Annotated in this window: 46 protein-coding genes and 1 tRNA gene (1 of these 47 cut by a window edge); 25 read left to right on the top strand and 22 right to left on the bottom strand. The window is 59.4% G+C overall.

The window, feature by feature from the left end; genetic code table 11:
- Positions 1-263: 263 nt before the first annotated feature.
- From ABI171_RS12660 to ABI171_RS12650, 3 genes are all read left to right on the top strand, one after another.
- Positions 264-512: a hypothetical protein gene (locus tag ABI171_RS12660; protein ID WP_348092906.1), complete on the top strand. Its 249-nt coding sequence runs from the start codon at positions 264-266 to the stop codon at positions 510-512.
- A 321-nt stretch (positions 513-833) separates the two neighbouring features.
- Positions 834-2,234, top strand: a complete 1,401-nt coding sequence (zwf, locus tag ABI171_RS12655; RefSeq protein ID WP_348092905.1) for a glucose-6-phosphate dehydrogenase — start codon at positions 834-836, stop codon at positions 2,232-2,234.
- A complete protein-coding gene (locus ABI171_RS12650) occupies positions 2,218-2,889 on the top strand; it encodes an HAD family hydrolase (protein WP_348092904.1) in 672 nt (223 codons plus the stop codon). The genes zwf and ABI171_RS12650 overlap by 17 nt, the downstream gene beginning before the upstream one ends.
- Before the next feature lie 47 nt (positions 2,890-2,936).
- Here the strand turns inward: ABI171_RS12650 and ABI171_RS12645 are convergent, their stop codons facing one another.
- Positions 2,937-3,413 (bottom strand): hypothetical protein, encoded by a 477-nt coding sequence (locus ABI171_RS12645; protein WP_348092903.1) that lies wholly within the window; start codon positions 3,411-3,413, stop codon positions 2,937-2,939.
- Between the two features lie 143 nt (positions 3,414-3,556).
- Between ABI171_RS12645 and ABI171_RS12640 the strand changes: the two genes are divergently transcribed.
- Positions 3,557-3,868 (top strand): SDR family NAD(P)-dependent oxidoreductase, encoded by a 312-nt coding sequence (locus tag ABI171_RS12640; RefSeq protein ID WP_348092974.1) that lies wholly within the window; start codon positions 3,557-3,559, stop codon positions 3,866-3,868.
- A gap of 84 nt (positions 3,869-3,952) precedes the next feature.
- Here the strand turns inward: ABI171_RS12640 and ABI171_RS12635 are convergent, their stop codons facing one another.
- The 4 genes from ABI171_RS12635 to ABI171_RS12620 form a co-directional block, all read right to left on the bottom strand.
- Positions 3,953-4,441 (bottom strand): DUF4019 domain-containing protein, encoded by a 489-nt coding sequence (locus ABI171_RS12635; RefSeq protein ID WP_348092902.1) that lies wholly within the window; start codon positions 4,439-4,441, stop codon positions 3,953-3,955.
- 133 nt (positions 4,442-4,574) lie between these two features.
- Positions 4,575-5,585: an OmpA family protein gene (locus ABI171_RS12630; RefSeq protein ID WP_348092901.1), complete on the bottom strand. Its 1,011-nt coding sequence runs from the start codon at positions 5,583-5,585 to the stop codon at positions 4,575-4,577.
- A gap of 56 nt (positions 5,586-5,641) precedes the next feature.
- A complete protein-coding gene (locus tag ABI171_RS12625; protein WP_348092900.1) occupies positions 5,642-9,112 on the bottom strand; it encodes a hypothetical protein in 3,471 nt (1,156 codons plus the stop codon).
- Positions 9,102-14,609 (bottom strand): hypothetical protein, encoded by a 5,508-nt coding sequence (locus tag ABI171_RS12620; RefSeq protein ID WP_348092899.1) that lies wholly within the window; start codon positions 14,607-14,609, stop codon positions 9,102-9,104. The genes ABI171_RS12625 and ABI171_RS12620 overlap by 11 nt, the downstream gene beginning before the upstream one ends.
- A 214-nt stretch (positions 14,610-14,823) precedes the next feature.
- On the opposite strand from ABI171_RS12620, the gene ABI171_RS12615 reads away from it, so the two are divergent.
- From ABI171_RS12615 to ABI171_RS12605, 3 genes are read left to right on the top strand one after another with little or no spacing between them, the layout of a single operon-like run.
- Complete coding sequence (locus ABI171_RS12615; RefSeq protein ID WP_348092898.1) at positions 14,824-15,627, top strand: ABC transporter permease; 804 nt, start codon at positions 14,824-14,826, stop codon at positions 15,625-15,627.
- 10 nt (positions 15,628-15,637) lie between these two features.
- Complete coding sequence (locus tag ABI171_RS12610; RefSeq protein WP_348092897.1) at positions 15,638-16,609, top strand: MlaD family protein; 972 nt, start codon at positions 15,638-15,640, stop codon at positions 16,607-16,609.
- Positions 16,606-17,265, top strand: a complete 660-nt coding sequence (locus tag ABI171_RS12605) for a hypothetical protein (RefSeq protein ID WP_348092896.1) — start codon at positions 16,606-16,608, stop codon at positions 17,263-17,265. Before ABI171_RS12610 ends, ABI171_RS12605 begins: the two co-directional genes overlap by 4 nt.
- A 5-nt stretch (positions 17,266-17,270) precedes the next feature.
- Here the strand turns inward: ABI171_RS12605 and ABI171_RS12600 are convergent, their stop codons facing one another.
- Positions 17,271-18,551, bottom strand: coding sequence for a lipase family protein (locus tag ABI171_RS12600; RefSeq protein ID WP_348092895.1), 1,281 nt, complete (start codon positions 18,549-18,551; stop codon positions 17,271-17,273).
- 195 nt (positions 18,552-18,746) lie between these two features.
- On the opposite strand from ABI171_RS12600, the gene ABI171_RS12595 reads away from it, so the two are divergent.
- The gene (locus tag ABI171_RS12595) at positions 18,747-19,817 is read left to right on the top strand and encodes a PHB depolymerase family esterase (RefSeq protein WP_348092894.1); all 1,071 of its coding nucleotides are present in this window, start codon (positions 18,747-18,749) and stop codon (positions 19,815-19,817) included.
- Positions 19,818-19,860: 43 nt separating this feature from the next.
- Here ABI171_RS12595 and ABI171_RS12590 read toward each other — a convergent pair whose 3' ends face one another.
- Positions 19,861-20,751 carry a transcriptional regulator GcvA gene (locus ABI171_RS12590; protein WP_348092893.1) on the bottom strand — a complete coding sequence of 297 codons (891 nt, stop codon included), beginning with the start codon at positions 20,749-20,751 and terminating at the stop codon, positions 19,861-19,863.
- Positions 20,752-20,932: 181 nt separating this feature from the next.
- Here ABI171_RS12590 and ABI171_RS12585 point away from each other — a divergent pair, with 181 nt between their 5' ends.
- From ABI171_RS12585 to ABI171_RS12550, 8 genes are all read left to right on the top strand, one after another.
- Entirely contained in the window at positions 20,933-21,736 is an 804-nt protein-coding gene (locus ABI171_RS12585) for a methyltransferase domain-containing protein (protein ID WP_348092892.1), read from the top strand.
- 129 nt (positions 21,737-21,865) lie between these two features.
- Positions 21,866-22,438 (top strand): chromate transporter, encoded by a 573-nt coding sequence (locus ABI171_RS12580; protein WP_348092891.1) that lies wholly within the window; start codon positions 21,866-21,868, stop codon positions 22,436-22,438.
- Positions 22,435-22,962 (top strand): chromate transporter, encoded by a 528-nt coding sequence (locus ABI171_RS12575; RefSeq protein ID WP_348092890.1) that lies wholly within the window; start codon positions 22,435-22,437, stop codon positions 22,960-22,962. The genes ABI171_RS12580 and ABI171_RS12575 overlap by 4 nt, the downstream gene beginning before the upstream one ends.
- A 73-nt stretch (positions 22,963-23,035) precedes the next feature.
- Entirely contained in the window at positions 23,036-23,422 is a 387-nt protein-coding gene (locus ABI171_RS12570) for a VOC family protein (RefSeq protein ID WP_348092889.1), read from the top strand.
- Positions 23,423-23,504: 82 nt separating this feature from the next.
- Entirely contained in the window at positions 23,505-24,884 is a 1,380-nt protein-coding gene (gene dbpA, locus ABI171_RS12565) for an ATP-dependent RNA helicase DbpA (protein WP_348092888.1), read from the top strand.
- Between the two features lie 363 nt (positions 24,885-25,247).
- On the top strand, positions 25,248-25,934 hold the full coding sequence (locus tag ABI171_RS12560) for an autoinducer binding domain-containing protein (RefSeq protein ID WP_348099299.1): 687 nt from the start codon (positions 25,248-25,250) through the stop codon (positions 25,932-25,934).
- A gap of 186 nt (positions 25,935-26,120) precedes the next feature.
- Positions 26,121-26,795: an acyl-homoserine-lactone synthase gene (locus tag ABI171_RS12555; protein WP_348092886.1), complete on the top strand. Its 675-nt coding sequence runs from the start codon at positions 26,121-26,123 to the stop codon at positions 26,793-26,795.
- A 97-nt stretch (positions 26,796-26,892) separates the two neighbouring features.
- On the top strand, positions 26,893-28,083 hold the full coding sequence (locus ABI171_RS12550) for a low temperature requirement protein A (protein ID WP_348092885.1): 1,191 nt from the start codon (positions 26,893-26,895) through the stop codon (positions 28,081-28,083).
- A 6-nt stretch (positions 28,084-28,089) separates the two neighbouring features.
- Here ABI171_RS12550 and ABI171_RS12545 read toward each other — a convergent pair whose 3' ends face one another.
- Positions 28,090-29,055, bottom strand: a complete 966-nt coding sequence (locus tag ABI171_RS12545) for an AraC family transcriptional regulator (protein WP_348092884.1) — start codon at positions 29,053-29,055, stop codon at positions 28,090-28,092.
- A 185-nt stretch (positions 29,056-29,240) separates the two neighbouring features.
- Here ABI171_RS12545 and ABI171_RS12540 point away from each other — a divergent pair, with 185 nt between their 5' ends.
- Complete coding sequence (locus tag ABI171_RS12540; protein ID WP_348092883.1) at positions 29,241-29,975, top strand: SDR family oxidoreductase; 735 nt, start codon at positions 29,241-29,243, stop codon at positions 29,973-29,975.
- A 15-nt stretch (positions 29,976-29,990) separates the two neighbouring features.
- On the opposite strand, the gene tauC is transcribed toward ABI171_RS12540, so the two are convergent.
- From tauC to tauA, 3 genes are read right to left on the bottom strand one after another with little or no spacing between them, the layout of a single operon-like run.
- Positions 29,991-30,890, bottom strand: coding sequence for a taurine ABC transporter permease TauC (gene tauC / locus ABI171_RS12535; protein ID WP_348092882.1), 900 nt, complete (start codon positions 30,888-30,890; stop codon positions 29,991-29,993).
- 2 nt (positions 30,891-30,892) lie between these two features.
- Positions 30,893-31,684, bottom strand: a complete 792-nt coding sequence (locus ABI171_RS12530; protein WP_348092881.1) for an ATP-binding cassette domain-containing protein — start codon at positions 31,682-31,684, stop codon at positions 30,893-30,895.
- A 9-nt stretch (positions 31,685-31,693) separates the two neighbouring features.
- Positions 31,694-32,698 (bottom strand): taurine ABC transporter substrate-binding protein, encoded by a 1,005-nt coding sequence (gene tauA / locus ABI171_RS12525; RefSeq protein ID WP_348092880.1) that lies wholly within the window; start codon positions 32,696-32,698, stop codon positions 31,694-31,696.
- Between the two features lie 365 nt (positions 32,699-33,063).
- Between tauA and ABI171_RS12520 the strand changes: the two genes are divergently transcribed.
- From ABI171_RS12520 to ABI171_RS12505, 4 genes are read left to right on the top strand one after another with little or no spacing between them, the layout of a single operon-like run.
- A complete protein-coding gene (locus ABI171_RS12520; protein WP_348092879.1) occupies positions 33,064-33,360 on the top strand; it encodes an XRE family transcriptional regulator in 297 nt (98 codons plus the stop codon).
- Positions 33,357-34,730, top strand: a complete 1,374-nt coding sequence (locus tag ABI171_RS12515; RefSeq protein WP_348092878.1) for a type II toxin-antitoxin system HipA family toxin — start codon at positions 33,357-33,359, stop codon at positions 34,728-34,730. The genes ABI171_RS12520 and ABI171_RS12515 overlap by 4 nt, the downstream gene beginning before the upstream one ends.
- A gap of 41 nt (positions 34,731-34,771) precedes the next feature.
- Entirely contained in the window at positions 34,772-35,659 is an 888-nt protein-coding gene (locus ABI171_RS12510) for a Dyp-type peroxidase (protein WP_348092877.1), read from the top strand.
- A 6-nt stretch (positions 35,660-35,665) separates the two neighbouring features.
- Positions 35,666-36,886, top strand: a complete 1,221-nt coding sequence (locus ABI171_RS12505) for a crosslink repair DNA glycosylase YcaQ family protein (protein ID WP_348092876.1) — start codon at positions 35,666-35,668, stop codon at positions 36,884-36,886.
- Positions 36,887-36,902: 16 nt separating this feature from the next.
- On the opposite strand, the gene ABI171_RS12500 is transcribed toward ABI171_RS12505, so the two are convergent.
- On the bottom strand, positions 36,903-39,686 hold the full coding sequence (locus ABI171_RS12500) for an EAL domain-containing protein (RefSeq protein WP_348092875.1): 2,784 nt from the start codon (positions 39,684-39,686) through the stop codon (positions 36,903-36,905).
- A 373-nt stretch (positions 39,687-40,059) separates the two neighbouring features.
- Here ABI171_RS12500 and ABI171_RS12495 point away from each other — a divergent pair, with 373 nt between their 5' ends.
- Both ABI171_RS12495 and ABI171_RS12490 read left to right on the top strand, forming a co-directional pair.
- The gene (locus ABI171_RS12495) at positions 40,060-44,100 is read left to right on the top strand and encodes a Pls/PosA family non-ribosomal peptide synthetase (RefSeq protein WP_348092874.1); all 4,041 of its coding nucleotides are present in this window, start codon (positions 40,060-40,062) and stop codon (positions 44,098-44,100) included.
- Positions 44,101-44,120: 20 nt separating this feature from the next.
- Positions 44,121-44,669: a hypothetical protein gene (locus ABI171_RS12490; protein ID WP_348092873.1), complete on the top strand. Its 549-nt coding sequence runs from the start codon at positions 44,121-44,123 to the stop codon at positions 44,667-44,669.
- Between the two features lie 26 nt (positions 44,670-44,695).
- Here the strand turns inward: ABI171_RS12490 and ABI171_RS12485 are convergent, their stop codons facing one another.
- The 9 genes from ABI171_RS12485 to ABI171_RS12445 all read right to left on the bottom strand — a co-directional run bounded on the left by ABI171_RS12485 (position 44,696) and on the right by ABI171_RS12445 (position 55,446).
- Positions 44,696-46,231, bottom strand: a complete 1,536-nt coding sequence (locus tag ABI171_RS12485; RefSeq protein WP_348092872.1) for a BCCT family transporter — start codon at positions 46,229-46,231, stop codon at positions 44,696-44,698.
- A 163-nt stretch (positions 46,232-46,394) separates the two neighbouring features.
- Positions 46,395-46,479 (bottom strand) — tRNA-Leu (locus tag ABI171_RS12480).
- Between the two features lie 184 nt (positions 46,480-46,663).
- Complete coding sequence (gene iolB, locus ABI171_RS12475; RefSeq protein ID WP_348092871.1) at positions 46,664-47,458, bottom strand: 5-deoxy-glucuronate isomerase; 795 nt, start codon at positions 47,456-47,458, stop codon at positions 46,664-46,666.
- Positions 47,455-48,381 carry a myo-inosose-2 dehydratase gene (gene iolE / locus ABI171_RS12470; RefSeq protein ID WP_348092973.1) on the bottom strand — a complete coding sequence of 309 codons (927 nt, stop codon included), beginning with the start codon at positions 48,379-48,381 and terminating at the stop codon, positions 47,455-47,457. Before iolE ends, iolB begins: the two co-directional genes overlap by 4 nt.
- Before the next feature lie 31 nt (positions 48,382-48,412).
- Positions 48,413-50,284: a 3D-(3,5/4)-trihydroxycyclohexane-1,2-dione acylhydrolase (decyclizing) gene (gene iolD / locus ABI171_RS12465; RefSeq protein WP_348092870.1), complete on the bottom strand. Its 1,872-nt coding sequence runs from the start codon at positions 50,282-50,284 to the stop codon at positions 48,413-48,415.
- Positions 50,281-52,236: a 5-dehydro-2-deoxygluconokinase gene (gene iolC, locus ABI171_RS12460; protein ID WP_348092869.1), complete on the bottom strand. Its 1,956-nt coding sequence runs from the start codon at positions 52,234-52,236 to the stop codon at positions 50,281-50,283. Before iolC ends, iolD begins: the two co-directional genes overlap by 4 nt.
- Before the next feature lie 11 nt (positions 52,237-52,247).
- The gene (locus ABI171_RS12455; protein ID WP_038489478.1) at positions 52,248-53,030 is read right to left on the bottom strand and encodes an ATP-binding cassette domain-containing protein; all 783 of its coding nucleotides are present in this window, start codon (positions 53,028-53,030) and stop codon (positions 52,248-52,250) included.
- A 2-nt stretch (positions 53,031-53,032) separates the two neighbouring features.
- Positions 53,033-54,193 carry an ABC transporter permease gene (locus ABI171_RS12450; RefSeq protein ID WP_348092868.1) on the bottom strand — a complete coding sequence of 387 codons (1,161 nt, stop codon included), beginning with the start codon at positions 54,191-54,193 and terminating at the stop codon, positions 53,033-53,035.
- Positions 54,194-54,423: 230 nt separating this feature from the next.
- On the bottom strand, positions 54,424-55,446 hold the full coding sequence (locus ABI171_RS12445; protein WP_348092867.1) for a sugar ABC transporter substrate-binding protein: 1,023 nt from the start codon (positions 55,444-55,446) through the stop codon (positions 54,424-54,426).
- Between the two features lie 265 nt (positions 55,447-55,711).
- Here ABI171_RS12445 and ABI171_RS12440 point away from each other — a divergent pair, with 265 nt between their 5' ends.
- Together ABI171_RS12440 and ABI171_RS12435 are read left to right on the top strand one after the other, a co-directional pair.
- A complete protein-coding gene (locus ABI171_RS12440) occupies positions 55,712-56,578 on the top strand; it encodes a MurR/RpiR family transcriptional regulator (protein ID WP_348092866.1) in 867 nt (288 codons plus the stop codon).
- Positions 56,579-56,668: 90 nt separating this feature from the next.
- A complete protein-coding gene (locus tag ABI171_RS12435) occupies positions 56,669-57,025 on the top strand; it encodes a hypothetical protein (RefSeq protein WP_348092865.1) in 357 nt (118 codons plus the stop codon).
- A 148-nt stretch (positions 57,026-57,173) separates the two neighbouring features.
- Here ABI171_RS12435 and ABI171_RS12430 read toward each other — a convergent pair whose 3' ends face one another.
- A protein-coding gene (locus ABI171_RS12430) for a Gfo/Idh/MocA family oxidoreductase (protein WP_348092864.1) crosses the window boundary here: on the bottom strand, positions 57,174-57,671 show its final stretch. It continues 552 nt past the right edge of the window; the window shows 498 of its 1,050 coding nt (coding positions 553-1,050); its start codon lies beyond the right edge, outside the window — the gene reads right to left on this strand; it ends in the stop codon at positions 57,174-57,176.

Here is a 57,671-nt window from a genome sequence, read left to right as displayed (position 1 = left end):
AGTGAATCCGGCGAACCGGCTCGCGTAGCAAGGCTTTGATTGCCGCTTATGTGCGGTACATCTCTTGCCTTTTTGCAGACAATTTCCTCACAACTTATTTATTGTTGTTCCTCGTAAATATGCGCGTGGAAATTGCGCAACAATATAGTTAAATGATGTCAAATATTAGCTTTCCATGCACAGAACGATTTAAGATCAAATCGTCTCCATACAAAAGAGGTGCCGACATGGGATGGGTTAACAGATTGGCGACGAAATATATTTTGACGCCTGAAAAGCTGGCTGAAAACGAACTGCGCGATACCCGTCTTGCCTTGTATCAAGCGGAGCGACAGTTGCTCGAAGCGGAAATGCGGGTTGACTACTACCGCAACGTACTGTCTTTCCTCGAAGCCATCGCCGCCGACGGCGTGGAAAAAGTCGCCGACACGCAAAGGCAAAAGCCATCCATCCAGTTGCAGGGGCCTCAGCGGCTTACTCCCGAGCTCAGCTCGTATCGCGGCGCAGCCTGAGGTCGTTTTCCGCACTGGCGCCAGCGGCGGCGATGATTGCATATGCGGGCTATTTGCGCTCGCGAATTTCGCGACCATCGCGCCGCTGGTCCAGTGCCGACTTCAGCCTCGTCCTTCTCCTGATTATCCACGGCAAGCCCCCATCGCTCCAAGATGCGATCCGGGCCAAACCATCCGACATGCGTATCCCCTAAGCCATGGCTACGAGATCGCACCAACCTCGCCGGGATGTGACAAAATAGAGCAGCGCCGCCTGTCCGGCGCGCAGGCAAAATCCGCCTGTCACGCTGGACAGCCACCCTCCCTTGCTGGAAGGTAAAGATGATTCAACCCGCATCTGATGCATTCGTTTTTTTCGGCGCCACTGGCGACCTCGCTTTCAAGCAGATTTTTCCAGCCCTGCAAGCCATGATCCTGCGCGGCCATCTGGACATGCCGATAATCGGCATCGGCAGATCAGACCTGAGCAAGGAGCAGTTCGTCTCGCGCGCGCACGACAGCATCGAACAGCATGGCAAGCTCGATGCCGGCGCCTTCGGCAAGCTATCGGCACAGCTGCAATACCTCAGCGGCGACTACCAGGATGACGCTACCTACCGGAATCTGAAGGCGCTGCTGGGCAACGCCAGCCATCCCCTGCATTACCTCGCCATTCCGCCAGAGATGTTTGAGAATGTGATCAAGGGCCTGTCGCGCTCGGGTTGTACCAAGAACAGCCGGGTGATTGTCGAGAAACCGTTTGGACGCGATCTCGCCTCGGCGCAAGCGCTGAACCAGGCGCTGCTGCAAGCCTTCGCCGTCGCCGACATTTACCGCATTGATCATTACCTGGCCAAGGAGCCGGTGCAAAACCTGCTGTACTTCCGCTTTGCCAACAGCTTTCTCGAACCGATCTGGAATCGCAGCCATATCGCGAGTGTGCAGATCACCATGGCCGAGTCGTTCGGCGTACAAGGCCGCGGCAGCTTCTACGAAAGCGTCGGCGCGATTCGCGACGTGGTCCAGAATCACCTGCTGCAAGTGGTAGCGCTGCTGGCCATGAACTCCCCGCTCGATCATCATCCAGACGCCATACGCGATGCAAAACTGCGCGTGTTCCAGGCCATGCAACCGATCAGCCCGGAGCAGGCTGTGCGCGGCCAGTTTCGCGGTTACCGGGCCGAACCCGGCGTAGCGCCGGACTCTATGGTCGAAACCTTCGCCGCCCTGCGCCTGGATATAGACAATGAGCGCTGGGCCGGAGTGCCCTTCTATATCCGTGCAGGCAAGCAGTTGCCGCTGACCGCAACCGAAGTCATGGTGACGCTGAAAGCGCCGCCACAACCGGTCTTCGATTCAGCAGCGTCGGGTCAGGCAAACTATTTCCGCATCCGTATCGGCCCCGACGCCCTGATTTCAATGGGCGCGCGCGTCAAGCTGCCCGGCGAAGCGATGGCAGGCGAGCCGGTAGAGTTATTGGCGCAGCGCCATCCGGGCGACGAAATGACGCCCTATGAACGCCTGTTTGGCGACGCCATCCTGGGCGACCCTGCACTGTTCGCGCGCTATGACAGCATTGAAGCCGCCTGGCGTATCGTGACGCCGCTGCTGGGCGATACGACGCTGCTGGAAATGTATGAAGCACAGAGCTGGGGACCCGCTGCAGCCAATAGTCTCATCGCAGCGGCCGGCGGCTGGCACAACCCTGAATCGACCAAGGATAGCCATGGCAGCAACGGATGACGTGATTTTTTTTCTGGATGTCGACAATACCCTGCTCGACAACGACCGCCTGATCGCGGACCTGATGCAGCATCTGGCGCAGGAGTTCGGCGCCGACCAGCGCGACAGCTATAAAACGATCCTGGAGCAGTTGCGAACCGAACTCGGTTATGTCGATTATCTCGGCGCCATGCAGCGCTTCCGGCTGGCGAACATGCACGACACGAAGACCTTGCTGATGTCCGCCTTCCTGCTCGACTATCCGTTTGCCGACCTGATCTATCCAGGTGTGCTGGACGCCGTCGCCCATCTCAGGCAATGGGGACGCACCGTGATCTTGTCGGACGGCGACGCCATCTTCCAGCCACGCAAGATCCAGCGTTCCGGTTTATGGCAGGTGGTAGACGGCCGGGTACTGATCTATGTCCACAAGGAACAGATGCTGGACGACGCGGCACGACTGTACCCAGCGCGCCACTACGTCATGGTGGACGACAAACTCAGCATCCTGAGTGCGATGAAAAACATCTGGGGACCGCATCTCACCACTGTATTCCCGCACCAGGGTCACTATGCGCTGGACCCGGAGAATATCGCCGCGTATCCGGCGGCAGACGTCACAGTGGAACATTTCAGCGACATTCTCAGGCAGGATTTTTCCGCATTAGCGAGGTAAAACATGAACGCGACGGCCCAATTGCGGGCGTTTGACCTGATTGAAATTCAGGCAATACCGCGCGCCTTGGCGATGGCGGCGAGCGCCTGCGATGTCGTCGGATGATGCGGCAAGCCCGCCAGGGAAACCAGTTTTATCAAGGCATCCAGAATTTCCGGGGCTGCAGCAATCAGATGCGCATGCGCCAGCATCTCTTGTTTATTGTCGCCGGTCCCCATGAGCTCTTCATAAACTTCGGTCCTCGGATGCGTGGGTATGACGCAGATCTGGATATCGGCATCGGCTCCCACACACACGGAGTCGTCGTTAGTGGCATCGAGTATTTTCCAAGGTCCGCGCACAATACCCTCCGACGCCGGACTCAACAAACGGGATATCCTTGCTTGCTCGGGCAAATGGTCGGCAAGCGCAATGCTGTCAATCGGAGGGGTAGACATGATTGACTCCGGTTTTTGCTGCAATTTCACAGCTTGCCGTATTTTTAGATGCCTAATAAGCATATTCGGTGTAGTGATATTTGCCATATTTGATTACCGTGCAGAATGATGCAATTTATTCGAGCTCTCCGTAAGCGCTTTTGCATGATTGCCGATTTCAAGAAAATGCCAAATAGGACTAGTCCGCAATTAAAATCAAACCACACGGAACAATCTGAAAATGCGCGCTCATCGCAGCGCGCGGCTTTTCCCTGTTCACCGGCAATACCGCCGGCCGCAAGATATATCCTGGCAATCTTTATACGGCGACCAAGTGGGCAGTGACCGGGCTGGCGGAAAGCCTGCGCCGGCAACTGGTCGGCACTGGCGTCAGGGTATCGGTGATCGCACCAGGCCATGTCGATACGCAGCTCTGGGCCGAACGGCCGGACGCCATGATGGAAGCGGACGATGTCGCACGTGCGGTGATGTGGGTGCTGGCGCAACTGGCGCTCATCAACGTCAGCGAGATGATCACCCGTGCGCTGGGCCAGGAGCTCTGATTTTCGAATCAGACAAATACCAAACAATAGAACAGCCGGTCGGGAAGATTCAGCGTATCCCGGGCTGCCGACCGGCTCTTTGGTTTATTTGGGCACCGCAGCCGCTGGAGCCGGTGCAGGAGGCGCAGGAACGAATTTCGTGATCACGTAACCGACTGGTATCCATTTATCCGCCGCTTGCACCAGTGAGACTTTTTCTACCGTCGGCGCGTTGGCGAAACGCGACGCGAAAGCGATATTCAGATATTCGCCGGGTGGCAGATCGTTTGGATTCGTAATGTGGACGATTTGCTCCCAGCGCCGGTCGGTAAGAGATCCCAATTCTTTTTTTACCGTAGCCAGATACTTGAGCCAGTCTTCCTTGCTGATGCTTTTTTGCATGGCAGGCCCGCTTGACGACCACATGCGGTCAGCTTGATTGCTGTCAGCCAGCGCGACCCATTGCGAGGCGGTGGCGATGGCTGCATCAATCGAGGCGGGTGACTGGGCCAATGCGGGATTGGCCATGAACAAGCCCGCCAGGGCAAATCCGGCGGCGCCGGTTAGTTTCTTTAACGATAGCAGTGCGGTCATTTTTCTCTTTCCAGCAAGCAAATGAAAGCCCGGAATGGGTAAGCAACCTTATCATAAACGAAATTATTCTCTATCCAAATAGATCAGCCATCGCCGCGGTCTGGATTGCGACCCGCTAACCTGGTGTCATGAGTTACTCCGCGATGATAACCACTTCCACCCTGCGGTTCGGCTGCAAACAGGTCAACAGAGCCGCACGCGGCTTGACACCGGTGCAGGCAACGATCTGATCCTGAAAGCCACGGCCTTCGACGCTGATCGGCGCCGTCACGCCGTGCTCTTGCAGATAGCGCTTGACGGTATTCGCACGCGCCAGGCTCAGCCGCTGGTTGTAGGCGACGCTGCCGAGGCGGTCCGTATATCCGGTGACGCCGATGGCTTTGACCGTGACTTTACGCGCCGCCAGTTTCTGTGCCAGATCGTCCAGTTCGGCGCGGCCTTTTGGCAACAGATCGGCGGTTCCTGATTTATCGAACTGAAACAAGGCGTCCGCCGACAGCGTGATTCTTTCCGGCGTCGCCGGCAGCGTTACAGGTTTAGCCGGTCCGGCACAGTTCGCCGCAGATTTTTCTGCCCCGCCGGCCAGGTCCTCCGCAATCTGGATATAGGGTTTGGCATGGCGCCATCCGGCGTCATGGATTTCATTGCCGGCGTGGACCAGTTCGACTTCGCTGCATGCGGTCTGCTGGGCTACGCAGGAGAATCCGGCCGACTGTTTCAGTGCATCGTATCTGGCCCACAGATCGGGACGCAATTTCTCGGCATGGTTGACCAGCGGTGTTTCCCAGCCCGGGTCCCGGCCAGCTTCAAGAGCGCCGATGATGCGCTGGCTTTCGCCCAGCGCCGCCTGCGGGAAACCGCCGCGATCATTGCTGCTGTACTCATGAAATGATACGTCGAGCCAGCATTGCGCCTTGGACAGCTGATAATCGGCCACCCTTCTGCCGCCGTCGTTGAGCGCCTTGATGCGCTGCTGGATGGTGCGGTAGATGCCGTAGTCACGCTCGATGACGCCATCGCTGATGCGGTCTTGCTGGGCTGCCAGTTTTCCTGGCGCAGGCGGCGGCTGATGCGCGCACGCCCCCAGCGTCAATGCGATCAAGGCAGCTGCGGCAGAACGATATGGGGTGCGCGACAACTTCATGCTCTTTCCTTTCAATTTCAAGCCCATGCCTGGATTTGCAGGCCGGAAGTCCTGCATTATTTATCCCGCGTCAGCGTCGGATTGACTGCTGCGTTCTTGCTGCCAAACAGGTCTTCGTCGAACTTGAAGCGCACCCGCAGGTAGATACCGCGATTGGTGTAATCCGAGCCGGTCAGGTCGCTGGCGCTGAAGCCGCGCCAGTTGAAGCCGGCCGACAACCACAAATTATCCTGCAACTGGTAACCCGCTTCGAAACCCTGGGCATACTGCTTGCTGCTACCTTGCGGGCTGTACAGCACCGAGCTCAAGGCGCTGATATCCCAACGTTTGGTGATGTCATAGGTAACGCGGCCGCTCAGCAGATAAGCCTGATAGGTGGCATTGGTGCCGTCGAAATAGTCCCGCCGCCATTCCGCGGCAGCGCGGCCATCCAGCCACCACGGACGGCTTGGATGGTAATCTGCGTGCATCGAAATGATGTGCTTATCGAAACCCTGGCTGGCATTCTCGTCGCTGCCGCCGAGGCCGTCGTTGGTGCTCGGCGGCACATACTGGTTCAAGCCGCTCTTGTCACGCTGCAGCCAGTATTCATACCGCGCCAATACGTTCAGCCGATTGGTGTCGGTATCGCGGAAAGCGATACCGGTCTGCAGACGGTTTTCCCACAGGTTGCCGGTGTGGCCGCGATTGTCGGTATAGAGAAAATAGTTGCGGCCGAGGAAAGTCCAGTCGCGGCTGATCTTGCGCGCCGCCGTCAGAGTCGACAAATAGGTATCGTTACCGGCCAGGAACGAGGTGCTCGGCGCCACTTGGGTATTGGCGGTATTGACCATGGTGTAGGTCAGGTCTTGCGTGCGGCGCCATTCAAGCCTGCCGCCGAGCAGCCACAACTCGCTCGGCCGCCATTCGACGCCGCCGGTCAAGGCATAGGCGCTTTGGGTCTGGCCGCGCATGGCGTTCAGGTATTCCGCCGACGTGGTCACCTTGAGCGTATCGCTGACGTTCCAGGCGTTGCGCAAGCCGTTGGCCCATTGCAACTGGTTGCCGTCGATCGCATCGCGCATGCGGTATTCGGAAAACACGCTCTGGTTCTTCATGTATTCGTTGTCGATGCCGAACACGAAAGCGTTACTGTTATACACGCCGTCGGTGGCTTGCGGCGAAGATAGCCCGGTCAGCCATTCGTACTTGGCGTACAGCCGTCCCGATTCGGAAAAATGATAGGCGGTGCCGAGCGCGGCGCGGTGATAGTTGTTGCCGGCGATGCCATTCTCGTATTCACCGGTGAGATCGAACTTGTCCGTCATCTTGTAAGTGCCGCGCAGCCGCAAGCCGGTGCTCTCGTAACTGACTCCGGCCAACCCGAAATTGCCACCGTTGAGACCGTATCCGGTCTGCGGATTGAGTACGCCATAGCCGGAACCGAAAGTCGATTGCGGACTGACCAGCAAACCGCTGCCGAAACCGAGCGTGTTGTTGGCATAACTGCCGGCATCTTCCCGCGTATGCGTCAGGCCGAGGTCAACATCCAGCTTGGGCGTCACGGCATAGCTGACGCCGGCGGCGCCGGCATCGCGCTGGGCGTCGGCCACCCGGTCCTTGCTGTGCGTACCCTCGACGTAAACGCTCCACCGCTCGTCGATTTTCTTGGTGACTTTGAGCGCGCCCTCTTCTCGCCCTTGCGCCAATGAGGCCGAGGGATTATTGAAATAAGGGTCGCTGCGGCCGAAGTAGGCGCGCGCCTGCAGACCGTCAGTCTGGTGCAAGGCTTCGACGCGCCAGGCATTACCGGTGACGTCTTGCAGCAAGCCGCCGGCGGCAACGCCGGGCTTGCCTGCCACCGGTTGCAGGCTGAAAGGGTTGCCCAGCAAGCTGGACCCGACGTCGCTGCCAAGCACGCTTTTGCTGCGCGCATATTCAGCCACGATGGCGGTGTTGTCGTCCAGCTTGACGGTGGTATTGGCGCTCATCAAGGTGTACGGCGTGTAGGGATTCTTGTCCTTGACATAGCTGCCGCCGACTTCCAGCATCTTGCCCAGCTTGAACTGGCCATCCAGGCCGTACACCCAGAAGGTCTCGCCGCCGGCATCGACTTCATAGGTGATGCGCAAGGAGTTCGGATTGCCGTTGGCGTCCACCGAAGGCACCGGCTGGTTCAGCAGAATGCGTCCGGAAAACGGCTCAAACGTGTAGTCGGCGTAGCGCTGCAAAGGCTGCACAGTGAGGATAACGGCCGGCTGATAACGGTCGCGGGTCACGATCTCGACTTTTTCCGACCCGACCACGGCATTTGCCTTGGAGACGGCAAATGGTCCCGAAGTGCCTTGCGCCGCGAATTCCTGCACCAGCTGCACCAGGGTGTCCTTGGTGACGAAGGCGTTGACCAGGATGCCATCTTTATCGTAATGGCCACGGGCGCCGTTGATGCTACGGCTGTAGTTGCCGAGGTCGCGCTTGCGCAGGTTGGCGACGCTGCCACCACCGGTTTGCTGGCTGAAGCCGTCGCCGGTATTGAAATCACCGTATAGCAGGTACGATTTATCCTTGTCGATCCGGACATACAGTTTGGAGATCGACTGCGCATCGAAGCCCTTGATCGACGCATCGCCGTACACCGGGTAATAAGCGTCCGGCCGGATGTCGCTGAACAGCCGGACATTGGTATCCTTGTCGGAATCGTAAGCCATGGTCAGCAACGCATCGCCCTTGATTTTCCCTTTCAGGAAGAAGGCCGTACGCAACGCCCCATAGCGCTTGCCATCACCGCTGCTGCGGGCCCAGCTATCTATCTCTTGCTCGAAACCGTCGCCGCGCTGCGTTCCAGAGAGTTGCAACGGCGACTTGGCGTCGAAGTGAATGATGCCCTCGATCAGGCCGACGCCCAGCATTTCGCGCAGTTCCGGCACAAAGCTGATCACCCCCTGCGCCTGGGCGCGGCCGGCGGTAATCCGCACGGTCACGTCTTGCGGCTGGTACGGCGCCAGCAGCAGGACTTCCGCCTTGCCGTCCACCACCTTGACCTGCGTGCCGGGTGTGATGCGGTCACGGTCGGTACGGCCAGGACCGAACTCGTCGGTGCTAGCGCCAGGCAATTGAATCCGGCCGCCAGAGGCCTCGACGGTGATGGTGGTTTCACCTGTAATCAACTGGCCTTTGTAGTCCAGCGCACTGATGCTCAGGTGCGCCGGCGTCTGGCCATCGGCCGGCAAGCTGTCCTGGTCGACTTCAACCCGGATCAGTCCGACCTTGCGATTGGCGCCATAGTTTGCACCCTCAATCCGATCCGGATAAACCTGCGGGCCGGTGGTCAGGTTGCTGTTGCCGCCGTTTAGCGCCGGCAACACCAGACCTTTTTGATAAATGTTGCCGTCGGTGTTGAACTGGCTGGCCGGCGGCCCGAAATCCTTGCGCGCGCCCTCTGCCTCCTGGCCCCACACTGGCCACGAATTCATCAAGCTCAGGGCCAGCACGCTCAAGCCGGTATGACGTATTTGACGCATTGCGCTGGCATTCTTCTTATTGCGCATGATCGCCTCCCTGTTGCAAGGGCGGCTGTTGCATTTGCAGCTGTTGCAGCGGTGTGTCGCGTTCACTGCGGGTTTCCGGGACGGGTGGCGGATCACCAACGCCGCTGGCGCGCGGCTTGACGATGGCCTGGTTGGCGCTATCGGTGCCTTCCTGCGGATAGTCGGGTGCCTTGCCTTCGAACTTGAGTACGGCGCCGCGTTTTTTCTCGGTCTGCGGCGCATCGATTTCACCTTGGGCGCGGCGTGCCTTGACTTGTTCCATGACAGGATTCGAGCAGGAGCCTTCGATGAAATCGGCACGCTGCAATTCGCCGTTCTTGAGGTCGAGGAACAGGCTGTTGGCGTCACCCACATTGCGGTTGCTGCTAACGACCAGGCGGCTGCCGCGCGGCAAGGTCGTCTGATCCACTTTCAGCACGTGAGTGCGTGGCGACAACCCGCAGTAGCTGTACTTGCCTTCCACATCGCTGATCAGGAAAGTGCCGTCTTCCACATACAGGCGCACGCCGGGTATGCCAAGTTCTTCTTTGTCCTTGATCTGGTTGCCGTTGCAATCGACAAAAATCATGCCGACCACGCAAGCATCGTTGGTGAACACACCGCCTGTGACGCGCACCTTGACCTGGGCCTGGTTGGCGCAATTGACTTTGCTATTGCCGGGACAGGTTGCGGTAGCGCGGCTGACGCCGTCGCCATTCATCGCCCCTACGCCCAGCCGCACACGGGTCGTAGCCGTAACGCTGCTGTGCGGATTGATGACATCCACCACAGTAGTCAGCACCGGCCCAGGGCTGCCATCCTGTTTGACCAGCGTGGCGCCGCTGACGTGCGTGCTGTTACCGACGGCGCGGAAACCGTTCGGCAAATCGATCACGATATTCGGCTTGGCCACCGCGGCATCGCCGGTGTTGGTGACATTCACGGTATAGGTAACCAGGTCACCCAGTTCGGCCTCTTTCTTGGTGGTGGTCTCGACCACCACCAGCACCGTCGCACTGATGATGCTGGTGGCGTCGTTGCTGCAATGGTTGCTATCGTTGCAACTGGTCCCTGGCGTCAGCGGCGTAAACAGATCGCCGCCGCCGGAAACGTTGGCATAATTGGTCAGCGTGCCGTTGGCTGTGGCCGCCACGTTCACGCCGTAGGTCAGGCTGACGCTGGCGCCGACTGCCAGCGGTATGGTCGGCGTGAAGTCAAAGGCTACGTTCTGGCCGCTACTGGTCACATTGCTAATGCTGCCAGCGGTGCTGGTGACCGAGCCGGGCGCCAGGCTCATGCCGACCGGCAGCAAATCTTGTATATGAATCGCGCCACTGCTGGCGCCACCCTTCTGGTTGCTGATGGCGATGGTGTAATTGCCACTGGCGCCTGCGGAAAAACTGCCGAGATGGCTCTTGACCAGTTTCAGCGATGAAGCCGGTGCTGCGATCGCCGCGATATCAGTGCTGCAACGATTGGCGTCGCTGCAGGCCGCTCCTGGCGTCAGCGGCGACGTCGGATCGCCGCCACCGGAGACGCTGGCGTAGTTGGTCAGGCTGCCGCCGGTGCTCAGCGCCACACTGATGCCGTAGTTTACGCTCACAGAACCTTTGGGCGGAATCGGCGCGGCCGGCGTCAGATCAAAGCTGAGACTCTGGCCGCTGATGACAATATTGCCAATGCCGCCTGCGGCACTGGCAATGGAATTGGGTAGCAGGCTGAAGCCGGCTGGCAACAGATCGCTGAGGTGAATCGCGCCGTTGGTAGCAACATCGCCGCTATTGCTGATAGTAAGCGTGTAATTGCCGTTGGCGCCCGCCACAATATTGCCCGTGTGGCTCTTGACCAGCTTGAGCGCCGGCGCGTCGGTGATCGCCGTCGTGTCGCTGCTGCAATGCATGCTGTCGGTACAGCTCGTTCCCGGCGGCTGGCGGCCGGTGAAACTGTCGCCGCCGTTCATGCTGACATAGTTGGTGAGCGAGCCGACCGCCCCGGCCGCGACATTCACCGCATAGGTCAGGTTGACGACGCCGGTAGACGGAATCGGCGCCACCGGCGTGAAATCGAAATTGAGCAACTGGCCGCTGACGACAATGTTACTGACGCTGCCGTTGGCGCTGCTGATCGAGTTGGTTTGCAGGCTGATGCCAGCCGGCAGCAGATCGCTGATATGGATCGCGCCGCTGCTGGGCGCCAGACCGTCGTTGCTGATCGCCAGGTTATAGCTGCCGCTACCGCCGACGGTAAAGTTGCCGCTATGGGTTTTGGTAATCTTCAGGCTGGCGTTGGCAATCGGATTCACCACCGGATTACAGACGGTCGGATCGAGCAGCTCGGCCGGCGTTTCGTGCAGCGGATCTTGCGGCAGCCGGCAGTTGGCGTTGGGCGGGTTGAAATTGCAGGCCACGCTGTTGGACGGGCTGCAGCTGGACGAGGTTGGCGTGGTCGCCACATTCACCAGCGTTTCCGTCACCGGCGTATTGACCTTGACGTTCAGCATCAGGGTGATGAATTCGGAACGCTTGAGGATACGGCCGGACGTCGTCAGATCCCAAACCACCTTGTTGCCGCTCAAGACACCCGCCACGTCGCTGCCTGCGGTCGAGACGAAGGTAGTGCCGGCAGGCAGGACGTCGGCGACTTGCTGGACGTTGGTCGCCAGCACCAGCGGCAGATAGCCGGGGTTGGATAGCTTGATGATATACGTCAGGTTATCGCCCGCAAGAATCGCCTGCCCCTGCAGCGAGGTGCTGCCACCGGTTTTCACAACATCCTTGTTCAGCGCGGAAATCGGGTTGATGCCCAAGACCGTGAGAGTAGCGCTGGCCGGCTGGGCGTTGCTCACCCCTTGCGTAGTCTGGACTGCATTGACCGGAATCGTATTGATCTGATTGCCCTTGGCCGTACCAATCACATCGACCGTCACCACGCAGCTGTTGCCGAACGAGACGGTGGCGTTGGTGATATTGATGGTTTGCGCGCCAGCCGCTGCGGTCACCGCCGGCGCACCGCAATTGAGCTTGGTCACATTCGGTGCAAACGCCACCACCACGCCGGCCGGCAACGCATCACTCAAGCTGAGGCCTGTGAAATTTCCCGCCGCGGTGGAGTTGGGATTAATGATCTGCAAGGTCAAGGTGGAGAGCTCGCCGACGCCTGTGCCCTGGATATTGCTATCTATCTTGCCGTTGCCGTTTTCCTGGAACACCACAATCGGGTTGAATCCCTTCGATACCAGCGGCGCCTGCACATTGGCTTTGAAAGTCAGATTGGCGTCGACCGGCCGCACGTTGGTGGCGCTGGCGTCCGGATTGCCGCCGGCGTCGGTGGCGGTGACGGCATTCGCCAGGATGCTGTTGGTTGCGGTAGCGCCGGCCACTGCCAGCGGACTGGAGGGATCCGCCACCACATCGAAGGTGATCGTACACTGCGGCGCCGTGGTCGAAATGTTAAAGCCGAGCAACTGCGTCACTTTCAGGGTGAGCGTTTTGCCGCTGGTCTGGAAGCTGGGCGTGCCGCCAGCATTGTTGGTGCACGACACCGCGCCATTCAGCGGCGTGCTGAACATAAGGCCGCCCGGCAAAGTATCTACCGCCTGTACATTAAACCGCGTGGTTGCCGCCGGATTCTGGATCGTGATGGTGGCCTTGGTCACGCCATTCAACGGCAACGACGTCGGATTGAATGACTTGGCGGGAAAGAGCGGCGGTACACCGACCACCACCGCATTGGCGGTAGCGGTATGGCTACCTGCCGCGCAGGGACCGGCGCCGGTACAGGCAATCACTGTATTGCTCTGCGGCGTGCCGAGCGGCGGCGGCACAAAATTGCTGTCGGCTTTCAGGCGTACCTTGATGACGCAGTTGCCGGCCCCACCTTGCGCAATCAAGCCGTTGTTGAGCGTCATGGTCTGCGATCCCGCAGTTGCCGTGACCGTACCGCCGCAAGAATTACTCTGCAACGCAAAGACACGCAGATTCGGCGCCGTCGCCGACCAGTCGTCGGCAAAGAACAAGGGTTTCAGATCGGTATCGACGCCACCGACAGGGACGATTTTATTCAGCTGTATGGTCATGTCGATCAGGCCGCCTGTCACTGTGCCCGGCGCATGCCCCACCGGCAACGGTGCAGCTTGCGTCAACGCCGCTTCGGTCACCAGCTGTACATAATTTTTTCCGACGCTGATCAGGGTCGGCACCTGGCCCACGCCCGGGTTTTGCAAAATCACCGTAGCGCTGGCAGCGTTATGCACCAACGGCGCGCCATTCGCGACCATCGAATTGGCCGGGATGGTATTGGTAAACGGCTGGCCGTCGGCAGCGGCAGGAACGATCACCTTGGCCGTTACCGTACAGGTCTGGCCTGCGCCCAGGCTCGCATTCGCCAGCCGCACCGTATTGGCGGCCGGCGAACTTACCGCGCCACCGCTGCAAGTGGTGGAAAATCCCGGCGCGGTAGCGTACACCGTCATATTTCCCGGTAGTGCATCGCTCACACCGAGGCCGGTCCAGGCTGCGCCGGTATCGTTATAGATCGTCCAGGTCATCGAAAATGCCTGACCGACGAAAGCATTCACCAGCGAAAAGGATTTGGTCAGACGATCGGTCGGCTGCGGCGATACCGCCAGGGTGCCGGTGGTAGCGCCGGTATTTGCCAGCGGCGGCGTCACCTGGCCGTTGAGCGAAGTCAGGTCGCCGCCCCTGATCGTGTTTGACATGTTGACCGTGCTGGCAGCCGACGCCGAATCCCCCACCACTTGCATCGTCACGGTACAGGTGCCGCTAGCCGGAATGGTGGCGCCGGCGAGAGAAAACTGGTTCGCGCCCGGCGCCGCATTCAATGTACCGCCGCAAGTTGTGGTCGCACCGGCATTGGCAACCGTCATGCCGGCCGGAAAACTGTCATTCAGATTCGTATTGGTCAGCGGCAGGATATTCGTGTTGTTCAACGTGATCGTCATCTGCGAGGTCTGGCCGGAGACGATATTGTTCGGTACAAAAGTCTTGGCGCTGACTTGCGGCTGCGCCGTGTCATGCCGGATCACCGTGAGCGAGGCGCTGGCGGCTTGCGGAATCACCTCGCCGTCGGCCAACGGGCCGCCGGCCGGAATCGTATTGGTATAAATGCTGGAAGTGGTCGACACCACGTCCACCTGGAAGGTGCAGATATCGCCGAACTGGGCTGAGCCGCCATTCACGGTGACCAGGGTTGCCCCTGGCGTGGCGGCAAGCGTGGCGCCGCAGGCATTGACGATATCGGGATTGGCCGCCACGGTGACGCCGCCGGGCAGGTTGTCGGTCAGGTTGAAATTGGTGAGCGTTTTGCCTGGCGTCTGATTGGCAATGACGATGCTCAGATGACTGATGTTAAACGGTGCGCGATCCTGTATCTGGACCGGATTGAAGGATTTGTTGACGCCGGTGACCTGGGCCGATACCGCTGTACTCCATAAAAAACCGCTGACTGAAATCAGAATTACAAAGAAAAATGAACCACGCCTGAAGTGCGGTGCAATCATTGTTTTCCTCGGTACTTTTAGAATCCAGTCCGTTTTTCAACGGTTCTTATAGATATTTAATTTTCCGTTCGATAATTTTAGTTAACTTATATACCTGTAGCAACATAAATTAACAATCAACGTGGTAAAAATGTAATAACGGCTAACCGGCAACGCCTCGCATATCGATAAATCTCGGGAACCGTTGTCATAGTTGCTGCGTTATCATTGAACCATGCAGCCAACTTCCTCCCGTTACCTGAAACCCGATCAATGGGCCGTGGCTTTCATGCGCGCCGTGAACAGCTGGTGGTCGATGCTGCACCTGGTCGGCATCGCACTGGTGATGGGGTTTTCCCCTTCGACCTATCACCGCGCCAACCTCAGCACCACCTACAAGTACATCTACGCCAGCACCTGGCAGATCCTGCCCTGGTTCACCTTGCTGACGACCTTGCTGAGCATGGTGCTGATCCGGATCGTGATCATCACCGCTCTCAGCTACGGTCTGTCGCGCTATGCGCTGGAAATGGTGGTGCGGGTGCTGGTGCTGGAACTGATCCCGTTGTCCGCCGCGCTGTTCGTGGCGCTGCGTGCGGCGCTGGCGTTCAATACCGCGGGTTCGCCGCTGACCGCTGCGGTCGTCGCACAAAATTCGGCCGGGCTCGACGTCGCGCAGCTGCAACTGGACCTGGTGCCGCGCGTGATCGCCAGCGCTTTCTCGGTAGCGACCCTGGCCACGGTCAGCGGCGTGATTGTGCTGCTACTGGCCTATGTGAATGTATATGGCATGACGCCGTGGGGCTTGCTTGACTACACGCGCACCGTCGGCCGCGTCTTCGAGCCAGTGGTCACCATCGGTTTCGCGTTGAAAACGCTGCTGTTCGGGCTAGCGGTGGCGGTAATTCCAGTGGCGGCGATCCTGGAAGGCGCACGCCGCAATATCAATCTTTCCTCTACGCTGCAGCCGGGCGCAACACGGCTGCTGTTCGTGCTGGTCCTGATCGAAGTCGGGGCGCTGGCAGTGAAATACATTTAAGCAAAAAATCATGACTCCTGTCCCTGAATCCTCCGCTCCCGGCTCTCCTCCCCTGGCTCAGCCACCGGCCCACGTCGAATTCAAGGCCCTGCTGCTGCTGATCCTGATGTCTGCGCTGGTCTGCGGCTTTGTGCTGTATGTGATGTATGCGCGCGGCGTCTTCGAAAGTACCCAGCGGCTGGTGCTGATCTCCGACGATTCCGAGGGCGTGCTGGTCGGCATGGACCTGACTTTCTCCGGCTTTCCCATCGGCCGCGTGCAACGTATCGATCTGGGAGCAGACGGCAAGGCCCGCATCCTGATCGATGTGCCGCGCAAAGACGCCAACTGGCTGCGCACTTCCAGCGTGTTCACGCTGGAACGCGGGCTGGTCGGCGATACCCGGATTCGCGCCTTCAGCGGCGTGCTGGACGATCCGCTGCTGCCGCCGAACTCGGAGCGCACGGTGCTGCGCGGCGACACTGCGGCGGAAATCCCGCGGCTGGTGGCGACCGCCCGTGAATTGCTGGAAAACCTGCAAACCATCACCGCCGCCGACTCCAGCCTGAATACCAGCCTGGCCAACGTACAAGCCGTGACCGGCCGCCTGAACGGCCAATACGGCGTACTCGGCGGCGCACTGGGCGGCGATGAAAACGCCAAGAAAATCATCGCCACGCTAGACCGCGTCAATGCCTTGCTGAGCAAGGCCGACCAGCGCGTGTTCGGCCAGCCCGGCGGCAAGCCGGGCGTGATGGACGATGCGCAAGCCGCAATCGTGCAGCTCAACGGCGTGCTGAGCGATGCCCGCAGCAGCCTGAAGAAAGTCGACGCCGTGCTGGCGGAAGCGCAGGCAGTTGGCAGCAATGCCCGCATCGCCAGCAACGACTTGGGCGCATTGCGCGCCGAGGTCGACGCCAGCTTGCGCAAAGTGACGCAACTGGTGGATGAAATCAACCGCAAATGGCCTTTCGCCCGCAATACGGAGCTCAAACTGCCATGAAAAACTTTTCCATCTCCCTGCTCGGCCTCGGCCTGCTTGCTGCTACAGCAGCGCTCAGCGCCTGCAGCAGCAAGCCGCCGCAACCCGACTGGCAAGGCAACGCCTACAGCTCCTTGCAGAGTTTTTCCTCGGCTTACCTGACAGGCGACACCCGCGTCGCCGATGTGGAGTTTGCCCGCGCCCGCAATGCCGTCGCCAGCACAGGTAGGCCGGACCTGGTCGCGCGCGCCGAGCTGATGCGCTGCGCCACGCGCGTCGCCAGCCTGGAGTTCGACAACTGCGCCGGCTTTCAGCCGCTGGCGCAAGATGCCGACGCCGGCCAGCGCAGCTATGCCGCTTATCTGAACGGCCAATGGCAAGGCCTGGACGCCAGCCTGTTGCCGCCTCAGCACAAAACCGCGGTCAGTACCGGCCGGCTAGGCGATATCCAGGATCCGCTATCGCAATTGGTGGCGGCCGGCGCGCTATTGCAAAGCGGCCGCTTGACGCCGGCCGATATCGCGACCGCAACCGAAACCGCCTCGGCCCAGGGCTGGCGCCGCCCCTTGCTGGCGTGGCTCGGCGTACAGTCGCAACGGGCCAAGGCTGCGGGCGACGCCGCGGCCTTGGCACAACTGCAGCGGCGCATGGACCTGGTGGCCAAGCCAGCACCTTAGAGCGCTTATGGCGGCGGCGTCAGTTCAGCGCAGTTCGACGTAATCGGCTGGCCGGCAAACAGCTTCTGCACGAACGGTTTGGAGTCCGCCAACGACACAAGTACCGTGCTGTCGTGAGTCTGGCCCGCATAATAATGCTGCTCGATAGTGCTGCCGGCAGCACAAGCGTCTTTAGCGAACAGATACTGGACCACCGTCGGAATATCGGTATCCAGAGTGCCGGTGCCGACAAATACCGGCGCCGCAAACTTGACTGTCGGATAGTTGGAATATTGCAGGGTCTGGGTAGCCCAGGCGGTGACGTCGGCGCTGAACAAATCGGAAGTCACCAGCTTGTTCTGGTTGATGTAATCCTCGATCGGCCCCAGGCACTGGCTCGCCACTACCGCATAAAACGCCTTGCCCTTGGCGGTCAGGTGATCCGCCAGCAAGAAATTCGGGATCACTCTTTCTGCCGTGGCGTAACCCAGCCAGGCATAGGCTTCGAGCGTACCCAGTACGGAGGTGAAACCAGTGGTCGGAACCTGTGCCGTCAGCGCGTTCAGGTAGGCCAGCACGCTCTGCAGCTGATAAGGCACGCCGGTGGCGACCGTCCCCAGCAGCTTCAGCTCTGGCGCATAGGCCGGTGCATAAGCGGCAGTGGCAATCGCCCCTTGCGCGCCCTGCGACTGGCCGACAATCACCACCGAACTGGAGAGTTGCGGGAAATTCTTGATGGCAGCGCGGACGCTGTCCAGCACGCTATAGGCTTCGGCGCGCGAGTGCAGGTACGGATGCAGTCCGGGCGTACCCAGTCCCTGGTAATCGGTAGACACCACAGCATAGCCTTGCGCCAGCCAGGCATCCAGATAATCGACATCGCGCGGATCGCGCACGGTCCACGACGGCGCACAAATATCGGCGACGCCGACGGTGCCATGCGACCAAGCAATCACCGGCCAGCCGCCGGCCGGCGGCACGCCTTTCGGCAACTGCACGTCGCCGGAAACATAGTTGGCGGTCTTGCCGTCGTCGCCATCGGTCGAGCTGTACAAAATCCTTATACCTTGCGCAGCGTTGGGCAGCACCAACGGAGCAGGCAGCGGCTCCTGCTGCAGCAATACGCCAGGGGTATTCGGAATCGTCCCGTTCCATCGATAAAACGCCGAAACGCCGCCATCTGCGGTAAACGCCTGCGACTGCGGCGCCAGTTGGCCGTCACTGCCGCCGCCACAAGCGGCAAGCGTCAGGCTAAGTACGGCAGCGGCAAACACTGCTGATTTTCGGACCGGTTGAATAAATTGCATGAATTATCTCCTCATTTATTTTTTATGTATCCGCTCTGAATCCAACACGGATGTTTCCATTATGCATCACTATAGATGGAATGCCATTCCTGCAAGTCGTGCTAATTTTCAAACATTAATTAATAGATAAGCGTACTTCCTCAACACACCCGATCCGGAACGATAGTCAAACAGAAAGGCAGTGCGATGGAAAACATGAGTAATTTCGGGAAACCGCGAAACACCCTGAAGGCCGGTGCTTTTGTTTCAGCTATCGCACTACTGCTGGCCAGCGTCGCCTGCAGCGATAGCGCCCGGGCTGATTCGAAACCGGTCGCCGTGCCCCTGCCGGCGCTAGAGGCAGACCCGCTCCAGACATCGGTGTCCGGCCTGTCCTCGGGAGCGTTCATGGCGGTCCAGTACCAGGTAGCCTATTCGGCTTCGGTGATCGGCGCCGGCGTGGTAGCCGGCGGCCCTTACTACTGCGCCGCCGGCAACTTGCTGAACGCCAGTATCTGCATGGGACAAGTTCCCGGCGTTGCGCCAGACTCGGCGCTCATGCTGGCGGCCGCCAAGGATTTTGCTGCGCTCGGGCAGATCGATGCAGTCGGCAATCTGCGCAAACGCCGCATCTACCTGTTCAGCGGCACCAAGGATACCCTGGTGCTGCAGCCGGCCGTCGCCAGCGCCGTTGCCTTCTTCAAACAGGCCGGCGTGCCTGACGCCAGCCTGTTATATGTGAACCGGCTGCCAGCCGGCCATGCCCTGATTACGCCGTCGTTCGGCAACGACTGCGGCGCCAATGCTGCACCCTATATCAGTCACTGCACGGTCGACGGCCAAAATTATGACCAGCCGGGGGCCTTGTTGCAGCATATTTACGGCCAGTTGCAGCCGCCGGCAAAAAACCTGGGTGGGCAGATCATCGCCTTCAAGCAGAGTGAGTTCGCCGGCGCTGAAACCGGCATGGCGGATGAGGCCTTCGCCTATATCCCGCAAGCTTGCAGACAAGGAACCGCATGCCGGGTCCATGTCGCGTTCCACGGCTGTACGCAGTCGGCAAAGACGGTCGGCAACGATTTTTACCAAAAGACGAGTTATAACAGCTGGGCCGACAGTAACAATATCGTGGTCTTGTATCCTCAGGTAGACGCCTCGGTCGCGCCGTTCAATCCGCAGGGCTGCTGGGACTGGTGGGGTTATACCGGCGCAAACTATGCGCAGAAAGCCGGCTCGCAAATGGCGGCGGTGCGCGCGATGATCACCAGGCTGACATCAAAGCCATGAACCTGACAGCGGCCACAGCACCAGCAGCAGGAACGCAACGCCATCAACGCTGCGCCTCGTGCTGCAGCCAGTCGCAAAAATGCCTGATCAGCGGCTGCCCGGCCTGTTGCCGCGCCACTATCCACCAGTAGCTTCTGGCGCGTATCACCGGCGCCGCCAGTGGCGTCACCAGACGGCCGCTGGCGAGTTCATCGGTGATGAGCGGCAACGGCCCGAGCGCCACCCCCAGGCCGTCGATGGCAGCCTGCAAGGTCAGGTAAAAATGATCGAATGATTGTTTTTTGTTGCACAGGGCCGGCGCCACCTCGGCAGCGGCCAGCCATTTCGGCCAGGCGTCGGGGCGGGTATCTGAATGCAGCAAGGTATGCGCGGCGAGGTCGCCTGCGACCTGGATCGGCGCCCGCGCCAGCAGCGCCGGACTACATACCGGCAGTTCGCTCTCTTCCAGGAATTCTCCGTATTCGCAATTCGGCCAGTGACCGGGACCGCGGCGGATGGCGACGTCGAATTGCTCTCCCGCTCCACCCAACGGCTGTTGCGAAGTCGAGGTAGACAACTTCAGTTCCACTCCCGGATACAATCGCTGGAAACCGCTCAGGCGCGGCAGCAGCCAGCGCATGGCAAAAGTCGACAAAGCATTGATGTGCAGCACCCGCACCGTGCCGGATTCGCGCAGCAGCTTGGTGGCGGCAGCGATATTATCGAAAGCCGCCTGCACAGTAAGCAGGTAGCGGCGGCCGTCATCGGTCAGTTGCACTCTTTTGCCGATACGATGAAAGACTTGCATGCCGAGCCAGGTTTCGAGCGCCGCCACCTGGCGGCTGACCGCCCCGTGGGTCACATGCAGCTCTTCTCCCGCGGCCGAGAAGTTTTCAAAACGGGCTGCAGCTTCGAAAGCACGCAGTGCTTGCAGGGGAGGAAGTTGACGAGGCATGCTTGTGATTATAGATCACAAGCAGCTCGTAAAAAAGTCGATTTGTGCACACTTGGAATTTCTGTAACATGCGTCTATTGGACCGATACTCACTGGTGCTTCAGCCCTGACGGGAAATTTATCCGGAATCGGCTCACACCAGTCCTGGTACGCAACCTTGTGACAATTCCTAGGAAGCAGCATGACAACTTCGATAAAAACAGCAACCAACTCAAGCAAAGATATTTGGGATGCCCAACAATATATGCGCTTCGGCAATGAACGCCTGCGCCCTGCGCTCGATTTGCTGGCGTATGTTCCCGAACAAGAACCACAACTGGTAGTCGACCTCGGTTGCGGCACCGGCAACGTCTCGGCATTGCTGAAAGCCCGCTGGCCTGCCGCCGACGTGCTCGGCGTCGACAGTTCCGCCAACATGCTGGCGGCTGCCTCGGCCGCAGTGCCGGAATGCCGTTTCGCCCATGCCGATCTCAATCAATGGCGACCCGACGGTTTGCTGGATGTGATCTATTCGAATGTGACCTTGCAATGGCTGCCCGACCACCCGACCCTGCTGCCGCGTTTGCTGTCGCTCCTGCAACCAGGCGGCTGGCTGGCGCTGCAAATGCCGGCCATGCAGGATACGCCGCTACGGCAAGTACAAGTGGAACTGGCTAACTCGCCACAGTTTGCGCCGTATCTGGGCAAGGTAAAACAACAGCCGGGAATCCTGAGCGCGGAAGACTATTACGATCTGTTGCGCACCCGCAGTTCCATGCTGGATATCTGGGAAACCACTTATCTGCATACCCTGAGCGGCGAGGATGCGGTCGCCAACTGGGCCGCAGGCACCAGCTTGCGGCCTTACTTGGACGCCATGCCGGACGATCGGCGCGAAGATTTCCGTGCGGCGTATGCCGAGAAGATGCGCGCAGCCTATCCGCAACGCGAAAACGGCATCACGCTGCTGCCGTTCAAACGGCTGTTTATCGTCGCCCATGTTTAAGGGAACTTCGAATAGCCGCAACTGCGTCATTCCCGCGTTCGCGGAGATGACGCAGTTTTTAGAGGTGCCGTTAAGTGGCGCGGCAACCATATTTGCAACCGAACCTGACGCCCGGACTCAATACCTATAATGACTACAGAAACAACCCTCAGCGCCGCAGGCGCGGTCAGCGAAACCCCAACCACGCGCGAATTATTCGTCGGTTTCCTTTCACTCGGCCTGATCGGTTTCGGCGGCGTGCTGCCGCTAGCGCGGCGCATGATTGTCGAACAGCGCCGCTGGCTGGATCCCGAACAATTCACCGAGTTACTCGGGCTCTGCCAGTTTCTTCCTGGCGGCAATATCATCAATCTGGCGGTCGCGATCGGCTTGCAGTTTCGCGGCGTAGCCGGCGCACTGGCTTCATTGCTGGGTCTGATTGCGGCGCCTTCGGCGATCGTGATCTGCCTGGGCGTGATCTACCAGCATTTCCAGCATGACGCTCAGATACAGCATCTGTTTGCCGGCCTGGCGGCGGCGGCCTCCGGCCTGTTGATTTCGATGGGCTTGAAGATGCTGCTGCCACTATTGAGAAAGCCGGTGCCGCTGGTCATCGCCGGCCTGTTTTTCGTCGCCATCGCCCTGCTCCGGCTACCGTTGCTGCCGACCATGCTGGTGCTGGCGCCGCTCAGCGTGTTGTTGACCTGGAAACTGCCATCATGAGCGCCACATTAATTTCTCTTGCGGCGATTTTCAGCCAGTTGTCACTGCTGGCTTTCGGCGGCGGCAACACCATCCTGCCGGAAATGCAACGACAAGTAGTCGATATTCACCACTGGATGTCGGCGCAGAATTTCAGCGCCATGTTCGCCCTGGCGCAAGCCGCACCGGGACCGAACATGATGGTGGTGACGCTGGTCGGCTGGCACGTCGCCGGCTGGCAAGGTGTGCTGGTCACCACGCTGGCGAAATTCGGCCCCTCTTCATTGCTTACCGGCGTTGTGCTGCATCTGTGGCAGCGCTTCAAGGACAAACCCTGGCGCGCAATAGTGCAAGCCGGGCTGGTGCCGATGACGGTCGGACTGGTGGCGGCCAGCGCCGCGCTGATTACCGAAGCTTCGGCGCACACCTGGGGCCTGGCGCTGATCGCCGGCGCCTGTGCGCTGATCACACTCAAAAGCAAAGTGCATCCCTTGTGGGTGCTGGCGGCCGGAGCGTTGCTCGGCCTGAGCGGATTTGGCCAGTAAATTCGCAGGTCACAGGGTATAGTATGGGCGCATCACTCATGTTCACAATCGCCCACTATTTCCCTGACCGCACATGCATATTTCCGGCATCCATCACGTCGCCATCATCGCCTCCGACTACCAGCGCTCCAAACATTTTTATACCGAACTGCTGGGCCTGGCGATCGTCGCCGAGGCCTACCGCGAACAGCGCGATTCCTACAAGCTCGACTTGTGTACGCCGGACGGCGTGCAGATCGAGCTGTTTTCCTTTCCTTCGCCGCCACCGCGCGTGAGCCGGCCGGAAGCCTGCGGCTTGCGTCATCTGGCGTTCCGGGTGCCCGATCTTGACGCCGCGGCGGAAGAATTGCGTGATCACGAGATTGCCGTGGAAGACATCCGCATCGACGAATTCACAGGCAAGCGCTTCACGTTTTTCGCCGATCCCGACGGCTTGCCGCTAGAGCTGTATGAGCAATAGTTTTTTAACAACAACACCCGCCGCGCTGGCCCTATGCCAGCCCACCTGTTAGACTTGCGTCCCTTTTAAGCTGGCGACCCCCATGAAAACCACCTCGTTCTCCAACCTCCCGCTGGCGCCGGCGCTACTCAGCAACCTGGATAGCCTTGGCTACCACGAGATGACCACGATCCAGGCGCAGAGCCTGCCGGTAATCCTGGAGCGGCGCGACCTGATCGCCCAGGCCAAGACCGGCAGCGGCAAGACCGCCGCTTTCGGCATCGGCATCCTGCACAAACTCAATCCCAGCTATTTCGCGATCCAGGCGCTGGTGCTGTGCCCGACGCGCGAGCTGGCGGACCAGGTGGCCAAAGAGCTGCGCCGGCTGGCGCGCTTTGCCGACAACGTCAAGATCCTGACCTTGTGCGGCGGCACGCCGATGGGGCCGCAGATCGGCTCGCTGGAACACGGCGCACATATCATCGTCGGCACCCCTGGCCGTATCCGCGACCATATCGGCCGCGGCAGCATCAACCTGGGCACGGTGCAGACGCTGGTGCTGGATGAAGCCGACCGTATGGTCGACATGGGCTTTTACGAAGAAATCTCCGGCATCGTCAGCGCCTGCCCGGCACGCCGCCAGACCTTGCTGTTTTCTGCGACTTATCCGGACGATATCCGCAAAGCCAGCGCTGAGTTCCTGCGCGATGCGGTGGAAGTCAAAGTCGAAGCGCAGCATGATGAAGCCCGCATCGAACAACGTTTTTACGCCGTTTCCTACGAAGACCGCAATGCCGCCGTGGCGCAGTTGCTGAATCATTACAAGCCGGTCTCGACCATCGCCTTTTGCAATACCAAAATCCATTGCCGCGAACTGGCCGACGAATTGCGTGCGCAGGGCTTTAGCGCGCTGGCGCTGTATGGCGAACTGGAGCAGCGCGAGCGCGACGAAATCCTGGTCCGTTTCGCCAACCAGAGCTGCTCGGTGCTGGTGGCGACCGACGTCGCCGCCCGCGGCCTGGATATCCAGACCTTGGGTGCGGTGATCAATGTCGACGTTTCCAAGGACACCGAAGTCCACATCCATCGCATCGGCCGTACCGGCCGCGGCCAGGATCGCGGCTTGGCGCTGAGCCTGTGTGCGCCGAATGAAAAAAAATGGGTAAAGCTGATCGAGGACTACCAGCAAGGGCCGGTCAGCTGGTTCGACCTGGCAGACCTGGAGCCGGCCTATGGCGAACCATTGACCGCACCGATGCTGACTTTGTGCATCATGGGCGGCAAGAAGGACAAGCTGCGCCCGGGCGATTTGCTCGGCGCCCTGACCGGCGACGTGGGTCTCAGCAAGGAACAAGTCGGCAAGATCAGTGTCTTTGAATTCATCACCTATGTAGCGCTGGACCGCCGCATTGCAAAACAGGCATTCGGCAAGCTGAGCAGCGGCAATATCAAAGGCAAGAATTTCAAAATGCGGTTTATTTAAATTCAGACGCTGATGAACAGCGGTAATCCGGTCAAACCGGATAAATGATCACATCGGCAATTATTTTTTCGAATGTGCACTCTTTTCCCGCAGATGTCCACAGTCGTTAAAATGTGTTAAATTTCTATCTGGAAACTTTTTTGCGGACGCGGAAATCCGAGGCCCGTGTCACGCAACTGAAGCCAAAAAAGGCATCCGAATGCTAGCTGATGTGATGTTATAGCGCGGTTCAGCGAGTCAAGGCAGCACTACTATTCCCTGACAAAAACTGACCGCCTTGTAGCATGAGAAAAGACTTTCCTTCCATGAAAAACGCACATTTTTTACGGGAGTGCAGGTATGCTTGATTGGCAAGAGCAACAAATGCAGTCACTGCTGAGCGCGAAATCCGCGCCCATTCTTTTTAATTCGCTGTCAGGAATCGTCAAGCAACTTGGCTTCGATTTCTGTGCCTACGATATGCGCCTGCCTTGGCCCGTAGCCCAGCCCAAGGTCATCAACCTGAACAACTATCCCTCAAGCTGGCAGCAGCGCTACAGCCAAGAGCTTTACGAAAAGGTCGACCCTACCGTCAGCCATGGCAGGCAATCTTCCTTGCCGATGATCTGGTCTGACCAGAACGTCGCCAGCAACAGATCATTCTGGGAAGACGCCCATGCGCATGGCTTGCACGCCGGCTGGGCGCAGTCCCGCCACGACGCCAAGGGGATTTGCGGTTTGCTCAACCTGTCGCGCTCGGATGACCACGTCTCGCAAAAGGAATTGCGCGAAATTTCGCACCAGCTGTCTTGGCTGGTGGACGTTGCGCACGAAGGCCTGTCGTTGCTGCTGATCGAGAAACACATGCCTGAAGCCTCCACGCAACTGACCGCGCGGGAAATCGAAGTGCTGCGCTGGACGGCGGATGGAAAAACCTCGGGCGAGGTCAGCGAGATCATGAACATTTCCGACCGCACGGTGAATTTTCATATATCGAATACCTTGAAAAAACTCAACGCCACCAACAAGACAGCCGCTGCCATCAAGGCTGCCATGCTCGGTATCTTATAACCCTGGCGGCGCGCAACTGCGCCGGCTGTGGTGCCCCTGACACCAATCCGGCGTGGCCGGATTTTTTTTGCCTGCCGGTTTGCGCAAACGCCCCCCCCTGCATCGGTACCTGTAAACCTTTACAGTTACGCCTCCCCCGTAGACATCTCAAAATTAATTCATACACACTCATTAAGGACATCAGTGATGAAAGTTATTTCCGGGGCAGCCTCCGAGCTATCAAATGATCTATTTTCGAAAGTATGCAGTTATCGCCACAAAGTCTTCGTTGAAACGCTGGGCTGGGAGCTGGATACGAAAGAAGGCGTCGAATTGGACCAGTTTGATCATGCAGGCACCATCTATGTGGTAGCCCAGGATGAGGACGGCGAAGTGATCGGCTGCGGCCGTTTGCTGCCGACCAGCCAGCCGTATCTGCTAAGCGAGGTATTTCCGCAGTTGTTGAAAGGCGCCACGCCGCCATGCACGCCCGATATCTGGGAATTGTCGCGTTTTGCGGCCATGGATTTCAACAAGAAAAGCGACACCGCGCTGGACCAGGTGTCCTCATCGATCGCCGTCAAACTGCTGCAAGCGTCGATTGCCTGCGCTGCCCGGCTCGGCGCCAAGCGTCTGGTCACCGTCTCGCCGATAGGTATGGAGCGCTGGTTGCGCAGAGGCGGCTTTATTACGCAACGGATGGCGTCGCCGATGACGGTTGACGGCCATGCCTTGTTCGCTTGCCTGATCGAAGTCCAGAAAAGCCCCGTGCCCCTGTTCGGCGAACAGCCGTTTTTCAATAGCCAGCCAACCCTGCGCAAGCCGGAATATCCGCATTGGCAGAGCACGCGCAGTGCACAATCGGCCACCTCGGAGGCCTGATAGCGGGCGCCCCGCAGCAATTGACACATGGCGGAACCTTCCCTTATTGTGAATCACGACCGTCGGCAGCGGCGTCTGGCACATAAGGGAAATAACGATGAGTATCTGGGGCAAAACCAATTTATTGCGGGCGCGCGACGGCCATGAAGCCAAGGTGCTGCCGGTCGAACTGTTCTTTGACCTGGTGTATGTTTTCGCCGTCACCCAGCTATCCCACCATCTGCTGGAAAATCTCACCCCGCTAGGCGCCCTGCAAACCCTGGTGCTGTGGTTCGCCGTCTGGCTGGTCTGGCAATATACCTGCTGGGTGACCAACTGGTTCGATCCCGAGACGCTGCCGATCCGTTTGCTGCTGTTCGCCATCATGCTGGCCGGCCTGGTGATGTCGGCGGTGTTGCCGGATGCCTTCGGCGAGCGCGGCATGATCTTTGCGGTTTGCTACGTCGCCATGCAGGTCGGCCGCACGCTGTTTGTAGTGCTGCACCTGGGCCGCCGCCACGCCCTCAGCAAGAATTTCCAGCGCATGCTGGGCTGGCTCTGCATTTCAGGTGCGCTATGGATTGCCGGCGGTTTGTCCGGCGGGGAATACCGGCTGCTGTTCTGGATCACTGCGGTGGCCTGCGAATACCTGTCGCCGATGATCGGTCTGTGGCTGCCCGGAATGGGCCGCTCCAACACCCAGGAATGGACCATCGAAGGCGGCCACATGGCTGAGCGCTGCCAATTGTTCGTGATCGTCGCGCTGGGCGAATCGATCCTGGTCACCGGCGCCACCATCGGCCATATGGCCAGCTGGGATGCGCCGACCTTGATCGCCTTCCTGGTGGCCTTCGTCGGCAGCCTGACAATGTGGTGGATCTACTTCGACACCAGCAGCCAGGCCGGCACCGAAGCCATCGTCACTTCCAGCGATCCGGGCCGGATCGGCGCCTATTTTCACTATACCCACGTAATCATCGTCGCCGGCGTGATCATCACTGCGGTTGGCGACGAGTTGGCGATGGCCCATCCGGCGGGCCACATCGATACCAAGTCGCTGGCGGTGCTGATCGGCGGCCCCATGACTTACCTGCTTGGCAACGGCATCTACAAGGCCGTGGTTTATCGCTGGTTCCCGTTCTCCCACGTGATCGGCCTGGCGGCGCTGGCGGTCCTGGTGCCGTTCGCCTATCTTACCGACCAGTTGATGGTTGCCGGCCTGACCACGGTGATCCTGATCGTCACGGCGATCCAGGAAAGCGTCTCGCGCCGCAAGGGCAGTCATGGCGCCCCACAACACGTGGAATAAGCCCAACTAGGCCGGGCTGACTTGCGCCTGGCCGACGCTGCGCAAACGAGCGACGTCGCGTGCCGGTGGCGCGCCGAACATGCGGTTGTATTCACGGCTGAACTGCGACGGACTTTCATAGCCGACCAGATGGCCGGCAGTGGCGGCGTCGCCAACCTCGCTGAACAGCAGCCGGCGCGCCTCATGCAACCGCAGCTGTTTCTGGTATTGCAAAGGGGTCATCGCCGTCACCGCCTTGAAATGATGATGCAGCGACGATGAGCTCATGTTCGCCTCGCGCGCCAGGCTTTCGATGCGCAGCGGCAGCCGGTAGTCGCGCTTGATCAATTCGATGGCCTTGACCACGTGCTGCGCCTGACTGTCGTTCATCGCAATCTGCTGCAACATGCCGCCCTGCTCGTCCTGCAGCAAGCGATACAGGATTTCCCGCATCGCCAGCGGCGCCAGCACCGCAATGTCTTGCGGCTCGGCCAGCAAGCGCATCATGCGCAGCATCGCATCCAGCAAGCTGGAATTCGCCTCGCTGACAAACATGCCACGCGCCGGCGCTTCGGTCTTTCTCGGGCCCAGCTCTCCTGCCATGATCATGTCGCCGATATCTCGCGGATCAAGATCCAGCCGTATGCACAAGTAAGGCAGCTCGGGCGTGGCTTGCGTCACATGTCCCATCACCGGCAAATCGACCGACACCACCAGATATTGCGCGGAATTGTATATGTAGACCTCTTCGCCCAGCAGCACGCGCTTCTGGCCCTGGGCGATGATGCACAAGGCCGGCTTGTGCAAGGCATGGTTAGGCAAGGTCGGCTGCGACAGCCGCACCACATTGAGGGGCGCGATCGCTGTCTGGTGCACGCCGTCGGTGACGGCGTATTGCGCAATCAGCCGCGCCAGTTCGATTTGCTGCAGCGAGACTGCCTGCGCCTGTGCCTGATCAATTGCTGTATCCGGTATAGCTGGTGAATCGCTCATTTTCTGCCTTTCGCAACATTTAACCGAGTCTACTATTTTTCGCTCAAAGGCGGAGCCGCCGGACCATAGGTTTGGAGGATCGTGCAAGAAGTTGCGGGGATCCGGCTATCCGCGGCAGGCCGCAGCGGCCTACAGTGGCAACCATGCTTGGCGCTTCTTGCCGGGATCTTACTCAAGGAGTTGTCATGTCTGGAATCAAAGATAAAGTTGTCATCATCACCGGCGCCAGCAGCGGCATCGGCGAAGCCACGGCGCGGGTGCTGGCGGCGCACGGGGCCCGCGTGGTGCTGGGTGCGCGTCGCACCGATCGCCTGGAAATCCTGGCGGCAGCTATCCGCGCCGAGGGTGGCTCGGCGATTTACCAGGCCCTGGACGTCACCCGGCGCAGCCAGCTTGAAGATATCGTAGCGCTGGCCAAAAGCCGCTTCGGCCAGGTCGATGTGATTGTAAATAACGCCGGCGTCATGCCGCTGTCGATGCTAGACCAGCTGAAAGTCGACGAATGGGACCGTATGGTGGATGTCAATATCAAGGGCGCTCTGTACGGGATTGCCGCTTGTTTACCGGTAATGCAGGCCCAAGGCAATGGCCAGATTATCAACGTGGCGTCGATCGGCGGCCATCGCGTGTCGCCCAGCGCTGCGGTCTATTGCGCCACCAAATTTGCGGTGCGGGCGATTTCCGACGGCTTGCGGCAGGAACTCACGAATATCCGGGTGACGGTCATCTCCCCGGGCGTCACCGAATCCGAGCTGGCGGACAGCATTAGCGATCCGGCCGCCAAGCTGAACATGGAAAATTGGCGCAAGATCGCGATTTCTGCCGAGTCGGTAGCCCGCACCATCCTGTTTGCCATCGAACAGCCGAAAGACGTCGATATCAGCGAGATCATCGTGCGCCCTACCGCCAGTCCGCATTAAGAAGGTACGGCCGGATCAGATCCGGCCTTCCCACGGCACGTATTTGCGCTGCAGCCAGCGCAGCCCGTATTCGAAGGTCGACGCTATCAAGGCAATCACCAGGATGCCCATGATGACTACATCGGTCACCAGGAATTGTGCCGCCGACTGGATCATGAATCCCAGCCCGCGGGTCGCGGCGATCAGCTCCGCCGCCACCAAGGTCGACCAGCCGACGCCCAAGCCTATCCGGATCCCGGTCAGGACGTCGGGCACGGCCGATGGCAAGATCACGAAACGAATCAGTTGCCAGCGCCTGGCGCCCAGCGTCTGCGCCGCCCGCAAGCGGTTTTGATCGACGCGGCGGACACCATGCAAGGTGGTGATCGCCAGCGGCGCAAAGATCGCCAGGTAGATCAAAAGCACTTTGGACAGCTCGCCGATGCCAAACCAGATCACGATCAGCGGCAGGTACGCCAATGGTGGAATCGGCCGGTAAAACTCGATCAACGGATCGAACACCGCCCGCGCACGATGGTTCAGGCCGATCAGGATGCCGACCGGGACCGCGCTGCTAATCGCTAGCAGTAGCGCCGCAAAGACGCGGGCGACGCTGGTCGCGGCGTGCTGCCATAGTGTGGCGTCGACAAAGCCGTCAAGCGCCACGGTCTTGAATTTTTGCGCCACCGCCAGCGGCGACGGCAGGAACAGCGGCGGCACCAGCGCCAGCGCGCTGACCAGCCACCACAATCCCAGCAAACCCAGCACCGTCAACAACGTGATGCCGCGATCGGAAAGGACAAACCCGGCCTTGGGCCTGGCTATCCGCGGCGTGCCGCTGCGGCCTTGCCAGGCAGCCGGATACGGCGCCAGCAATTGCGCCACCGGATCGTGCGGCAATTCCAGCGGCGCCAGGGTAACGGATAACTCGCTCATGATCAGGCTCCTTCCAATACGGCATCGGCTTGCGGATGCAACAGCTGGCTCAGGATTTCTTCACGCAAGCCGACAAACTTCGGATCGGACTTGATGCTGCGGGCCGGCTCGCCTGCCACGAAGCGTGCGCCGAATTCCAGCCGGCGTATGCTCTCTACCTGTCCCGGCCGGGCCCGCAGCAAGACCAGGTCGGTCGCCAGGAACAGGGCTTCCTCGACGCTATGGGTAATCATGAAGATGCCTTTGCCGCTGGCTTTCCAGACTTGCAACAGGTGCTCTTGCATCTGCTCGCGCGTCAATGCATCCAAAGCGCCTAGCGGCTCATCCAGCAACAGAAAGCGCGGATCGACCGCCAAGGCACGCGCCAGGCTGACGCGCTGGCGCATGCCGCCCGAGAGCTCCCAGATGGCGGCGTCGGCATAATCCTGCAATCCGGTCAGCGCCAGATATTCGCGGGCTTTGGCCTGGCGCTGCTGCGGCGACTGTCCGGCCAGGCGCAGTCCGAAGGCAACGTTTTCCTGCACCGTCTGCCAGGGCAGCAAGGTATCGCTCTGGAATACCACGCCGCGCTCGGCGCCGGGGCCGGTAATCGGCTGGTTGTCGATGCTGGCGCTGCCCGAAGTCGGCTTCAGGAAGCCGGCAATCAGGTTGAGCAAGGTGGTTTTGCCGCAGCCGGATTCGCCGATCACCACGGCGAAGCGGCCATCGTGCAAATCAAGCGACAGGTCGCGCAGCACTTCCACCGGCCGCGCGCTCGCCGGATAGGTCACGCTGACCGATTGCAAACGGATCATGTCGCGTCCTTACTGCAGCGCAGCCTGTTTGGCGAACGCCGGGTTCACATACGGCTGGTAGTCCGGCAACACGCGTTCGATTTTTTTCTGCTCTTGCAGGAAGCCGGACGTGGCGGCCAGCGCCTTGACTGTGGGGCCGCTGAGCAGTTGAGCCTGCTCCGCCAGGGTCGGAAAACCGCTGCCGGCCAGCAGTTCGGCGATATCGCTCTGCTTGGCGGCCGTGAGGCGTGAAATTTTCTCGAATTGCGGCGAACCGGCTTTCCACTCAGCGCCATGGGCGCGGTAATCGGCATAGGCTTTGCCGGTGACCTTGACGAATGCGGTCACGAAGTCGGGATGCTGTTGCGCAAAATCCTTGCGCACGATCCAGGCATCGAAGGTCGGCGAGCCCCACTTGGCGACTTCGGCCGAATTGGCCAGGACTTTACCGCTCTCCTTGACCTTGCCCAGCGCCGGGTCCCAGACATAGGCGGCATCAATGTCGCCACGTTGCCATGCAGCGGCGATTTCTTGCGGCCGCAGATTCAGTATCTGTACTTTGGACGGTGGGATGCCCCAGTGCTTGAGCGCGGCCAGCAGACTGTAGTGAGTGGTCGATACGAACGGCACCGCGATCTTTTTACCGATCAGGTCCTGCGCAGTCGCTATACCGCTGCCATTACGCACTACCAGTGCTTCCGCCTGGCCGATCTGGGCCGCCACCAGGATGGTTTCAATCGGCAATTCGCGCGTAGCTGCCGCCGCCAGCGGGCTGCTGCCGACATAACCGATCTGGATATCGCCGGATGCCACTGCGGTGATCACATCAGCGCCGCTATCGAATTTCTTCCAGTTGATTTTCCAGCCGCTGGCCTTTTCATAGGCGCCATCGGCTTGTGCAATTTTGGCCGGTTCCACCACTGTTTGATAGGCGATATTGACTTCTTGGGCCGCCGCCAAGGCTTGGCCGGCGAAACCGGCGATGACGGTAGCGGCTGCCAGAACTGGCAAGCGTTTCAGAATATTGGCAATCATGCATTCCCTCGGTGATTGAATTATTAACATGGCCTTTACAAAGCTGTTATGAAAGCTGTTGCGGCTCTGTGGTCCAAGTTAAACGATTCAACCGTTTTTCAAAACGAAGGATTTCGGACATACTTAGTTGGTTTCTGCCGGGCTGGATGTGCATCGGCCGGCAGTGACAAACGCCATTGCGGGAGCAATTTATGGGCTGACTGTTCAGCAGCAGAGCCTATATGCGGAGGATGTTTCCAGTCGTGACCGTCAAATCAAAAAAGATATTAAACTATCTTTAATTAAAATTAAGATATTAAACTATCTTTTTTATTAAAAGATACTATACTATCTATAATCAATTAAAAGATAGTTTACCAACCATCATGAAAACCCTCGGCGAGCTTTCATCCCTCCTGCGTCAGGCCAAAGACAGACTGGCGCTGCCCGTTGTCTCCATGAGCCGTGAAAGCGGACTGACGGCCGTCACCATACGCGGCGTTCTGGCGGGCAAAAGCGATCCGCGTCTCAGCACATTGATGACTATTGCCGAGCAGCTGGGACTGGAAGTGATGCTACTGCCGAAAGCCATGGCGGCATCGATAGCCGCCAAGCCGCCTGCCGAAGAAGAAATCCAAAGCCTGGTCGCAGCGGCGCTGGCGCGGCAAGGAGACAAGCCATGAACCTGAGCGCGCTGGATATTTTTATAGGCGATCGTCAGGTTGGCATCCTTTTTCAATATGGCGACATGGTGCGCTTCCAGGTCGACTCCGCTTACGCGCAAGACCCGCAACGTCCCACGCTGTCGCTCTCGATGCGCGCCGCCACGCCGCAACAGGATATGGCGTTACTGCTGAATCCTCTGGCCGCAATTTTCAATTCCCCCGGCCAGATGCGTTTGCCGGCTTTCTTCCAGAATCTGCTGCCGGAAGGCATATTGCGCAAGCAAATCGCACTGGAACGGCATTGCGCGGAAGACGATCATTTTGAACTGCTGGCAGCCTGCGGCCGTGACCTTCCGGGCGCAGTGCGGGCGACCCCGACCAGACTGACGCGCGCCGCCATGACGCAGTTGGTGACGCAAGACAAGGAAGCGATCGAGGAAAGCGTGATAGCGGCGCCGCTGGTCGATGGCGTCTCGATTTCCGGCATGCAGCCGAAGCTGGCCCTGATCCTGGAGGGCGGCCGCTATGTCAGCCGGACTCGTCATAAGGATGCGCATATCATCGGCAAGTTGCCGACCACGCAATACGATCATCTGCCCGAAGTCGAACACTTGTCGCTACAACTGGCGCGGGCCGCCGGTGTGACGGTGTGCGACGCCAGCCTGCAGCCATTGGCGGCGATCATGGCCGGACATCCCTATGCGGCACAAGAAAGCCAGCAATTCCTTGCCGTCCAGCGTTTCGACCGTGATCAGCCGGGCCGGCTGCATGTAGAGGATTTTTGCCAGATCCTCGGGGTCGATCCGGACCAGAAATATACCGGCGCCACTTATGCCGATATGGCGCTGGTCATGCAAGCAGTACCCGGTCTTGGCGAAACGGCATGCCATGAACTGCTACGTCGCATCACCGTCAATGAACTGATCGGCAATTACGATGCCCACCTGAAAAACTTCGGCATCCGCTATCTGGCGGACGGCCGGATCGAATTCTCGCCGGCCTACGATGTGGTGGCTTACAGCGTCTACCTTAACGGCAGCGGCCATGCGCTCAAGTTTGCCGAAGGCCAGACCAAACGCTCCTTCCTGTCTCCGCAAACCCTGCGCGCCTTCGCCAATCACAGTGGCATGCTGGAACCGCCGCTGCGCCAGGTGATTTCCGATGTCTGCAAGAAAGCCATGCAAACCTGGCCTGCGCTGATCGCCGCCAGCCAGCTGTTGCCGCATCAAAAAGCCCGGCTAACCGACTACTTCACGGGACGCGACATCATTGCAGGCTTGCGCAAGCGGCAAGCAAGGCTATCCATGATAGTAGACCGGAACAGCGCAGCGTCATCCGAGGCAGATTCTTCGGAACACGAGCGCCAGCCAGTTGTCAAAATCCGCTAATATCAAATCCCTTTTACTTTTTCCACGCTCAAGGACAAGCAATGCCCGCAACTGCAGATCTAGCCCAACCAGGAATTCTCCAGGCACTCCCGCCCCTTGGCCGTTCGCTCACATTTCGGCTCACCGGCGCCGATCCGCGGGCGGCGCTGGCGCGGCTGCGCGACACATTCGAAGCAGACTGGGGCATTGTCGGCCTGGGCTTGCCCTTGATCCAGGCCTTGGACCAGCATGTCGCCGGCTTGCGCTCTTTCCCCGCACTTGAAGGCAGCGGCTGCAGCGCGCCGTCGACCCAGCAGGCGTTGTGGATTTTATTGCGCGGCGATGAGCGCAGCACGCTGTTCGAGCGCACCACGCAACTGGTGGCTTTGTTGGCGGATGCTTTGGTGCTGGATGATGCGCTGGACACTTTCCGCTATCGCGACAACCGTGACCTGACCGGCTACGAAGACGGCACGGAAAACCCCAAGGAAAGCGCCGCGGTAGATGCGGCATTGGTGGCGGAAGGTGGCGGCCGCCAGGGCTCCAGTTACGTAGCCGTACAGCGCTGGATCCACGACTTGCAGCGCTTCCGCGCCTTCCCGGCGGCGCAGCGTGACGCCACTATCGGCCGCCAGATCAGCGACAATGAAGAAATCGAAGACGCTCCAGAATCGGCCCACGTCAAGCGCACCGCGCAGGAGAGTTTTACGCCGGAGGCTTACATGGTGCGCCACTCCATGCCTTGGGATAACGGCCTGCTGCAAGGCACCGAGTTCATCGCTTTCGGCGAGTCCAGCGATCGTTTCGAAAATGTCTTGCGCCGCATGCTGGGCCATGAAGACGACATCGTCGATGCCCTGTTCAGCTTCTCGCGGCCGGTTACCGGCGGCTATTACTGGTGCCCGCCGCGTCAGGGCGACCGCCTGGACTTGCGAAGCATTGACATCTAAGTCCATATGGACACCATCCAGCTCTCGCTACCGGCAGCGCGCGCCCTGCAGCTGGCAGCGCAAGGCTTGCTGAAGCCGCCGCGCAAGAAAGCAGTCAAACAAGACGTGCTGGCGGCCATCCGCCAGATGGGGGTTCTGCAAATCGACACCATCCACGTGGTGGCGCGCAGCCCTTATCTGGTGCTGTGGAGCCGGCTCGGCAGCTATCCGCAGAGCTGGCTGGAGGAATTACTGGAAGAACGGCAGTTGTTCGAATATTGGGCGCACGAAGCCAGTTTCCTGCCGATCGAGGACTACGGCTTGTTCCGGCACCGCATGATTGATCCCGGCTCCATGGGCTGGAAGTATTCGGCCAAATGGATGCAAGAGCATCGCGCCACCATTGAAAAACTGCTGGAACATATCCGCGATAACGGGCCGGTGCGCTCGGCAGACTTCAAGCGCACCGACGGCAAAGGCGGTGGCTGGTGGGAATGGAAACCGGAGAAACGTTCGCTCGAAGTCCTGTTCACCGACGGCCGGCTGATGATCGCCAAGCGCCACAACTTTCATCGGATCTACGATCTTGCCGAACGCATTCTGCCCGATTGGGACGATGCCCGCATGCCATCCAACGACGCCACCCAGCGCACCCTGCTGCTCAAGGCGGTGCAGGCATTGGGTCTGGCCAAAGCCAGCTGGATGGGGGATTATTTTCGCACCGCCAAGAGTCGCCCCAGTCCCGATCCGGAAACCCTGGTGGCCGATGGCAGCCTGCTGAGGGCCAGCGTGGAAGGCTGGCAGCAGCCGGTGTATATTCATCCGGACCATCAAGAACTGGCGCTGGCCGCCGCCGCGGGTTTGCTGAAGCCGACCACCACCAGCCTGCTCTCACCGTTCGACCCTCTGGTGTGGGACCGCAAGCGCGCGCTGGAACTGTTCAATTTCGATTACCGGCTGGAATGCTATACGCCGGAGGCCAGGCGCAGCTATGGTTATTTCACGCTGCCGATCCTGCATCGCGGTGCGCTAGTCGGCCGGCTGGATGCCAAAGCGCACCGTAGCGAAGGCGTGTTCGAGGTCAAGGCGCTGTACCTGGAGGCGGCTACCCGCCAGACCCAGAGGCTGGCTACAGAACTGGCGGCAACCCTGCAGCGTTGCGCCGACTGGCATGGCACACCCCAGGTGGTGGTTAACACATGCACGCCGCGCGCATTTCGCAACATGCTGAAAGCCGCGCTGGCCTGACCTGCATTCTTCATTGCTAGCCGGTGTTAAGCAGGCTTCTATCGCTACCCAGGCCGAAGGCCTGGGGCCGGCCGATACCGTAGCCCTGGGCAAAATCGACGCCGATTTCAGTCAGCGTGCCGATAATCCGCTCATTGACGGCGAATTCGGCAATCGTCTGCTTGCCCATCAGATGGCCGATCTTGTTGATGGCTTCCACCATGGCGTAATCGGTCGGACTGTTCAGCATGTCTTTCACGAAACCACCGTCGATCTTGATGAAATCTACCGGCAGGTTTTTCAGATAGGCAAATGACGACATGCCGGCGCCGAAATCATCCAGCGCGAAGCGATAACCGACGCTTCTGAGTTCCTGGATAAAGTGCGCTGCCTTGGCGAAATTGGCGATGGCGCTGGTTTCGGTGATTTCAAAACAGATGATTTCCGGCGCGATGCCGAATTTGACATGCTGCTCTTGCACGAAATGCAGGAAGTTGTTGTCGCCTATGCTGGTGCCGGAGAGATTGATGGCGCAAGTCTGTATATCGAGCCCCTGTCCTTGCCTTTTCATCTTCGCCAGCGTGGCGAACACGGTGGAGACAACCCAGCGGTCGATGGCTGGCATCAGGTTGTAACGCTCTGCCGCAGGAATGAAGACCATCGGCAGCACCAGGTTGTCGTCCTTGTCCAGCATTCGCAGCAAAATCTCGAAATGTACGCCACGGCTGGGCTTTTGCCCCAGCGCCACGATTTCTTGCGAGAACAGGCAGAACCGTTCATGCGTGAGGGCTTCGTTGATGCGGGTAATCCACTCCATCTCGCCATGCCGGATCGACAGTTCACTATCGTCCAGGCGATATTCGTGCACCCGGTTGCGGCCCTTCTCTTTGGCCAGGTAACAGGCGGCGTCGACCGCGCTCATGATCTGGCCCAGCGTATGCATTTCACCGGCCAGGTTGATCAGGCCGATGCTGACACCGATGGAAAACGGCTTGTTAGCCCAGATGAACTGAAAATCGGCCACCGCCTGCCGCAATCCCTCGGCGATCCGCAGCGAATGTTCGACCGGGCAATTTTCCAGCAACACGCCGAATTCGTCGCCGCCCAAGCGGGCGATGGTATCGGTATCGCGCAGGCGCTGCTTCAGCAACACGCTGACCTGCCGGATCAATTCGTCGCCAGCGGCATGGCCGCAAGTATCGTTGACCACCTTGAACTGGTCCAGGTCCAGATACAGCACCGCATGTTGGCGTTGCTGATCGCGCGAGGTGATCATCGCCACCGTCAGGCGCCGCTCGAACTCACGGCGGTTGATCAGGCCGGTCAGCTCGTCGTGACTGGCCTGGTAGGACAGCTGCGCGGCATATTCCCGATCCTTGCTGACGTCGTGCAACACCAGCACGGTGCCGATGGTCTCGCCGCTGAGATTGCGGATCGGCTCGGCCGACAAGTTGACCGCTACCTCACTGCCATCGTCGCAGACCAGCAGCAGGTTGGAAGCGTTATCGATCGGCATGCTGTTATCGAGAATCTGGTGAATCAGGTCTGGCACCCGGTTGCCGGAAGCTTCGCCCACCACATTCAGGATTTTCTCCAGCGGCAAGCCGCGCGCCGAGGCCAGGGTCCACCGGGTGAGTATTTCAGCGGTAGGGTTGAGATATTCGACCAGACCGTCGGTGCTCAGCGTAATCACCGCCTCACCGATCGATTCCAGCGTGACCTGGGCCCGTTCTTTCGCGGCATACAACTGCTCTTCGGCGCGTTTACGGGCTGTAATGTCGGTAAACGAGCCGGCCATGCGCACCGGCTTGCCGGCCGAATTGCTGGTGGACTGCGCGCAGGAGCGCACCCAGCGCAGTTCGCCCGAGCGGGTGACCACGCGGAATTCGATGTCGCACGGTGAGTTATCGTGCAGATGCGAAGTCAGCTTGGCGCGCACCGCGTCCAGGTCCGAGGGGTAGATGCAGTTGAGGAATTGCAGCGGCGTCGGCTCGTCGTCTTCCAGGGTATAGCCCAGCAATTCCTTCAGGCGCGGCGAATAATAAATATTATCGGCCTGGATATCCCAGTCCCACAAGCCGTCGTTACTGCCCAGCATAGCCAGTTGCAGCCGTTCCTCGCTGATCTTCAGCGCCTCTTCGAACTGATCGCTCTTGATCAGGATAAAGCGTGAAATCCAGCTGCCGAAAATCATCAGCGCGATGGCGATCGCCAGCGTCGCGAACAATAACAGGCGCTGGACGCTGCGCGACGATTCGCCCAGGCTGGCGGAAAAGCGCAACTCCAATGGCGTAAGCTGGGCGTCGATCTCGCGGATGCGGGCGACGCTGGCGATCATCGCCAGCGGGTCTGGATTACCGGCGCTGATCGCCGCATGCAGGCGGCTTGCCTCGGAATTCAGTTGCGCGATCAGGCCATCGCCGATCTTCCAGTTGACCAGAGGCTCTCTCAGCAGGCTGAAATTCTTGAAATTGCGATACAGGCTGATGATGCCGTCGATATCGTCAGGGTGATTTCCGCCTGCCAGGAAGCCCTGGCGCACCACCTCTATATCCGGATTGGACTTGTCCAGTTCGTCGCGGGCGCGCTGATCGCCCATCGGCACCGCCAGCGCCTTCCGTACCTTCTGGTAGTCGGCGTCGGCTTGCGTGACGGCATACTGGTTCAGATGAAATACCGCTTCCTTCTGCGCCTTCGACCAGAGGCTCTCGCCGCCGACAAAAGCCCGTACCGAAGACAGGATACTCATGCTGAACGCCAGTAGTCCCACCATCAAGGCGACGATCGCCAGGAAAGGCAAAACCACCTTGATCCAGCGCATGCTGCCATCCAATGTCCAAAATTTCTTCAATCGCTGCATCACAAGACCTCGCTGTAACAGTTATACCGTCAGAAAGCTTTAGCGGAATTGGAGATAGTGCAAAAAAAGAAACTACTTGAAACCTTGGTACGAATACCCCATCATACGACCAATAGTTTCCGATTAGCAAGTTCAACATACGCTATCGCGAAATGCTTCGGATATCCGGCGGATTCCTTATATAACGACTGTAAAAACGACTGTAAAAACGGCTATGAAACGAGCGTAAAACGCTGCTGGTAAAAACCTTATGGCTAGCGCAAAATTGTCTGAACGTTACCTACATGCTCCGTGCTAACATCGACGGTTTGCCATCTTTCACCTGATTTTCTCCATGACCCAGTCTTTGCTCGTCGATAGTGTGGCCGCCAACAGCTTTTCTACTCACCCCGACATCTTGCACGGGGCTGTGCAAGCCGAACTGATACGCGATGAAGTGCTGGCCGACCTGCTGGAAGCTACTGCCGCGCGCCTGCCGCAGCAGACCGCCTTGATATTCGGCGAACGCAAGCTGACTTATCAGGAACTTGACCAGCGCGCCAGCCTCGTGGCTTCCGCCCTGATCAGCGCCGGGGTTGTCCCCGGCCAGATCGTCGGGCTCTGGCTGCCGCGCGGCATCGACCTGTTGATCATGCAAGCCGGCATCGCCAAGGCTGGCGCCGCCTGGCTGCCGCTGGATGCCGATACCCCGGTTGAACGCATCGCCGTTTGCCTGGAAGACGCCAATTCGCCGGGGATCGTCAGTTGCGAACAGTTCGCGCCGCGCCTGGAAAATCTCAATTGCACCGTATGGACCGCCGAGCGCCTGCTGGTGCCTTCCGTCGCACCGCTGTTGCGCCGTCAAGGCGTACAGCGTAGCGATCCGGCGTATGTGATCTATACCTCGGGATCAACCGGCAAGCCGAAAGGCATCGCCATCACCCAGGGCGCCATCTGCCATTTCCTGCGCAGCGAGAATTCGGTGCTGGGCGTCAGCGACCGCGATCGCGTCTACCAGGGATTTTCAGTGGCCTTCGACATGTCGTTCGAAGAGATCTGGATCAGCTATCTGGTCGGAGCAACACTCTGGATAGCGCCGAAAGAGGTGGCCTCCGACCCTGAAGCTCTGCCGTTGGCGCTGGCCGCCAACGGCGTCACCGTATTGCATGCGGTGCCTACCTTGCTGGCCTTGTTCAACCAGGACGTGCCGAGCCTTCGCATCATCAACCTGGGTGGTGAAATGTGTCCGGAATCGCTGGTCAGCCGTTGGGCCAAGCCCGAAGCAGGCCGGCATATCTTCAACACCTACGGCCCGACCGAAGCGACGGTATCAGCCAGCCTGGCCGAGCTGCGCACTGGCGAGCCGGTGACGATTGGCCGGCCGTTGCCAAATTACGGCCTGCTGGTCATCAATCCGGCCGTCGAAAACGGCTTGATCCTGCTACCGCACGGCGAAGTCGGCGAACTGTGCATTACCGGTCCCGGCGTCGCCGAAGGCTACCTGGGCCGCCCCGACCTGACCGCAGAAAAATTCCTGGCCAACCCGTGGTCCGGCGGGGTCCATGACCGTCGCTTATACCGCACCGGCGACCTGGCGCGGATCGAGGCCGATGGCCGGGTCCAGTGCCTGGGCCGGACTGACGACCAGGTAAAGATCCGCGGCTTCCGGGTCGAACTGGGCGAGATCGAGGAAGTACTGGCGCGCCAGCCCGGCGTCGGCACCGTGGCGGTGGTGTTGCGCCAGGAAGACGGCATCGACCAGCTGATTGCCTTCATCGTGCCGGAAAACGGCGCAGAGGTAGCGCCGGCAGCCTTGCGCACTGCGCTTGGCGAACGTCTGCCGCCGTATATGGTCCCCGGTTTCTTTGAGCCGATGACGGAAATGCCGCGCCTGACGTCCGGCAAGATCGACCGCAAGGCGCTTAAAGCGCGGCCATTGGCGACGCCGGCGGCGGCAGGCACCGATTCGGATATCGCGGAAACGCCGGCTGAGGCCGCTCTGTTTACCGCGCTGGGCAAACTGTTCCCCGGTCAGCCGATCCGGCGCAGCGCCGATTTTTTCAACGATCTTGGCGGTCACTCGCTGTTCGCCGCCAAACTCGCCTCCGCCCTGCGCGCCGATCCCGCCTTCGCCCACGTGACGGTGCGCGACATCTACCTGAACCGCACTATCGGCCGTATTGCCGAGGTGCTGGCGGAGCCGCCGGTCGCCGGCATCGGCGTCGACACCAGCTGGAGCGCGCCGCCGGACTGGAAGCGCTGGCTGTGCGGCGCGGCGCAGGCTGCGGCCGTGCCGTGGCTGGTGGCGATGCGCATGATGCAATGGCTGGCGCCATTCTTTACCTACCACTTCTTCACCGGTGATCCCGGCGATTCCATCGCACTCGCGATCGTTGTCTCGGTCGGCGTCTTCCTGCTGGCGACCTTGTTCGAGTTCGGCATCGCCATCGCCGCCAAATGGCTGATCGCCGGACGCCTGAAACCCGGCCGTTATCCGCTTTGGGGCCTGACCTATTACCGCTGGTGGCTGACCGACCGGCTGATTGAGGCGGCCCCGGCCTATCTGCTGAGCGGCTCCTCGATCTATAGCTGGTGGCTAAGGGCGCTGGGCGCCAAGATCGGCGCGGAAGTCATCATCGGTTCCATGACCCTGCGCGCGCACGACTTGCTGGTGATCGAAGACAACGTCAGCATCGGCAATGCGGTCAACTTTGAAAACGCCCGGGTCGAACATGGCGAACTGCTGCTCGGCACGATCACCCTGGAACGCGAAAGCTGCATTGGCTCCTACGTGGTTTTGGAGGGCAATACACGGGTCGGCGCCTTCGGCCATCTGGAAGGGCAGACCGCCCTGAGCGAAGGCCAGGCGGTACCGGCCAAACGGATCTGGACCGGTTCGCCGGCGCGCGACATCGGCGCTTTCGATCCAACTGCCAGACCACCGCGGCCGCCGGTCACACGACGCCGTCAAATGGGGGAATCTGCGTTCTTCCTGTTTGGCGCCTTGCTGATCACCACCTTGTTCTTCATGCCGGTATTCCCCAGCTTCATCCTGATCGACTGGCTGGACGATACCGACAAGTTCCCTTGGCTGCAAAGCAATGCCATTGCGTTCCAGCTGGCCAAATATTTTGTGCTGGCTTTCCCGGCGACCGCAATCCTGATCGTCTGCACCGCCCTGCTCTCGGCCGGCATCCGCTGGAGCCTGCTGCCGCGCATGCGGGCCGGCAGCTGGCCGGTGCGCAGCAACGTGTATTGCAGCAAATGGCTGGTCAACCAGATCCAGGAATCCAGCCTGAGCGTGTTGCATGGCGTTTATGCGACGGTCTATGCACCGCTCTGGTATCGGCTGCTGGGCGCAAAAATCGGCCGTCACGCCGAAATCTCGACCGCGCTCGGCGTGGTGCCGGACATGCTGACCCTGGGCGACGATACGTTCATCGCCGATGCCGTCTTGCTGGGCGACGAACAGATCGACGGTGGCTGGATCACCATGAAGCCGACCGTGATCTCGCGCCGCAGTTTTGTCGGCAACGGCGCTTACGTGCCGGATGGCACCATTTTGCCGGAAAACGTCTTGATCGGCGTCCATTCGCGGGTGCCGGATAACGACAAGATGCGGCCGGGCGATACCTGGCTCGGCTCGCCGCCGATCAACCTGCCGGCGCGCGAGGAAACCAGCGGCTTTCCGGAGCACCTGACGTTCCGGCCATCGCGCCGGCGCCGCCTGGGGCGCTCGCTGGTGGAAGGTTTCCGCATCGTCTCGCCGCATGCGATCGTGATCGCGGTCGGGTATACCGTGGTGCTGAACCTGATGCCGCTGGCCGGCGCCGGCCAATGGGGCGAAGTCATTTCTCTGCTGACTACCGCAGGGCTATTCTATGGCATCGGCACCTTTATCTTTATCGCGGCGCTCAAATGGCTGCTGCTCGGACGCTATAAAAAGCGCAGCATCCCGATGTGGACCCCATTCGTCTGGCTGTCGGAAGGCGTGACCAACCTGTATGAAGGGATTGCTATCCCCAACTTCATGAACTACCTGCGCGGCACGCCGTGGCTACCGCTGGCGTTCAACCTGCTGGGCTGCCGCATCGGCCGCGGGGTGTACATGAACACCACCGACATTACCGAGTTCGATTGCGTCAGCATCGGCGACTACAGCGAGCTGAATGCCCAGGCTTGCCCGCAGACCCATCTGTTCGAAGACCGGGTGATGAAAATCGACCACGTCAACATCGGTAGCCGGGTCTATATGGGTCCGCGCAGCTTCGTGCTGTATGGCGCCACCGTGGGTGATAATGCCAAGCTGGGGGCGCTGACTCTGGTGATGAAGGGCGAATCGATTCCGGCCGGCTCCAACTGGCGTGGCTGCCCGGCAGCGCCGGCCCGCGCCTGACAGCCTGAAGGATAACGTTCATGCAAATACGCCAGGCCGGCGCCGGGGATTACCCCAAGATAATCAAGCTGCAACTGGAAAACACGCCGGGGCAGTTAAGCGAGACCGAAAAACTGCAAGGTTTTGTGGTCTCCAGCATGGATGAACAACAGCTGGCCGCAATCAATCAGGCGCTGGGAATTCTGGTGGCGATGGACGGCGATCGGCTGGCTGGCTTCGTTTGCATGGCGCCGACTACGATGCAGCCGCGTCATCCGGTGGTAGACGCCATGCTCGCCACCTTGGCCGATCAGCAGTTTGGCGGCAAGAGTTTGCTACGGCAGCGGGTGTTTGTGTATGGTCCGGTGTGTATCGGCAAGCAGTGGCGCGGCCAGGGGATTTTGCAAAAACTGTTTGCCGCCGTGAAGATCTATACCCGTGCGGATTACGATATCGGCGCGGCGTTTATCGATGACCGCAACCCGCATTCGCTGGCGGCGCATGTGCAAGGCTTGAAGATGGCGGCGCTGACGCCGTTCAGCTGCCTGCGGCTGAATTATCAGTTGGTGGTTTTTTCTACCGCGGCGTAACAGGCGTTCCTGGTTCGTATGCCGGGTCAAGGCGGCGTTTGCTCGCGCTCCCGCAGCAGGCGTTCCAGCAAGCGGTCGCGCGCATGGCGCCTGCGTTCCAGCGTATCGGCCTCTTCACCCAGTGCGCGAAACAGGCTGACGCACATCAGCAACATGATGATCATGAATGGCAAGGCAATCACGATCGAGGTTGTCTGCAAACCCTTCAAGCCCCCCGCCGTCAGCAACACCGCTGCAATCAGCGCGGTCAGCACACCCCACACCAGCTTGATCCTGGCCGACGGCGCCGGGTTGCCCTTGCTGCTCATCATCCCGAGCACGAACGTCGCCGAGTCAGCCGAGGTGATGAAGAACACCGACACCAGCACAATCGCGATCAGCGACGTCAGCGTGGTCCATGGCAAATGGTCCAGCAAGGCGAACAACGCTAGCGAACTGTCCTGCTTGACGATATCCACCAGCGGCAGATGCTCGAACATGATGCCATGCAGCGCCGCACCGCCAAACGTGGCGAACCAGATGAAACTGATCAGCGAAGGCACCAGCAGTACACCGGTGACGAACTCGCGGATGGTACGGCCGCGCGAGATGCGCGCAATGAAGGTGCCGACAAACGGCGCCCAGGTTACCCACCAGGCCCAGTAGAACAAGGTCCAGTCGGCAATCCAGGTGCCCTTCGAAAACGGCGTCATGCGCATGCTCATGCTGATCAGGTTATCCAGGTAGTCGCCCAGCGTGGTGGTCAGCGAATCCATGATGAACAGGGTCGGCCCCAATAGCAGGACGAACAGCATCAGCAGCAACGCCAGCACCATGTTCAGGTTGCTGAGGATCTTGACACCGCGGTCGAGGCCGCTCAGGGACGACGCCAGGTACAGTACGGCAGCCACCGCAATCACCGACAATTGCAAGCTCAGGCCGTTAGTCAGACCGAATACCTTGTGCAGGCCGCTGCTGATCTGCAAGGTGCCGAAACCCAGCGAAGTGGCGACGCCGATGGCGGTCGCGATCACTGCCAGGATATCGATGGTCTGCCCAAGCGGGCCTTGCGCATATTTCCCGATCAGCGGCTCGAAGGTCGTGCTCATCAACATCGGGCGGTTGCGGTTGAACTGGAAAAACGCCAGCGCCAGAGCAACTACGCAGTAGGCTGCCCACGGATGCAGCCCCCAATGAAAGAACGCATAGCGCAAGCCGATGCGCGCCGCTTCCGGCCCACCGGCCGGACCGCTAGGGGGCGTCGCAAAATGAGAGACCGGTTCCGCCACGCCCCAGAACACCAGCCCGATGCCCATGCCGGCGGCAAACAGCATGGCAAACCAGCTATGCCGGCTGAAATCCGGTTCGGCATCTTCGCCACCCAGCCTGATGGCGCCAAAACGGCCAAAGGCAAGATATAGCGCAAACACCAGGAAGCCGAACATCGAGAGCAGGTAGAACCAGCCAAAATTGGCAATCGTGCTGCCCAGTGCGGATTGCATGACTGCGGCAAGGCCCAGCGGCGACAGAGCGCCCCACAGCACGAACAGAGAAAGCAGCGCCAGCGCAGCGATGAAAACCATAGACAACCCCGAGCTTGTGATAGTTTTTGCATGATACGGCAAACCACGGCAAACTCCGACAAACCGCCCCGCAGCAGAACCCGCCTAGCCAGCCCGGAAAACAAAAAAACCGCATAAACATGACTGTTTATGCGGTTTCTCTACACTTCTCACACCAGTTACCTGGTGCCCACGGAGGGACTCGAACCCCCACACCTTGCGGCACATGGACCTGAACCATGCGCGTCTACCAATTCCGCCACGTGGGCCGTAATGCGAAGCCCAGTAAGGCTTGCTGCAATCGCGAAGACAGAATAATAAGGCAACTCGATAGCTTTGGTCAATCAAAGTTTGCAACTTTATTTGAGTCCAGCAATAAAACAATTGGGGTCAGAGTCGAATTGATTTATTTGATTATGAGAAGCCCCGCTACCCAGTCCGTTACTGGCGCTATCAGCGTTGCAGCATCCACTCGTGCGCCGGATCATTCTTGAAATGCCATTCGCGCTTCGGTCCTGCCATGACATTCAAGTAGTAGTTGTCATAGCCATGCGGCGCCACCACCGGGTGATACCCTCGCGGCACCATGACGACGTCGTGGTTTTCCACCGCCATCGCTTCGTCCAGCGAACGGTCGTCGGTATATACCCGCTGAAAAGCAAAACCCTGCGGCGGATTGAGGCGATGATAATAGGTCTCTTCGAGGAAACTCTCCTGCGGCAGGTTATCGGTATCGTGCTTGTGCGGCGGGTAGCTGGATGAATGGCCGCCGGGCGTCACCACTTCCACCACCAGCAAATGATCGGCCGGCTCGGTTTGCGGCAGGATATCGCAAACATAGCGCGTGTTGCTGCCCTGCCCGCGCACCGAGCGCCTGGTCATCCCAGGCTCGATCAGCCTTGCGCTCAGATCGCCATTTCCCGGTGCGCTGCAAACCGCAATTTCGGCCTCCTTATGCGCACTGATAACGACAGCATGATGATGCGGCACATAGATCGAATAGGGCGAGAGCTCATCGAACACGCTGTCGCGCTCGCCGATTTCTTTCCAGACATGGTCGCCGGCCTGCACGCTGACTACGCCGCGCAATACCACGATACAGACCTCGCGCTCAGCGCTGTCAAACCTGATCCGCTCTTCTGCAGCCAGCCGGTACGCGGCGAAGCCGACAAAATTCCAGTTCGCCGATTGCGGCGTGACGCTGACGATTTCGCGCCCTTGCAGCTGTCCTTTGACTAGCAGTCTCATGCCGCCTCCTGTTGCCGCTCAGTGCCGGCCGCGATCTCGCGCACCAGTGCAGCCAGATGACGATAACCCATGTCGGCATACTGATAGCTCGGCGCCACCGCCGGATCCTGCTCGGCTTCCACCACCAGCCAGCCTCGATAATCATGCTGATACAGCAAACGCAGCAAACCGTCGAAATCGATTGCGCCATCGCCAGGCACGGTAAAAGCGCCGTTGATCACCGCTTGCAAAAAGCTCCAATTGCCGTTGCGCGCCATCTTGACCACCGCCGGCCGCACATCCTTGCAATGCACGTGCGATACGCGCTTGATGTGTTTTTCCAGGACCGCCAGCGGATCGCCGCCGGCAAAGGTGACATGACCGCTATCAAACAGCAAGCCGACCTCGTTGCCGGTCAGCGCCATCAAGCGGTCGATATCGGCAGGCGTCTCGACATAAGCGCCCATGTGATGATGGTAAGACAGACGCACCCCATGCGATAAGGTAAAGCGGGCGAACGCGGTCAGCTTGTCAGCATACTGCCGCCACTCCTGATCATCGAGAAAACGCGGCCGCTTGTACAGCGGATCCGGCCGCCCCTGGATGGCGTTGGCTACCTCGCCATACACCATCACCTTGGACCCATTTTCCGCCAGCAGCCGCAGATGCGCGCCGACGCCGGCAATTTCATCCTCTACCGTTCCGGTCGCCAGGCGGCCGGAATACCAGCCAGAGACACAGTCCAGATTATATTTTCCCAGCACCGCAGCTAACGCCGCCGGCTCTTTCGGAAATTTATTGCCCAGCTCGAAGCCTTGATAACCGATCTGCGCGCCTTCGGACAAGGCCGTTTCGAGCAAGGTCTCGCCGCCCAGGGACGGCAAGTCATCATTCATCCAGGAAATCGGGTTGATGCCGATTTTTACATTAAATGGTTTTGTCATCATATTCTCTCGCTGATTCAAAAGCTGACCTTTACACTTTTTGCTGATGCCGGGCTTGCTCATACTCCGCCCTCGCCGCCTTTACCTGCTCACGCTGCGACACCTCCGGCACCGCGACCTCCCACCAGCAACCGCCTTCTTCGGTGGTGCGGGTCGGATCAGTATCGATGCATACCAGATAGGTGCGGTCCGCCGCGCGCGCCCTTTGCATGGCGGCCTCCAGCTGCGCGATTGTCTTGACATTCTCCGCCAGCGCCCCCAATGATCTTGCGTGTGCGGCAAAATCTATGGCCGGTGCGCCCAGCGGGCCTTGCAGGCAATCTTCCAGCATATTGTTGAACGGCGCGCCGCCGCAAGCTTGCTGCAGACGGTTGATGCAACCATAGCCGCGATTATCCAGCACCACGATAATCAGCTTACGGTCCAGCATGACCGAGGTGGCGATTTCCGAATTCATCATCAGGTAACTGCCGTCGCCCACCATCACGATCACATCGCGCTCCGGCTGCGCCAGCTTGACGCCGAGGCCGCCGGCAATCTCGTAACCCATGCAGGAATAGCCGTATTCGACGTGATAACCACCCGGCGTCGAGGTGCGCCACAATTTATGCAGCTCGGCCGGCAAGGTGCCCGCCGCGCAGACCACAATGTCATGCACGGTCGAGTCGATGCTGGAGCGCTGTACCGCCCCGATTACCTCGCCATCATAAGGTAACGCAGGTGCGCTGACTTCGCGCTGGCTGGTGATCCAGTCGACCGTGGTGCGCCAACTGTTGGCCTGTTCCAGCGCCAAAGTATGCCAGGCGGTGGTGGCGCGCCAGTCCTGCAAACCCTGCGACAGCGCGGCCAAACCCAGCCTGGCGTCGGACAGCATCGGCGTCGCCTGCCACTTCATGGCGTCGACCGCGTTGACATTGATGCTCAGCAGCTTGGCCTGGCCGAATAGCGAGTGCGAGCCGGTCGTGAAGTCTTGCAGCCGGGTTCCTATCGCGATCACCACATCGGCCTTGGCCGCCAGCGCATTGGCGGCCGGCGAGCCGGTGACGCCAAGCGCGCCCAGCTGCAACGGGTGACGCCAGGCCAAGGCGCTCTTGCCGGCCTGTGTTTCCGCCACAGGCACCGCGTGCTTTTCAGCGAAACAACGCAAGGCTTCAGTCGCTTCGCCATACAGCACGCCGCCACCGGCGACGATCAAAGGCTGTTTTGCATTCTTCAACAATTCCAGAGCTGCCTGCAGCTCGTCTGCCGCCGGCCCCTGGGCGCGAAACTTGACGATCTGCGGCGCAAAAAACTCCAGCGGATAATCGTAAGCCATGGTTTGCACATCTTGCGGCAACGCCAAGGTCACCGGCCCGCACTGGGCGGCGTCGGTCAACACCTGGATCGCCCGTGGCAACGCTGTCAGCAGCTGCTCCGGGTAATAGATGCGATCGAAATAACGGGACAGCGGCTTGAATGCATCATTGGCCGACACGCCGCCATCCTGAAAATTTTCGACCTGTTGCAGTACCGGGTCAGGCCGCCGCGAAACAAAGATATCGCCCGGCAGCAGCAACACCGGCAGGCGGTTCACATGCGCCAGCGCAGCTGCTGTCAGCAGATTGGTGGCGCCCGGCCCGATCGAGCTGGTCACCGCCATCATGCGTCGCCGCATATGGGTCTTGGCATAGGCGATGGCGGCATGCGCCATGGCTTGTTCGTTATGCGCCCGATAGGTCGGCAACTGGTCCCGGTATTGATACAAGGCTTCGCCCAATCCAGCCACATTGCCATGGCCGAAAATGGAAAAGACACCGCCGAACAGCGGCGCTTCGCCAACCTCGGTATGCACCCGCAAGGCTGCCAGATAACGTACCAGCGCTTGCGCCATGGTCAGGCGTATGGTTTTACCGGATGCACTCATGCTGCGCGCTCCTGCCGATTTTCAGCGCGGCTCGCGCGCCAGACGCCGATCAACTGTTCAAACGTGGCTCTTGCCTGCTGAATCAGGGTGGCATCGTCGATCTGGCCTTGCAGCCAGAGTTTCGACGGCTCGTGAAAAATCGTACGGCCGACCATGAAACCGCGACAAGTCTTGCTATGACGTGAAGCACGGAAGCCCGCCGCGAGTTCTTCCACCGGCGCAGCCAGGCCCAACAGCACCACGCCGCGGCAATACGGATCGCGCTCGGCAATCAGACGGTCGACTGCATCCCATTGTTGTTCCGACATAGATTCCAGCTTCCACCACTCCGGATAAATACCCAGGTTGTACAAGCGCTTGATCCCACGCCAAACCGTGTCGTCAGCCTTCGGCAAATCCTTGGGCGGGATGATTTCCAGTAGCAATTCATGGCCGCTGACCTGCACCGCGTTGTACAGGGCGCGGATTTGCGCTTCCTGCTCCAGGCGCTTCTCGACCGCATCGTCCGGATGAAATTGCACCAGGCACTTGACCACGTGCTCCTTGGGCCAGCTCAGCAGATGCGAGCCGATTGAACGACCGTAGTCGAATTCAAGCGGATTGGAAAGCGGCAGTTCTACCGCATGGCCGACCCACCAGCCGCGCCCGGTGGCGGCGTTGAGCGCATCCTGGCCATAGCGGTCATCGGACAATATGCCGATTTTCCCTTGCAAGCCCAGCGCCTGCTCGGTGGCGGCCACCGCTTGTACCAGCAGCTGTTTAAGCTGCGGCAAACGCGCCTCGCTGACGCCGGATTCGCGCGCCAGTTCAAAGAACTGGTTGCGATGATCGAATGCAAATACATTCACTTCATCCCAGGTCTTGCGCGGTACAGTCACCCGGTGCAGACGCTGCAGATGGGCATCGTGGTCCGGGCGCTGCATGCGTTCCGCATGTTCCAGGAAATAGGCCAGCTCGACCGGGGTCGGCATTGCCGGCGCGCACGCGTGGCGCGACACCACCAGCGCGCCGCAAGCGTTGGCGTAACGGCAGCAGCTTTCGTCATCTTCGTTATTCAGCCAGCCTTTTAGAAAACCGGAAAGGAAGGCATCGCCGGCGCCAAGCACGTTCAACACCTCTACTTGCACGCCCTTGTAATTGAAACCTTCATCCAGAGAGGCTGGAATCGCGCCATGGATCACCGCGCAGCCCAGCGGCCCACGCTTGACTACCAGCGTCGCCGCAGTAACGGCGCGCACCGCTAGCAACGAGGTGATGATGTCCTTGCCGCCGCCGGCGATCATGAACTCTTCCTCGGTGCCGACCACCAGATCGAATTTTGGCAAGATCGCTTGCAGGTGAGCAGTGACGCTGTCATTGGCAATGAAGCGGGTTTCGCCGTCGCCCTTCTGTGTCAGGCCCCACAATACCGGCCGGTAATCGATATCCAGTACGGTACGGACGTTGTTGCGGCGGGCGTAATCCAGCGCCAGGTTGCAGCTGCGGTGTACCTGCTCGGTAGAAAAATGGGTGCCGGTAATCAGCAGTGCCTTGCTGGAGGCGATGAACGCTTCGCTGATGTCCTCTTCAGACAGCGCCATGTCGGCACAATTGTCGCGATAGAAAATCAGGGGGAAGGTATCTTTATCCTTCAAGCCCAGCATCACCAGCGCGGTCAGGCGTTCCGGGTCGATCTTGATCTGGCTGACGTCGCAGCCTTCCGCCGCCAGCGCCGCCGTCAGGAACTGGCCGTTGTGCTCGTTGCCGACCCGCGCCAGCATGGCCGATTTCAATCCCAGCCGAGCGCAACCGAACGCAATATTGGCCGAAGAGCCGCCAAGATATTTGGCAAAACTGGTGACATCCGCCAGCGGTGCGCCGATTTGCTGCGCGTAAAGATCGACCGCCAGGCGGCCGATGCAAATGACGTCGAGCTTGCGGCCCGCGGCAAAGGTATTGTTAGTTTTGTGCATGAGTATTTCCTTTAAACCTGAATGCCTTCTAACTGATTCATCAGCGTCTGCATTTCTGCACCGCCGGCCATCATGTCCAGCACTTCGTCCTTGGTGACATTGTCTTTGGTGAAGGTCCCCATCGATTTGCCGCGATTGAGCAAGGTGAAGGAATCGCCGATCGGATAGGCGTGATGCACATTATGGGTGATGAAAATCACCGATATGCCGCGTTCGCGCGCCTTGTGGATCAGCTTCAGCACATTGAACGATTGCTTGACGCCCAGCGCCGCGGTCGGCTCATCGAGAATCAACACCCGGGCGCCGAAGTGAATCGCACGGGCAATCGCCAGGCATTGTTTTTCGCCTCCCGACATGGTGCCGATGGCGTGATGCGGATCGCGCACCATGATGCCCATCTCCGCCAGCTTGGCGCGCGCCGTCTCGGCTGCGTAATTGATGTCCATGACGGTGATGCCGAACACCTTCTTGGTCGGCTCGCGCCCCATGAAGAAATTGCGCGCCACCGACAGCAAGGGCACCAGCGCCAGATCCTGGTAGACGGTGGCGACGCCGACATCCAGCGCCTCCTTCGGCGAATTGAAGGAAACCGGCTTGCCGTCGACCAGATATTCGCCTTCGGATGGCTTGTGGACTCCGGCCAGCGTCTTGATCAAGGTCGACTTGCCGGCGCCGTTGTCGCCCAGCAAACAATGTACCTCACCCTTTTTCAGACGCAAGGTGACGTTTTGCAAAGCGATCACCGAACCAAAATATTTGCTGACGTTTTCCAGCGCCAGGATAGTGTCATCCATGATTACCTCGCTTCCGTCACACGGCGACGGACATAATTATTGAACAATACGGCCACCAGCAGCATCACGCCGAGGAACACGCGGAACCAGTCGGAATTGAGATTGGTGTAGGTAATCCCGATCTGCACCACGCCGAAGATCAGCGCGCCGAAACAGGCGCCGATCACCGAGCCGTAGCCGCCGGTCAGCAAGGCGCCGCCAATGACTGCGGCGATGATCGCCTCAAATTCTTTTTGCAAGCCGCGATCTGCCGCAGCCGAACCGACATCGGCCACCTGCAGCACGGCAAACAGGCAGGCGCAAAAGGCGGTGAATACAAACAGCGAGGTCTTGACGCGTTTGACCGGTACGCCGACGTTCTTGGCGGCGTTGGCGTCACCGCCGACGGCGAAGATCCAGTTGCCGAAACGGGTACGCGCCAGAACGAAGCTCGCGCCCAACGCTAGTACCAGCCACCAGACGATGACCTTGGGAATGCCGCCGACCAGCGGCTGGCCGTTGGCCGCGGTGGCGATCCAGCCCTGCGCCGCCATCCAGTGAAACAAGCCGCTACCGAGATTACCGGTGAACAGCCAGCTGCCGAGCCAGTCCTGCGCCGCCAGGTCGCCGACGCCGCTGACGATGGTGCGGTTGGCAAACATGATCGACAAAGCCAGTGTCAGCCCGCGCAAAATGAACATGAAAGCCAGCGTGACGATGAAGGATGGCAGCTTGGTCTTGACCACAAGATATCCATTCAGCCAGCCCAGCGCCATCGAGCCGGCGAAGGCGAACATCACCGCCAGCCAGAATGGCCAGTGGAAATAAACGGTGGGAATCGCCACCATCATGCCGGCGAAACCGATCATGGAACCAATCGACAAATCGAACTCGCCGGCGATCATCAGCACACAAGCGCCGATCGAGATCAGACCGAGATAGGCAGCGACCTGCATCCAGTTGATGACGCCGTCCAGGTTGAACATGCCGGAATCGCCGGCGGCGATGCCGAATACGATAAACACCAGGATTGCGCCCGCCAGCGAGGCGAATTCCGGCCTCCCCAGGAAACGCTTCAACGGACCTTCCTTGCGGATCCGCTCGTCTTTCGGGGCGACGCTTTGCTGCGCCGGGCCGCTATCTTTGGCACTGAGCTTGTCGGCGTGCGCACTGCTTGAATTCATGACTGTATCTCCTGCTAGTATTTGCTTGGTTTTGCTTGTATTTGCTTGTATTGGCCAGTAGTCAAACCTCAGACTGGCGGCTTTAGTGGGGTAATGCAAGATTCTGCCGGCGCGGCTGCGCCCGGGAGAGTCGTCCCCCCAAGGATATTGGCTTGCCAACCACCCGCTCCGGGCGGATGGTCAGGCAAGGAAATGCGACAAATTAATGGAACGGAACCGGGCGCAATAAATTAACGATACTGGCCGGCGTATTTCAACACTTTATCGAGATTGTCTTTGGTGATGTAGCCGGGGCCGGAACTGATGTGGCGCGGACCGTAGATTGGCGCCAGACCGTATTCCGCCAGCCGTGCCTGGAACTTCGGATTGGCTTTCAGCTTGGCCTGGATGGCGGCCACATCGGTGATCTTGTCTTGCGTCATGATGGCCAGGACGGCAACCGGGATATAGCCTTGCAGGTAGGGTTGCTGGTCAATCGCGAACTGCACCGAGCCATCCTTGATACCCTTGGCGATTTCGTCGGACAGGTCGAAAGTAGCGAACCACATCTTGCCCTTCAAGCCCATTTTTTGCAGGGCGCGCAAGCTTGGCGACGCTGAATCCGGTCCCAGCGCCAATATCGCCTGGGTGCCCGGGTTGTTACGCAGATAAGCGCTGACCTTGCTCTCGATGCCGGTAGGATCCTGGCCGGCATCCAGCGTGGCTTTTTTATAATCGACGCCGATGGCGTCGGCAAAACCGCGGCAACGCTCAAAGGAGGACGGATTGGTGGCGTAGTGATTCACGCATAGGAAGGATTTGATACCGGCCGCCTTGGCTTTTTCGCCGGCGCCATGGCCTGCATCGTATTCCGGTTGGCCAACGTGCATGATCGCGCCCAGTTCTTCACTTTGTTTCTGGGTGCCGGAATTGATGGTAACCAGCGGAATTTTCTTGGCTGTCACGCTTTCCATGGACTTTTTGAGCACGCTGAAATCGGCAATGCTGACGATGACGCCATCGTAATGACGCGCCGCGGCCTGCTCGACCAGGCGCGCCATGTCTGCCAGGTCGCCATTGGGTGGATTACGGTAATCGACAGTGACATTGAAATCTTCGCCGGCCTGTTTGATGGCGTTCTTGATGGTGTTCCACCAGGAATCGGAATCCGGCGCATGGCTGATCAGGACAAATTTTTCATTCGCAGCATAACTGCTGCTCATCGCGCCAAAGCCCACTGCCAATGCCGCCACCATCAGAGCCTTGGTTAACATGTTAACCCGCCCCTTGCTTCTGAGTCGTTGCATAGTCATCTCCATTGTTGTTTTCGCTCTTGTTTTATTTGCAGCTCTTTGGGCCGATCTTTGCCTCGTCGCCCGAACCCGACTTCTTCATCGGTAATAAACAATAGAACAAGCGGATTCAATATGCAACAATTTTTTCAATTAAATTTAATTTAGAATTTTATTTTCACGCATTACATCAAATACATGAAATATCTTTATAATTGCCTCACGATATATATAAAGAAAGTACTCCATGGCAGACACCCCGACTGTCGACCAGTTGATGCTACAAATAGCCGACCAGTACGCGACGCTTTCGCGCCAGTTGAAAATCATCGCCACCTATGTAGAACAGCATCGCAGCAGCCTGATGCTGGAACGGATCAGCGACATTGCCGAGCATTGCGAAGTGCAACCCTCTGCCATCGTGCGCTTTGCCAAGCAGTTCGGCTTCAGCGGCTTCAGCGAGATGCAGGCGGTTTTCCGCGACGCCTATACGGCACAGGCAATTCCATCGCAAAACTACCAGCAGCGGATCCGTAAACTGATCGACGCCAAGCCGACACCACTCACCGGCGGCTCGATGGCGCGTGAATTCATTGCCGCCAGCCGCAGCGGCCTGGATGAGTTGTTGAACGGCATGGATGATGTGCAGTTCGATGCGGCGGTCAAGCTGCTGCAAAAGGCTGACAATATCTATGTGATCGGGGTGCGCCGCTCGTTCCCGATCGCCAGTTATATCGTATACGCGCTGCAGCACACCAATAAACGGGTGCACATGTTGTCCGGCCTGGGTGGCATGATCCGCGAACAGATCCGCAGCATCGGCAAGAACGACGTGGTGATCGCCATCAGCTTCACTCCCTACGGCAAGGAAACCCAGGCCTGCGTCAGGCTGGCGCACCATCATCAAGCCAAATCGCTGGTGATCACCGATAGCCAGCTGAGCCCGTTAGCTCGGCACGCGTCGGTACTGCTGACTGTAAAAGAAGGCAGCGCGTTTGCGTTCCGGTCGCTGACCAATGCCATGTGTTTATGCCAGGCATTGTTTATCGCACTAGCTTATAGGTTGGAGCTTAATGTTGAAGAAACCGGCGCAATTGAAGGTTACGATGAATAAAAAAACAACGGAATTGAGGTAGCATCTTCCCTGACAATGCCGTCATGCGCTAGCACACAGCATTCGGCGGCATGTACATTTGGGGAAATCATGCCTGAGCTCAAGCATATAGCGGAAAAACGCACGCAACTGCATAAAAAATCAGGGCTTGCGTCAGGTAATGGCCGCAGCTATGCTAATGCCATGGAAGCAAGAGTCAACAAGCTTGAAGAGTTTGCAATCGATACGCGCGAACGGCTTTCTCGTATAGAGACGAGGCTGGACGCATGCGCCACAAAATCCGATATCAAAGACCTGGAATCCACAATGTACAAGGAATTTTCGGTCATGCACAAAGAGTTCGCCGCGATGCATAAGGACTTGCACGGATTGACCTGGAAACTGATCGGCGCCGCAGGCGTGCTGGTTTCCGTGGTCTACTTCATCGCGACGCAAGTACAACCTTAAACGCCGGTTTTTCTACGCCTTGCGTTTTCCATCCCCAAGTCCGCATAAGCTGCCATAGACGCCTGACGTCGCCATCGCCGCTATACCCAGCTCTACGTCAAGAGAATGGGCCGCGGCCGACCTGCCCTCCCTCGACGGCAAGCCCAAGTTATAACAACACCGGTTGTTTTGACAACAAGGATTCTCGCAAGGCGATGCCGATCCGGGTCGCCTCGGTGGCATCGGCTAGCGTCAGCTCCAGCTTGCGCCGCTGCCGTATCGCCTCCACGAAAGAACTGACTTCCGTCAGGAAAGCATCCTCGAAACGCTCGAAAAAACTGGGCACGCACTCGTTGCGAACGCCATGTGCATCGGCAATTTCCAGGCGATTCTTGCGTGGATTGCTGCCCACCGTCAGGCGCCCTGCCGTGCCGGTGATTTCCGTCATCGTGTCATGCCCATGCGCCATGGTGCGCGAAGCATAGAAGGTCGCAATCTTGCCGTTTTCAAACTCGCAGATGGCGACGCCATTGTCCACATCATGGAACTGTTCCAGATCCTGATGGATGGCCCGGGTACCGCTGGCATACACTCTGACCGGCTGCGGATTGCCGAGCAGCCAGCGCGCAAGGTCGATGTCGTGCACGCTGCAATCAAGAAATATGCC

The organism is Collimonas sp. (assembly GCF_039923675.1).
Lineage (GTDB): Bacteria > Pseudomonadota > Gammaproteobacteria > Burkholderiales > Burkholderiaceae_D > Collimonas.
Note: the sequence above shows the minus strand (reverse complement) of the source record. Positions and strands in the feature narration are given on the sequence as shown.

Bases quoted from the DNA above. Each gene is read 5' to 3' on its own strand.
- ABI171_RS12490 (WP_348092873.1), top strand. From the start codon at position 44,121: ATGCAAATACGCCAGGCCGGCGCCGGGGATTACCCCAAGATAATCAAG.
- ABI171_RS12605 (WP_348092896.1), top strand. From the start codon at position 16,606: ATGAAAAACTTTTCCATCTCCCTGCTCGGCCTCGGCCTGCTTGCTGCT.
- ABI171_RS12625 (WP_348092900.1), bottom strand. From the start codon at position 9,112: ATGCGCAATAAGAAGAATGCCAGCGCAATGCGTCAAATACGTCATACC.
- ABI171_RS12505 (WP_348092876.1), top strand. From the start codon at position 35,666: ATGGACACCATCCAGCTCTCGCTACCGGCAGCGCGCGCCCTGCAGCTG.
- iolC (WP_348092869.1), bottom strand. From the start codon at position 52,236: ATGCACAAAACTAACAATACCTTTGCCGCGGGCCGCAAGCTCGACGTC.
- ABI171_RS12620 (WP_348092899.1), bottom strand. From the start codon at position 14,609: ATGATTGCACCGCACTTCAGGCGTGGTTCATTTTTCTTTGTAATTCTG.
- ABI171_RS12590 (WP_348092893.1), bottom strand. From the start codon at position 20,751: ATGCCTCGTCAACTTCCTCCCCTGCAAGCACTGCGTGCTTTCGAAGCT.
- ABI171_RS12610 (WP_348092897.1), top strand. From the start codon at position 15,638: ATGACTCCTGTCCCTGAATCCTCCGCTCCCGGCTCTCCTCCCCTGGCT.
- ABI171_RS12530 (WP_348092881.1), bottom strand. From the start codon at position 31,684: ATGATCCGTTTGCAATCGGTCAGCGTGACCTATCCGGCGAGCGCGCGG.
- ABI171_RS12635 (WP_348092902.1), bottom strand. From the start codon at position 4,441: ATGACCGCACTGCTATCGTTAAAGAAACTAACCGGCGCCGCCGGATTT.
- ABI171_RS12555 (WP_348092886.1), top strand. From the start codon at position 26,121: ATGAAAGTTATTTCCGGGGCAGCCTCCGAGCTATCAAATGATCTATTT.
- tauA (WP_348092880.1), bottom strand. From the start codon at position 32,698: ATGATTGCCAATATTCTGAAACGCTTGCCAGTTCTGGCAGCCGCTACC.
- ABI171_RS12455 (WP_038489478.1), bottom strand. From the start codon at position 53,030: ATGGATGACACTATCCTGGCGCTGGAAAACGTCAGCAAATATTTTGGT.
- ABI171_RS12540 (WP_348092883.1), top strand. From the start codon at position 29,241: ATGTCTGGAATCAAAGATAAAGTTGTCATCATCACCGGCGCCAGCAGC.
- ABI171_RS12515 (WP_348092878.1), top strand. From the start codon at position 33,357: ATGAACCTGAGCGCGCTGGATATTTTTATAGGCGATCGTCAGGTTGGC.
- ABI171_RS12450 (WP_348092868.1), bottom strand. From the start codon at position 54,193: ATGAATTCAAGCAGTGCGCACGCCGACAAGCTCAGTGCCAAAGATAGC.
- ABI171_RS12445 (WP_348092867.1), bottom strand. From the start codon at position 55,446: ATGTTAACCAAGGCTCTGATGGTGGCGGCATTGGCAGTGGGCTTTGGC.
- ABI171_RS12585 (WP_348092892.1), top strand. From the start codon at position 20,933: ATGACAACTTCGATAAAAACAGCAACCAACTCAAGCAAAGATATTTGG.
- ABI171_RS12595 (WP_348092894.1), top strand. From the start codon at position 18,747: ATGAGTAATTTCGGGAAACCGCGAAACACCCTGAAGGCCGGTGCTTTT.
- ABI171_RS12650 (WP_348092904.1), top strand. From the start codon at position 2,218: ATGGCAGCAACGGATGACGTGATTTTTTTTCTGGATGTCGACAATACC.
- ABI171_RS12545 (WP_348092884.1), bottom strand. From the start codon at position 29,055: ATGAGCGATTCACCAGCTATACCGGATACAGCAATTGATCAGGCACAG.
- dbpA (WP_348092888.1), top strand. From the start codon at position 23,505: ATGAAAACCACCTCGTTCTCCAACCTCCCGCTGGCGCCGGCGCTACTC.
- ABI171_RS12485 (WP_348092872.1), bottom strand. From the start codon at position 46,231: ATGGTTTTCATCGCTGCGCTGGCGCTGCTTTCTCTGTTCGTGCTGTGG.
- ABI171_RS12510 (WP_348092877.1), top strand. From the start codon at position 34,772: ATGCCCGCAACTGCAGATCTAGCCCAACCAGGAATTCTCCAGGCACTC.
- ABI171_RS12560 (WP_348099299.1), top strand. From the start codon at position 25,248: ATGCAGTCACTGCTGAGCGCGAAATCCGCGCCCATTCTTTTTAATTCG.
- ABI171_RS12520 (WP_348092879.1), top strand. From the start codon at position 33,064: ATGAAAACCCTCGGCGAGCTTTCATCCCTCCTGCGTCAGGCCAAAGAC.
- ABI171_RS12645 (WP_348092903.1), bottom strand. From the start codon at position 3,413: ATGGCAAATATCACTACACCGAATATGCTTATTAGGCATCTAAAAATA.
- ABI171_RS12500 (WP_348092875.1), bottom strand. From the start codon at position 39,686: ATGCGCTGGATCAAGGTGGTTTTGCCTTTCCTGGCGATCGTCGCCTTG.
- ABI171_RS12600 (WP_348092895.1), bottom strand. From the start codon at position 18,551: ATGCAATTTATTCAACCGGTCCGAAAATCAGCAGTGTTTGCCGCTGCC.
- ABI171_RS12615 (WP_348092898.1), top strand. From the start codon at position 14,824: ATGCAGCCAACTTCCTCCCGTTACCTGAAACCCGATCAATGGGCCGTG.
- ABI171_RS12580 (WP_348092891.1), top strand. From the start codon at position 21,866: ATGACTACAGAAACAACCCTCAGCGCCGCAGGCGCGGTCAGCGAAACC.
- iolB (WP_348092871.1), bottom strand. From the start codon at position 47,458: ATGAGACTGCTAGTCAAAGGACAGCTGCAAGGGCGCGAAATCGTCAGC.
- ABI171_RS12550 (WP_348092885.1), top strand. From the start codon at position 26,893: ATGAGTATCTGGGGCAAAACCAATTTATTGCGGGCGCGCGACGGCCAT.
- iolE (WP_348092973.1), bottom strand. From the start codon at position 48,381: ATGACAAAACCATTTAATGTAAAAATCGGCATCAACCCGATTTCCTGG.
- ABI171_RS12495 (WP_348092874.1), top strand. From the start codon at position 40,060: ATGACCCAGTCTTTGCTCGTCGATAGTGTGGCCGCCAACAGCTTTTCT.
- tauC (WP_348092882.1), bottom strand. From the start codon at position 30,890: ATGAGCGAGTTATCCGTTACCCTGGCGCCGCTGGAATTGCCGCACGAT.
- ABI171_RS12570 (WP_348092889.1), top strand. From the start codon at position 23,036: ATGCATATTTCCGGCATCCATCACGTCGCCATCATCGCCTCCGACTAC.
- iolD (WP_348092870.1), bottom strand. From the start codon at position 50,284: ATGAGTGCATCCGGTAAAACCATACGCCTGACCATGGCGCAAGCGCTG.
- zwf (WP_348092905.1), top strand. From the start codon at position 834: ATGATTCAACCCGCATCTGATGCATTCGTTTTTTTCGGCGCCACTGGC.
- ABI171_RS12630 (WP_348092901.1), bottom strand. From the start codon at position 5,585: ATGAAGTTGTCGCGCACCCCATATCGTTCTGCCGCAGCTGCCTTGATC.
- ABI171_RS12440 (WP_348092866.1), top strand. From the start codon at position 55,712: ATGGCAGACACCCCGACTGTCGACCAGTTGATGCTACAAATAGCCGAC.
- ABI171_RS12575 (WP_348092890.1), top strand. From the start codon at position 22,435: ATGAGCGCCACATTAATTTCTCTTGCGGCGATTTTCAGCCAGTTGTCA.
- ABI171_RS12435 (WP_348092865.1), top strand. From the start codon at position 56,669: ATGCCTGAGCTCAAGCATATAGCGGAAAAACGCACGCAACTGCATAAA.